46 protein-coding genes and 2 pseudogenes (1 of these 48 running past the window's edge) are annotated in these 57,671 nt (G+C 42.1%); 18 read left to right on the plus strand and 30 right to left on the minus strand.

All coding sequences use genetic code 11. From position 1 onward, the window contains the following. Window positions 1-92: 92 nt before the first annotated feature. Window positions 93-1,574: a site-2 protease family protein gene (locus tag V7K40_RS04220; protein WP_334957207.1), complete on the minus strand. Its 1,482-nt coding sequence runs from the start codon at window positions 1,572-1,574 to the stop codon at window positions 93-95. Between the two features lie 598 nt (window positions 1,575-2,172). On the opposite strand from V7K40_RS04220, the gene V7K40_RS04225 reads away from it, so the two are divergent. Then, on the plus strand, window positions 2,173-2,415 hold the full coding sequence (locus V7K40_RS04225; protein ID WP_334957028.1) for a hypothetical protein: 243 nt from the start codon (window positions 2,173-2,175) through the stop codon (window positions 2,413-2,415). Here V7K40_RS04225 and V7K40_RS04230 read toward each other — a convergent pair. Both V7K40_RS04230 and V7K40_RS04235 read right to left on the minus strand, forming a co-directional pair. Continuing rightward, window positions 2,412-3,434 (minus strand): spore photoproduct lyase family protein, encoded by a 1,023-nt coding sequence (locus V7K40_RS04230; RefSeq protein WP_334957209.1) that lies wholly within the window; start codon window positions 3,432-3,434, stop codon window positions 2,412-2,414. The two genes, V7K40_RS04225 and V7K40_RS04230, sit on opposite strands and share 4 nt — an antisense overlap. A 103-nt stretch (window positions 3,435-3,537) precedes the next feature. Beyond that, window positions 3,538-3,894: a hypothetical protein gene (locus V7K40_RS04235; RefSeq protein ID WP_273767601.1), complete on the minus strand. Its 357-nt coding sequence runs from the start codon at window positions 3,892-3,894 to the stop codon at window positions 3,538-3,540. Window positions 3,895-4,586: 692 nt separating this feature from the next. On the opposite strand from V7K40_RS04235, the gene V7K40_RS04240 reads away from it, so the two are divergent. Beyond that, window positions 4,587-5,012, plus strand: coding sequence for an SgcJ/EcaC family oxidoreductase (locus V7K40_RS04240; RefSeq protein WP_334957030.1), 426 nt, complete (start codon window positions 4,587-4,589; stop codon window positions 5,010-5,012). A gap of 287 nt (window positions 5,013-5,299) precedes the next feature. On the opposite strand, the gene coaBC is transcribed toward V7K40_RS04240, so the two are convergent. The 5 genes from coaBC to V7K40_RS04265 all read right to left on the minus strand — a co-directional run bounded on the left by coaBC (window position 5,300) and on the right by V7K40_RS04265 (window position 11,528). Next, a complete protein-coding gene (gene coaBC / locus V7K40_RS04245) occupies window positions 5,300-6,535 on the minus strand; it encodes a bifunctional phosphopantothenoylcysteine decarboxylase/phosphopantothenate--cysteine ligase CoaBC (RefSeq protein ID WP_334957032.1) in 1,236 nt (411 codons plus the stop codon). Window positions 6,536-6,635: 100 nt separating this feature from the next. After that, entirely contained in the window at window positions 6,636-6,848 is a 213-nt protein-coding gene (locus V7K40_RS04250; RefSeq protein ID WP_190877921.1) for a DUF2555 domain-containing protein, read from the minus strand. A 153-nt stretch (window positions 6,849-7,001) separates the two neighbouring features. Next, window positions 7,002-7,622 carry an alpha/beta hydrolase gene (locus V7K40_RS04255; protein ID WP_334957211.1) on the minus strand — a complete coding sequence of 207 codons (621 nt, stop codon included), beginning with the start codon at window positions 7,620-7,622 and terminating at the stop codon, window positions 7,002-7,004. Window positions 7,623-7,735: 113 nt separating this feature from the next. Beyond that, entirely contained in the window at window positions 7,736-8,452 is a 717-nt protein-coding gene (locus tag V7K40_RS04260; RefSeq protein ID WP_334957034.1) for an SDR family oxidoreductase, read from the minus strand. Window positions 8,453-8,834: 382 nt separating this feature from the next. Continuing rightward, entirely contained in the window at window positions 8,835-11,528 is a 2,694-nt protein-coding gene (locus V7K40_RS04265; protein WP_334957036.1) for a calcium-binding protein, read from the minus strand. 769 nt (window positions 11,529-12,297) lie between these two features. On the opposite strand from V7K40_RS04265, the gene purH reads away from it, so the two are divergent. Then, complete coding sequence (purH, locus tag V7K40_RS04270) at window positions 12,298-13,818, plus strand: bifunctional phosphoribosylaminoimidazolecarboxamide formyltransferase/IMP cyclohydrolase (protein ID WP_334957038.1); 1,521 nt, start codon at window positions 12,298-12,300, stop codon at window positions 13,816-13,818. A 717-nt stretch (window positions 13,819-14,535) separates the two neighbouring features. Further along, the gene (locus V7K40_RS04275; protein ID WP_334957040.1) at window positions 14,536-15,168 is read left to right on the plus strand and encodes an HD domain-containing protein; all 633 of its coding nucleotides are present in this window, start codon (window positions 14,536-14,538) and stop codon (window positions 15,166-15,168) included. On the opposite strand, the gene V7K40_RS04280 is transcribed toward V7K40_RS04275, so the two are convergent. The 3 genes from V7K40_RS04280 to V7K40_RS04290 form a co-directional block, all read right to left on the minus strand. Next, window positions 15,165-15,884 (minus strand): peptidase E, encoded by a 720-nt coding sequence (locus tag V7K40_RS04280; RefSeq protein ID WP_334957042.1) that lies wholly within the window; start codon window positions 15,882-15,884, stop codon window positions 15,165-15,167. The two genes, V7K40_RS04275 and V7K40_RS04280, sit on opposite strands and share 4 nt — an antisense overlap. 37 nt (window positions 15,885-15,921) lie before the next feature. Next, a complete protein-coding gene (locus tag V7K40_RS04285; protein WP_334957213.1) occupies window positions 15,922-16,602 on the minus strand; it encodes a biotin/lipoate A/B protein ligase family protein in 681 nt (226 codons plus the stop codon). Window positions 16,603-16,732: 130 nt separating this feature from the next. Further along, complete coding sequence (locus V7K40_RS04290) at window positions 16,733-17,212, minus strand: YbjN domain-containing protein (protein WP_334957044.1); 480 nt, start codon at window positions 17,210-17,212, stop codon at window positions 16,733-16,735. 178 nt (window positions 17,213-17,390) lie between these two features. On the opposite strand from V7K40_RS04290, the gene V7K40_RS04295 reads away from it, so the two are divergent. Both V7K40_RS04295 and V7K40_RS04300 read left to right on the plus strand, forming a co-directional pair. Beyond that, entirely contained in the window at window positions 17,391-17,741 is a 351-nt protein-coding gene (locus V7K40_RS04295; protein WP_334957046.1) for a hypothetical protein, read from the plus strand. Window positions 17,742-17,749: 8 nt separating this feature from the next. Beyond that, entirely contained in the window at window positions 17,750-18,142 is a 393-nt protein-coding gene (locus tag V7K40_RS04300; protein WP_334957048.1) for a hypothetical protein, read from the plus strand. Window positions 18,143-18,212: 70 nt separating this feature from the next. On the opposite strand, the gene V7K40_RS04305 is transcribed toward V7K40_RS04300, so the two are convergent. The 5 genes from V7K40_RS04305 to V7K40_RS04325 form a co-directional block, all read right to left on the minus strand. Next, window positions 18,213-19,175, minus strand: coding sequence for an aldo/keto reductase (locus tag V7K40_RS04305; protein WP_334957050.1), 963 nt, complete (start codon window positions 19,173-19,175; stop codon window positions 18,213-18,215). A 467-nt stretch (window positions 19,176-19,642) separates the two neighbouring features. Next, window positions 19,643-19,948, minus strand: a complete 306-nt coding sequence (locus V7K40_RS04310) for a DUF4090 family protein (protein ID WP_298907145.1) — start codon at window positions 19,946-19,948, stop codon at window positions 19,643-19,645. Between the two features lie 390 nt (window positions 19,949-20,338). Continuing rightward, window positions 20,339-20,593: a hypothetical protein gene (locus tag V7K40_RS04315; protein WP_334957052.1), complete on the minus strand. Its 255-nt coding sequence runs from the start codon at window positions 20,591-20,593 to the stop codon at window positions 20,339-20,341. 272 nt (window positions 20,594-20,865) lie between these two features. Further along, window positions 20,866-23,934 (minus strand): phosphoenolpyruvate carboxylase, encoded by a 3,069-nt coding sequence (gene ppc / locus V7K40_RS04320; RefSeq protein WP_334957054.1) that lies wholly within the window; start codon window positions 23,932-23,934, stop codon window positions 20,866-20,868. Window positions 23,935-24,036: 102 nt separating this feature from the next. Continuing rightward, the gene (locus tag V7K40_RS04325; RefSeq protein ID WP_334957056.1) at window positions 24,037-24,273 is read right to left on the minus strand and encodes a hypothetical protein; all 237 of its coding nucleotides are present in this window, start codon (window positions 24,271-24,273) and stop codon (window positions 24,037-24,039) included. Between the two features lie 491 nt (window positions 24,274-24,764). On the opposite strand from V7K40_RS04325, the gene V7K40_RS04330 reads away from it, so the two are divergent. The 3 genes from V7K40_RS04330 to psbA all read left to right on the plus strand — a co-directional run bounded on the left by V7K40_RS04330 (window position 24,765) and on the right by psbA (window position 30,903). Then, entirely contained in the window at window positions 24,765-27,776 is a 3,012-nt protein-coding gene (locus V7K40_RS04330) for a DUF1574 domain-containing protein (RefSeq protein WP_334957058.1), read from the plus strand. A gap of 201 nt (window positions 27,777-27,977) precedes the next feature. Continuing rightward, a complete protein-coding gene (locus tag V7K40_RS04335; protein ID WP_334957060.1) occupies window positions 27,978-29,477 on the plus strand; it encodes an MBOAT family protein in 1,500 nt (499 codons plus the stop codon). Window positions 29,478-29,820: 343 nt separating this feature from the next. Next, the gene (gene psbA, locus V7K40_RS04340) at window positions 29,821-30,903 is read left to right on the plus strand and encodes a photosystem II q(b) protein (protein WP_334957062.1); all 1,083 of its coding nucleotides are present in this window, start codon (window positions 29,821-29,823) and stop codon (window positions 30,901-30,903) included. Window positions 30,904-30,964: 61 nt separating this feature from the next. Here psbA and V7K40_RS04345 read toward each other — a convergent pair whose 3' ends face one another. The 4 genes from V7K40_RS04345 to V7K40_RS04360 all read right to left on the minus strand — a co-directional run bounded on the left by V7K40_RS04345 (window position 30,965) and on the right by V7K40_RS04360 (window position 37,165). Continuing rightward, on the minus strand, window positions 30,965-32,083 hold the full coding sequence (locus V7K40_RS04345; RefSeq protein ID WP_334957064.1) for a PepSY-associated TM helix domain-containing protein: 1,119 nt from the start codon (window positions 32,081-32,083) through the stop codon (window positions 30,965-30,967). Between the two features lie 49 nt (window positions 32,084-32,132). Beyond that, the gene (locus tag V7K40_RS04350) at window positions 32,133-34,715 is read right to left on the minus strand and encodes a TonB-dependent siderophore receptor (RefSeq protein ID WP_334957216.1); all 2,583 of its coding nucleotides are present in this window, start codon (window positions 34,713-34,715) and stop codon (window positions 32,133-32,135) included. A 151-nt stretch (window positions 34,716-34,866) separates the two neighbouring features. Continuing rightward, window positions 34,867-35,862 carry an AraC family transcriptional regulator gene (locus tag V7K40_RS04355; protein ID WP_334957066.1) on the minus strand — a complete coding sequence of 332 codons (996 nt, stop codon included), beginning with the start codon at window positions 35,860-35,862 and terminating at the stop codon, window positions 34,867-34,869. A 628-nt stretch (window positions 35,863-36,490) separates the two neighbouring features. After that, a complete protein-coding gene (locus V7K40_RS04360) occupies window positions 36,491-37,165 on the minus strand; it encodes a HupE/UreJ family protein (RefSeq protein WP_334957068.1) in 675 nt (224 codons plus the stop codon). Window positions 37,166-37,751: 586 nt separating this feature from the next. Between V7K40_RS04360 and V7K40_RS04365 the strand changes: the two genes are divergently transcribed. Then, the gene (locus V7K40_RS04365; protein WP_334957070.1) at window positions 37,752-39,569 is read left to right on the plus strand and encodes an endonuclease; all 1,818 of its coding nucleotides are present in this window, start codon (window positions 37,752-37,754) and stop codon (window positions 39,567-39,569) included. Window positions 39,570-39,620: 51 nt separating this feature from the next. Here V7K40_RS04365 and V7K40_RS04370 read toward each other — a convergent pair whose 3' ends face one another. From V7K40_RS04370 to V7K40_RS04385, 4 genes and pseudogenes are all read right to left on the minus strand, one after another. Next, on the minus strand, window positions 39,621-39,815 hold the full coding sequence (locus tag V7K40_RS04370) for an ATP-binding protein (protein WP_334957072.1): 195 nt from the start codon (window positions 39,813-39,815) through the stop codon (window positions 39,621-39,623). 4 nt (window positions 39,816-39,819) lie between these two features. Beyond that, window positions 39,820-40,098, minus strand: a pseudogene (locus tag V7K40_RS04375) (sensor histidine kinase); the annotation flags it as partial. A 79-nt stretch (window positions 40,099-40,177) separates the two neighbouring features. Continuing rightward, window positions 40,178-41,929, minus strand: coding sequence for an ABC transporter ATP-binding protein (locus V7K40_RS04380; RefSeq protein ID WP_334957074.1), 1,752 nt, complete (start codon window positions 41,927-41,929; stop codon window positions 40,178-40,180). A gap of 282 nt (window positions 41,930-42,211) precedes the next feature. Continuing rightward, window positions 42,212-42,865 carry a hypothetical protein gene (locus V7K40_RS04385; RefSeq protein WP_334957076.1) on the minus strand — a complete coding sequence of 218 codons (654 nt, stop codon included), beginning with the start codon at window positions 42,863-42,865 and terminating at the stop codon, window positions 42,212-42,214. Between the two features lie 27 nt (window positions 42,866-42,892). Here V7K40_RS04385 and V7K40_RS04390 point away from each other — a divergent pair, with 27 nt between their 5' ends. Further along, a complete protein-coding gene (locus tag V7K40_RS04390) occupies window positions 42,893-43,135 on the plus strand; it encodes a hypothetical protein (protein ID WP_334957078.1) in 243 nt (80 codons plus the stop codon). Window positions 43,136-43,289: 154 nt separating this feature from the next. Beyond that, entirely contained in the window at window positions 43,290-44,288 is a 999-nt protein-coding gene (galE, locus tag V7K40_RS04395) for a UDP-glucose 4-epimerase GalE (protein WP_334957080.1), read from the plus strand. A 355-nt stretch (window positions 44,289-44,643) separates the two neighbouring features. Here galE and V7K40_RS04400 read toward each other — a convergent pair whose 3' ends face one another. The 3 genes from V7K40_RS04400 to V7K40_RS04410 form a co-directional block, all read right to left on the minus strand. Beyond that, the gene (locus tag V7K40_RS04400) at window positions 44,644-44,844 is read right to left on the minus strand and encodes a hypothetical protein (RefSeq protein ID WP_334957082.1); all 201 of its coding nucleotides are present in this window, start codon (window positions 44,842-44,844) and stop codon (window positions 44,644-44,646) included. Window positions 44,845-45,153: 309 nt separating this feature from the next. After that, window positions 45,154-45,852 carry a hypothetical protein gene (locus V7K40_RS04405; RefSeq protein ID WP_334957084.1) on the minus strand — a complete coding sequence of 233 codons (699 nt, stop codon included), beginning with the start codon at window positions 45,850-45,852 and terminating at the stop codon, window positions 45,154-45,156. Beyond that, on the minus strand, window positions 45,827-47,098 hold the full coding sequence (locus V7K40_RS04410; protein ID WP_334957085.1) for a sulfite exporter TauE/SafE family protein: 1,272 nt from the start codon (window positions 47,096-47,098) through the stop codon (window positions 45,827-45,829). The genes V7K40_RS04405 and V7K40_RS04410 overlap by 26 nt, the downstream gene beginning before the upstream one ends. A gap of 435 nt (window positions 47,099-47,533) precedes the next feature. On the opposite strand from V7K40_RS04410, the gene V7K40_RS04415 reads away from it, so the two are divergent. Next, entirely contained in the window at window positions 47,534-48,826 is a 1,293-nt protein-coding gene (locus V7K40_RS04415) for a hypothetical protein (RefSeq protein WP_334957087.1), read from the plus strand. Window positions 48,827-48,848: 22 nt separating this feature from the next. Here the strand turns inward: V7K40_RS04415 and V7K40_RS04420 are convergent. Continuing rightward, window positions 48,849-48,965, minus strand: a pseudogene (locus V7K40_RS04420) (IS982 family transposase); the annotation flags it as partial. A 424-nt stretch (window positions 48,966-49,389) separates the two neighbouring features. Here V7K40_RS04420 and V7K40_RS04425 point away from each other — a divergent pair. Next, the gene (locus V7K40_RS04425; RefSeq protein WP_334957089.1) at window positions 49,390-50,460 is read left to right on the plus strand and encodes a M28 family peptidase; all 1,071 of its coding nucleotides are present in this window, start codon (window positions 49,390-49,392) and stop codon (window positions 50,458-50,460) included. 205 nt (window positions 50,461-50,665) lie between these two features. Here the strand turns inward: V7K40_RS04425 and V7K40_RS04430 are convergent, their stop codons facing one another. Then, window positions 50,666-51,118 (minus strand): hypothetical protein, encoded by a 453-nt coding sequence (locus V7K40_RS04430; protein ID WP_334957091.1) that lies wholly within the window; start codon window positions 51,116-51,118, stop codon window positions 50,666-50,668. A gap of 598 nt (window positions 51,119-51,716) precedes the next feature. Here V7K40_RS04430 and V7K40_RS04435 point away from each other — a divergent pair. The 4 genes from V7K40_RS04435 (at window position 51,717) to V7K40_RS04450 (ending at window position 57,071) form a co-directional block, all read left to right on the plus strand. Further along, window positions 51,717-53,411 (plus strand): alpha/beta hydrolase, encoded by a 1,695-nt coding sequence (locus V7K40_RS04435; protein WP_334957093.1) that lies wholly within the window; start codon window positions 51,717-51,719, stop codon window positions 53,409-53,411. An 852-nt stretch (window positions 53,412-54,263) separates the two neighbouring features. After that, window positions 54,264-54,941 carry a DUF6875 domain-containing protein gene (locus tag V7K40_RS04440; RefSeq protein WP_334957095.1) on the plus strand — a complete coding sequence of 226 codons (678 nt, stop codon included), beginning with the start codon at window positions 54,264-54,266 and terminating at the stop codon, window positions 54,939-54,941. Between the two features lie 1,013 nt (window positions 54,942-55,954). Continuing rightward, a complete protein-coding gene (locus V7K40_RS04445; RefSeq protein ID WP_334957097.1) occupies window positions 55,955-56,518 on the plus strand; it encodes a DUF2808 domain-containing protein in 564 nt (187 codons plus the stop codon). 355 nt (window positions 56,519-56,873) lie between these two features. After that, window positions 56,874-57,071 (plus strand): hypothetical protein, encoded by a 198-nt coding sequence (locus V7K40_RS04450; protein ID WP_334957099.1) that lies wholly within the window; start codon window positions 56,874-56,876, stop codon window positions 57,069-57,071. Between the two features lie 194 nt (window positions 57,072-57,265). Here the strand turns inward: V7K40_RS04450 and V7K40_RS04455 are convergent, their stop codons facing one another. Continuing rightward, window positions 57,266-57,671, minus strand: the 3' portion of a protein-coding gene (locus V7K40_RS04455) for an HD family phosphohydrolase (protein WP_334957101.1). It continues 2,330 nt past the right edge of the window; only the last 406 of its 2,736 coding nucleotides appear in the window; its start codon lies off the right edge, out of view — the gene reads right to left on this strand; its stop codon occupies window positions 57,266-57,268.

Consider the following 57,671-nt stretch of genomic DNA (forward strand, 5'->3'; position numbering starts at 1 on the left):
CGGTCTTCTTTCAACACCCGATTGATGTCTAGCATTTTTCTGTCTCATTCCAGTTGCTAATCGTTACTCTACCTTATTAAGCGACAAGTCTATTATCCTATTCCCAAACGCCCAGCTAAGCCGGGAGTCAGGGGTAGAAGTGTAGTAATCATCAAGAATAGTGCCAAAAGCCCCAAAGCGGCTCTAGCATCATCAGGTTCAGTGACTTCATTCAAGCTGGGGCGTTCTTGATCCCTTTGCAAAAAGAAAATCACGATCGCCCAGTACATGGCAATAGTATTACCGAGAGACACTAACGCCAGTAAAATTAAAGTTGCGATCGTTGCCCGTCCTGCGGTTTTGCGTCCATAAATCGCTTGGATAATGCGCCCACCATCTAGTTGTCCTGCGGGCATTAAGTTCAAAGCGGTAATTACTAAACCCAACCAACCAATCACCACTAGGGGATGAACACTTACTAGAGATGATTGCAACGCCGAACCAAGGACAACTCGCGCTAAACTTCCCACCAAAATCGACCCTTGGAAAAACTGATTTGGCAATTGAAATAAACTGCCTGGGTGGGAAAGTAGCAAGCCAGTGATCAGCATTAATAAAGAGACAATACCACCTGCGGCTGGCCCTGCCAAGGCGATATCAAATAACACCTTGCGGTTGGGTAACAGAGATTCAAAGCGGGTAATTGCACCAAAAGAACCAATTTGCACTGCGGGTAGAAAGAAGGGCCAGCTAAGGCGAATTTGGTGACGCCGAGCAAGTAACCAATGACCGATTTCGTGAACTACTAAAACGGTAAATATCCCAGCGCCTATAGGCAAAGCTTCTTTAAACCGCCCTGGATTGCCAAAAAAATCAAAATTCAGCAATAAGCCCGCAGCTTCTAAATTTGTAGCAATAGTTGCTATCAACAGAATACCTGCAAAAGCTTTTTGCGATAACAACATCGGACGGGGATCATTGCGGCTCGGCAGGACAATCACCACGGGTCTGCCGTCTGTATTTTCTACCAAAAACAGACGATATTGCTCACCAAGACGTTTCTGTAAACTTGCAGTTAGACGGTTGTGAACCTCTTCTGGTTCTCCCCGCAAATTGCCTTTGAAAATGGCTCCATCTTGGTAGGCGATCGTTTCTGTGGCGAAAAACGTGTCGATACCAAAGATACCTTTAATTGCATTTAAGTCATCTTCCGGTATTGGCGGAATCTCCGGTTTAAGTTGTGTGACTGCTAATTGTGGGGAATTTGCTTCAACTGAGGAATTTGCGGCGAGTCTTTCTGTTGCGCGTTGCTTGAGGATGGCATCTTGCCCAGCTGTGCGTAACTGTCTGCCCAAGAAGATGTACAAGCCGGCGGAAGTCACCACTAAGAACAATATACCCGCTATGTTGATATAAATCCCCGCAGCAAACAATCCAAAAAACAGGAGCCAGGGAGTCATCAACACCACCGACTGTAACCAGGCTAAGATTCCCAGCTTACCAAAAGGTCTGGCGCGATAAAAGCCCCAGCCTAAAATGCCTAAAGCTACCAGTAGGATTGCCGCCAGGATAGAAGTTTCTGATAAAGTAAACATCTCCAAACCTTTGCTATTGAGACTGAGCCAGAACAAGTCCGGTATTGCAGATACACTTATTAATGTATAACGCCGTCTGTAATCTGCCCAAATTATCCCGCTTTGCGATGCCGATAGCGCAGCGTTAGCGAGTCGTCGAGCGTCATGGCCCAAGCCAGGCATCAACTAAGCAATTCACGCATTCAAAATTAAGAAACAGAATTACACTAAGCTTTCTGACTGGTAATGGTGTGCAGACTCAAAGCGTAACAGCTTAGTACACTGTGGCGTCAGTTTGCTTATCTTTAACAAGGGGCTATTGCCTTGTCTAGTTAATTTAGATGGTAGCTGGATTTACGTGTAGGTTTAGTCAGCCAGGATTAGAGAAGCCTTGGGACTACCGCAAGCGCTTAAAAATTATTGAGATATTATGCGATCGCTCTCTTGTCCAATAATTACAGCCGGTTTCATTTTTTTAACCACATTTGTTGTAGGGGCGCAAGGCCAAGATCCCCTACTGCGTGGTCTATTTAGCTAAAAATATCTGTAATTTGCTCAAACTGTATTTGAGCGAAGTCGTCTTCTAAGTACAGTTTTGCATAAAAACGTAACGTTTTTAATGCCGGAGAACGCATTAACATTCAAAGGGAATGCATTGGCATTGCAAGCCGACACATTCACAAGGCAAGTCGATGCATTAACAATGCAAGCCGACACATTCACAAAGCAAGTCGATGCATTAACAATGCAAGCCGACACATTCACAAAGCAAGTCGATGTATTAACAATGCAAGCCGATGCATTGGCATTGCAGAATATTGCCAAATTTAATTTGCTACGAATTAATGAAATATTGTACTAAGTCCAATAAAGAATTTCAGCATTTGTAAAGCGCTTAGTAATCTCACTCTCAAAAAAGCAACGCAACGCTTTCATTGTGTCGCGATCGTAAACGTACTTCGTCCCACCAAACTTATTACGCTTGACACTGCGTTTTGCCTCATCCATCTCTAATTTTGATTGCGGATACCAAGTTTGTAACACTTCTTTTGACCCAGGTGTGAACCGATGCGAGATTAATTCAAAAGTAAGGTCACAGTCAAAATCCAGTGCCTGGTTTATCTGGTCAAACAAAGAACTATAGTGCATCTGCCAATCATCTATCGGCATAATTGGCGCAATCACCAAGCCGACTGGATAACCGCCACCGCCACGCTCTTGTGGTAGCGCCAACCGTCGCAATGCATTAAGTCTGGATGCTACGGAGGCTGTGCCACCTTCAAACTTACCAGAAATCGGTGCTGCATTAACACTCATCCGACAGCGAGTATGCCCATTGTGTGGTAAGTCGAGTAATCCATCCACAGCATCAAACTTCGATACCCAACGTAGATGTGCATTGGTACGAGTGCCAAAGTAACGGATACATTCAGCAAGACTTCCAGTTAAATGCTCAATACCTAATGGGTCAGTGTAACAGCTAACTTCAAAACTCGTAGTTTTCCCCTGTTGCTCGTAGTTAGCTAAGTTGTCTAATATCTGCGGTAAGTTGGCAAAAACGCGGATGACAGGTGGCCCCGACAAGCTACCAGCTAGGTAGCAGTATTGACAGTGAGCCGGACAACCCTCAGCAATGTGAAACTGCCAATCCGCAGAAGGTGGGATGGGACTCAATTTAAAAGAACTAGGTGGTGCAGTAACCACCGCTAAGGTACGTTTGGCGATGTTGTAAGTATCCCGCTCAGACTCACCGCGCAGTCCCTTCAGGCGGTTTTGTGATAATTCTTCTATTGATAAGTTGAGTGACTGCACACGTGCAAGAATCTGCTGCCCCCAAACTTCATTTAGGGCAGCAGGTGTAAACAGTACCCGTTCAGGTATCCACAACCGTGGTGATTTGGTTTGTGTATTTGATACTAAAACTTGGTCTGTAATTGGATTCAGCAATATCCTTCTCCGTTATTTAGTTTGCTGATTTCTGCAATTAATTTTCAAGGACTTGCTTAATTCGGCGCTCTAACAAATCAAGATCCAAACTGCTTTCATCACGGCTAATTCGTCGCACAGTCGAATTAACATTACCTAAATTTACCAATAAATCTTGAAGAATTTCCTGCTGCTGACGGGCTTGAGTAACCTCGCGTGGCTCCTGTACTAAATCACGCACGATGGTATCTTCAGCGCGAGAGGCGATAATTGGATCACTTTGCCCTTGAATGTGAACAAAGGTTCGTCGCCCTGGCCCACGCTCCTCTTCTATTGGTATAACTGCTGTTACTTGGTCAGAACGCACATATTTGCCAAATCCTAAATGTACTAGCTCTGATGAGAGGATTTTCATATAATTGAAGCATGATTTTTAAGTCTTACTTATATTGTAAAATCTAAAATAGTGACCTTAAAGCCATAGCCCATACGGGTTATACCCAATTTAAAGTAGTAGTTTCCTGTCCCAATTCCTGCTTGATATCTCTGGTATCAGTCACACTCCTCGTACCAGCTTTCGGGCTTGTTCTGGGGTTTCACAAAGCTTAATAAACTCAAGTTTTAGGTTGGAGTCCTGTACTTAGCAATGCCAATGCATCGGCCGCATTGTCAATGCGTCGCCTTACAATGTCAATGCATCGGGATACATTGTTAATGCGTCGCCTTACAATGCCAATGCATCGGGACGCATTAACATTGCATCGGGACGTATTAACATTGCATCGGGACGTATTAACATTGCATCGGGACGCATTAACATTGCAAGGTATTGCCTTTCAATTAATTCGCTACGAATTAATGAAATGCTGTACTAAGCTTTCTCTGCAACACCAGTTTTTTTAAGTATGTGCGCGTAGGCGCAGCCCACCGTAAGCATCGCATTTCTCAAATTGAATTCATTCAATCCTTGGCTCAAATTATTCATGAGAAATCTTTTGTTTATCCCTTGGGTTGGTCGTGGTAGTTTGAATCACTCCACTGGTACTCAAGGTGCTACGCTCCTAAGCAGTAGTTCTTGAATACAAATCATTAGTGAGAACAATCATTATGTTTACAACAGAAACCAGTGCAAAGGATGAAGCGGCAATCAAAGCAGTGATTGCAGCGTTTGCCGAGGCGTGGAACGCTAAAGATGCGGAGCCCTTGGCGAAGTTGTTTGCCGAGGATGCCGATTTCGTGGACGTCATAGGTCGTTGGTTTAAAGGGCGAACCGAGATCAAACAAACACACGTGCAGGCGTTTGCGTCGTTTTTAAGCGATACCCAGATGACTATTACTGACACTCAAATCAAATTCCTCACCCCGAATGTGGCAGTCCTGCATAGCACTTGGGAAACCACTGGACACAAGAGTCCTGATGGAGTATATCGAATACAAGATACAGGTGTCTTGACAGCCGTAACAACCTGCAAAGAGAACACCTGGCAGATTATCGCTTTCCATAACACAGGCACTGTGCCAATTCCTAACTGAAGCGTGACAAAAAGTTTGCTTTAAGCGGCGTAGGACTTACGCATTGACAGTCAAGACTAAATATAAATGATTTGAAAAACCATATCTGTCGTAGGGGCAATTCATGAATTGCCCCTATAGCGCGGGTCTATTTCCCATTAAAAAATGATTAATAAAAACCTGAAACGACGTATTTAGGTTGATACACAAGATGATTCTTTTGTACAGTGCGTAAGTCCTACGGCGTTGGTAAATGACGAGATGAATTAGGCAGGAACAGGCACATCCTTAAACTTGAGGCAGATTTATCAAGTGATGACAAAATCAAATAATTGATGGGCCATTTCTAATTTAGAACAAGGTGCAATTTCTACCTGATGTCCTTGACTATCTAAAAATATCGCTTGATTATTATTACTGCCAAAACCACTATTAGGTTGATCGATGGGATTAGCAACAATAGCATCGAGTTTTTTACTCTGTAATTTTTCTAACGCAGGATTGACAATATCTCCAGTTTGTGCAGCGAAACCAATTAATATCTGATGCGGCTGTTTAAGTTTTGCTAATTGGGCGATTATATCCGGTACAGGTTCCAAGGGTAAAGCTTGGGGGAGCGATCGCTTGGGCAATTTCTCTGTACTATAATCTCGTGGCTTCACATCTGCCACGGCTGCTGACATGACAATTACATCAGCATTGGGTAAACATTCCAGCATGGCGTGCTGCATTTGCTCGGCACTAATGACGGGAATTGCTTGCACTCCCAATGGTACATCCCAATTAGCTGGGCCATGTACCAGGGTGACACTTGCACCTCGGTGAAGTGCGGCTTGCGCTAAAGCCAATCCCATTTTACCTGTGGAAGGATTACCAATAAATCTCACTGGGTCAAGAAATTCTCGCGTTCCCCCAGCACTAATTAAGACTCGTTTACCAACTAAATCTCGTTTGCCTTGAGTGTGTAACAACGATTGAATGTGAGCCAAAATTTCTGGAGGTTCTGCTAATCTACCAGCACCGATGCGATCGCACGCTAATAAACCCGATGCTGTACTCATTCCATGATATCGGCTATCTATCAATAGCTGTTGCCAATTCCGCTGCACTGATAGCTGTTCCCACATATCCGTATTCATTGCGGGTGCTAACAGCACAGGACAAGTAGAAGCCAGCACGGTATTTGTGAGTAAATTATCTGCCATACCGTAGGCTAACTTTGCTAATGTATTAGCTGTCAAGGGGGCAATTACCATGACATCTGCCCATTCACCCAACTCAATATGCAACGGACGAGAGTGAGTTGGTTGCCAGAAATCATCATCTGTGTAGGCAAAATGACGGGATAGGGTGGCTATTGTCAGAGGTGTGATAAATTCTTGCGCCGAACGGGTAAGGATGACTCGGATTTCCACCCCAGTTTTAAACAGCATCGAAACTAGTTCACAAATTTTGTATGCGGCGATACCGCCGCATACTCCAATTAGAACCCTATTCAATTTTGGATTTTGGATTTTGGATTTTAGATTTAAGGGAGATTCCATTGGTACTTTCGGATTAAGCAAGTGATACATTAACCCTGATAATCTCCGATTTTAGTCAGTTGACCCCTATCTAAAATCTAAAATTTAAAATCTAAAATTGTTAGGCTTCATCGTAGGGTTCCAAGTCTAATAGGTAGATATAGGGTTCAACTAACTCTGGACGCTGAAATGCGATCGCTCGCAATAAATGCCAATCATTCAAACCCTCAAAAGCATTACTATAATTATCTAGCTCCAGACGTGTAGCCAGTTCTTCTACTTCTGCCGCAGTCATGGCAGCAATTTCTTTCTTGGAAATGCTTAGAGTTGTCATAATGCTCGCCCCTCCCTTATGCAGCACTCGACTTCAGCATGGGTTAAGTTGCGCTGAACGCAGCCACCCTATATATCTTACTCATTAGAAGTCATTGATTTGATGAAATTTTCAGCATTTATACCAGAATTTATAAAAAATTCGTAATCCTGACTAGCTAATTGTATTCACAATAAAATTCCGTAGTACCTCTAACGTTTGTGGATGTATCTCATGCCCCACGTCAAATTCGTGGTATTCTACTGCCACTCCTAGAGACTTTAGAGTTTCTCGTGCCTTCAAAGCTGCTTGCAGTGGTACAACTTCATCATATCTACCATGAGTTATTAAAATCGGCAAAATCCCACTTTTAGCTGCCGTTAGTGCATCAGGATGTAAATACCCACTCATGACAACTAAACCTGCTAGGGGTAATTTTGAGCCGACATCTAAAGTCATTGCTCCACCTTGAGAAAATCCACTTAAAATGGTGCGTGACAAAGGTACACCAGTGCTGCTTTCTAAAGATTGCAAGAAATCAGTTAGCAGTTGCCGACTTTCTGCTAACCCTTGATACATATTCTCTACCCGTAGGTCATACCATGCCCTCCCTACAGGGGAATAGGGATAAGGAAAAGGTGCATCAGGTAATACAAACTGGTAATTAGATAAGTTGATCAAAGGTAACAAAGATGCTACATCCTTAGCATTAGCTCCCCAACCATGCAAAGTGACAATTAAGCCTGCGGGGGGTTGAGAACTTGCTGTAGAAACGTTAATAAATTGTAAAGACAGAGGTCTACTCCTAAAATCCTACTCTTTTAGTAGATCCTATCTCTTGAAGTAGACTTAGTATTAAGAAGCGGATGCCACTTCCACAGAGACACTCACCTTATTGGCTAAACTTTTTACCAAGGTACTGGTTCACCAAGATGAAAAAAGCCACCACTGGGCCCATCGTCAGGAAGCATTGCTAACCCAACGCCCGTTTTTGCCCCTCCTGTGATATCCATCATTGCGCCTTCACCGCCCAATTCAGTTTTCACCCAACCTGGATGAGCGCTATTAATTTTCACAGGAGTATTGCGTAACTCATGGGCTAAATGGATGGTGAATGCGTTAACTGCTGCTTTAGAAGCATTGTAAGCAAATGGTTTAGAATCATAAATTGGTGAATTGGGAGTAGCTTGAAGTGTCAATGAGCCTTCAATACTAGACATATTGGCAATTCGACCACTAGGACTCTTTAAAATTAACGGTAGCAGTACTTGAGTCAGTTCTACCAAGCCAAAAAAGTTGGTGTTGAATGTCTGTCGAATAATGTTTATTGAAACAGAAGTGGCATTACTGATTAACCAGTCACCATCTAGAAACACACCTGCATTATTAATCAAGATATCCAGTTTACCAAAAGTGTCACTAATCTCTTGAAAAGCAGACTGAATTTGAGTACTGTCAGTTACATCAACAGCGATCGCCACAGCCGAGACTCCTTGATTATGCAAGTTAGTGGCTGCCGTTTTTGTTGCTTTTAAATTCCGGGCTGCGATCAGAATCGTCAATCCATGTTGTCCCAGTTGACGACTCATCTCCAGTCCTATACCCTTATTTGCGCCAGTAATCAAGGCTACTTTATTCTTCAGTTCGCTATTTACCTGTTAGCCACTCCGATTGAATTGGGGATCTACGATGTATTTAAAAACAGTATGCTTAAGCTTTGTTTAAATACTGGGTCAATCTTCTCACGAAGCCGCAGGTAAGAAAACCTAGAAAAAAGACTAGGCCTTGTCTGTTAAACAGAGACAAAAAAGAGATAGCTTGAAAGGCTAGTCCTAGTGGATGCAAGCGATCGCACTTTTGGAAAAAGGCAAAAATAGCCGTGCAGACTCGTTTTTTGCTCAAAACGCTGATGCTTTAAACACTTATTGATCCGCCCTAGCCCACGCCAGTCACTCCACTTCGGGGTTTCCCCCATGAGTATAGTGGCGTGGATTTAGGGACTCACAATTAAACAACCACAAAATTGTTGTTGGTTAGTGACAACCCAGCCGATAATTGTGCAAATTGTACCTGAGTAAAGGCACTTGCACTACCATCCTGGTCAAAGAACAATGCACCTGTAGTTGAGTTATAAATAAACCTTTGAGCACTGGTGGTTGCAGATGCACCGATTCTCAACTGATTAGCTTTTAGTACACCTGGCGATAAACCACTAGCAAAACCAGCAGCCGATACTCCAATCACTTCATTAGTGGCGTTGAAGTCATAAAGTCTATCAACGCCTTCATTAAAACTATTGAAAATAAAGGTATCAGTACCACTTCCTCCAATTAGGCTATCATTACCGTTGCCACCTGTGAGGGTATCATTGCCATTTCCACCTTTGAGGGTGTTTTTACCAATGGCACGAGATGCACTAAGACTATCATTGCCATCGCCACCATCGAGGAGATTATCGCCTGTTGAATAGTCAGCAATCAAGCGATCGCTACCTGCCCCACCATTGAGAGTATTATTGCCAGTAACAGTGTAAGCTCCGTATTGCAAGTATAATGAATCGGAGCCGGAGGCAAAGAGAGAATCATTGCCATCGCCACCATTGAGGAGGTTATTACCACTTGAAAAGCTAATAACTAAATTATCATCACCAGCGCCACCATTGAGGGTATTATTGCCAGAGATAGGATAGAGAGATAACTCGCCTCGGTAGTCGTTGTAGTCGCCAGAGGCACTAAGAGAATCATTGCCATCGCCACCATCTAGTAGATTATTGCCTGGTGAATTGCCAACAATCAAGCGATCGTTACCTGCGCCCCCATTGAGGGTATCGTTACTACCGCCCCCATATATCGTATCATTTCCATTGCTCCCTACAATCAAGTCATCGTAGGGGGAACCTGAGATTGTTAATTGTTCGATATTCTTGTAACTAACCCGATTTGTGTCTGTCGTGATTGAGCCAGTGTTAGTGGTAGCATTGAAAGTCGAGGTGATTCCGGCAGTACCATTGTAGTAACTGATGACAAATAAATCGTCACCTGTACCGCCATCTATCGTATCATTGCCACCAAAGCTTCCATTTATTGTATCGTTGCCATTACTGCCTACAATGTAGTCATTGTACTCTGTACTTAAGATATTTAATCGTTCGATATTCTTGTAGTTAATCTGATTCGTGCCGACTTTAATTGAGCCAGTTTTAGTAGTAGCATTGAATGTCGTTGTGATTCCGGTATTCCCAGTAGGAGCATAGTCCGAAACGATCAGCAAATCGTTACCGCTTCCCCCATCTATCGTATCATTGCCATTAACGCTCACATTGAGCGTATCATTGCCATTGCTCCCCATAATCAGGTCGTTCTTAGTCAGATTTGAAAGCGCTGTAATCACTAATCCTTCAATATTCTTGTAGTTAATCAGATTCGTGTCTACCGCGATCGATCCAGTGTTTGTAGCAGCATTGAAAGTCGCTGTTATTGCTCCAAAAGGCTCGATAAATCTCAGGTCTAACGAATCGTTACCTGTCCCCCCATCTACTCTTTGAGTCGCTAAGGAAGATGGGGAGGGATATAAGGCAATAGAGAAGGAATCATTGCCATTCCCTCCATTGAAGATGTTGTTGCCAAATACGGAAGTTTCATTATTGTCGCTGTAACCATTGGCAGACAGAAAATCATTGCCATCCCCACCATTAAGGATATTATCGCCTATTGAATAGACAGCATCCAAAGTATCGTCACCAGTACCACCATTGAGGGTATTATTGCCGGAGGTAAAGCCGTCGATATCGGCAATGGTAGAGAGAGAATCATTACCATCGCCCCCAGAGAGCAGATTATCACCTGTTGAAAAAGCAGCCTTCAAGGTATCGTTACCTGCGCCACCGTTGAGAGTGTTATTGCCAGATGAGTTAGCCGAGAGATTATCATCGCCATCATCCCCAGAGAGCAGGTTATTACCTGAACCAGCTCTCAAATCATCGTTACCAGCACCACCGTTGAGGATATTATTTCCAGAAGAATAGGAAGCATCCAAATAATCATCACCTTCACCGCCAAAAATCGTATCATTGCTATTGTTCGTAAAATCGTTACTATAGTTGTTCGTTAAAACGAAATCGTTACCATTGCTCCCCACAATATAGTCATCATAAATTGTGCCTGTAATATTTAATACTTCGATATTCTTGTAATTCACCCGATTATTGGCCACCGTAATCGAGCCAATGTTAGTAGTAGCATTGAATGTCGTTGTGATTCCCCCGCTAGCATTCCCATAATACCCATTCAATGCATTCAATACATCGTTACCTGTACCTCCATCTACTGTTTGAGTCACTAAGGAAGAAGGGGCAGTATCTGGGACGGAAAAAAAGAACCCATCATTGCCATCCCCCCCATTTAAGGTGTTTTCACCCTGGACTTTATCAGCGTAAAAGTCATCATCGCCATCTCCACCTGAAACCGTATTGTTACCAGTAGAGAAACTAATATCAAGGTAGTCATCCCCTACATCTCCTCTGAGGATGTTATTTCCAGAAGAATAGGAAGCATCAAGGGTATCATTGCCCACACCACCAATGAGAGTATTATTGCCCGTACCACCCCTCAAAAGGTCATTGCCACTTAAGCCGTCGATTCTGTCGGCGCTGTTAGTCCCCAGTAGGGTATCATTTGCGTTGGTTCCAATGATATTTGCCATTATTTTTCCTTCCTTTGGAAATCGATTTTTTGCAGTATCTTCAGTTCTCAAGTTGCTGTTAGTGCTGTTTAATGGCACTAAAATTTGCACAATCTTGACGTTTCAAAATAATTTTGTCTCACCCTTGAGGGTTACGAATTTTGCCGAACATTCACCCTTTGACTAGCTTCTAAGGATTACTTATCCAACTTCTGGGACTATCTAAGTCTTAGGCACTGTACAAATTCATCAGCGTCTGAATTCACAAAAATAACTAGTTTCAGGCTTATTTGATTCATTCTTACTCAGTAGCATCGGCAAGCATTTGCCGTAGGCATCGGTGAAAAAGAGTGTAAAAATCAAGCTTGAATGCCTAAAACCCAACGTTCATAATTTAGTTGGTTTGTCAATGCGTAAGTCTTACTAGCTTGAAAAGAGGAAATACTTGGCGGGGCATAAGAGCAGGAATCTCTATGCCTTGGTTCTAGGCTATTGCCGTTGATGTTTAACTTGAAAACAGAAAATATCTAAATAACCTGACAATAAACATATACCGAATTTTTACTTAGATGTCTATATTTAAATGAATATCTTTGCATGCTCTTCATATTATTTGCTTTTCTAGCCCAAACTGTTCAATGTCAAAGGAGTTAAGGAGAACCTGTAAATCACCTATTGTTGTCACGTCACTATCGGATTTCAGAATAATTCCTAATACTCTTGAAGTGAACCAAGGCTTATGCAAAACTTGAGATCCTTCGCTCCCAGCCTACTTTTAAGGAATTGATCAATGGCGCGTCTAGCCCTGCTGAGTGTATCTAACAAAACTGGTTTAATTGACCTAGCCCGTAGCTTGGTTGAAGAATTTGACTTTGATTTAATCAGCAGTGGGGGAACAGCCCAAGCACTTAAAGATGCGGGACTCCCAGTTACCAAAGTTGCAGATTACACAGGTTCTCCAGAAATTTTAGGTGGCCGAGTCAAAACGCTGCATCCCCGGATTCATGGCGGGATTTTGGCCCGGCGAGATGTTCCCCAAGATATTACAGATTTAGAAAATAACCAAATTCGCCCGATTGATTTAGTGGTGGTGAATTTATATCCTTTTGAGGAAACTATTGCTAAACAAGGGGTGACATTATCTCAAGCTGTTGAGCAAATTGATATCGGTGGCCCTGCTATGCTACGGGCATCATCGAAAAACTTCGCCCATCTGACAGTATTATCTGATCCGGCACAATATGAGGAGTATTTGCAAGAATTGCGGCAAAATAACGGCGAAGCATCTCTAGAGTTTCGGCAAAAGGCTGCTTTAAAAGGATTTTCACACACTGCTAGTTATGACCAAGCGATCGCATCTTATCTCGCAGGAACACAGCAGCATACCCTTAGCGGCACACAATTGCAATCTCTGCGTTACGGCGAGAACCCCCATCAACCCGCCGCCTGGTATCAAACTGGTACTACCCCAACGGGATGGACAGCCGCTACAAAACTGCAAGGCAAAGAACTTAGTTACAATAACTTAGTTGATTTAGAAGCTGCACGCCGAATTATTGCTGAATTCACTGATACCCCAGCAGCAACGATTATCAAACATACAAATCCCTGTGGTACAGCACTGGGAAGCAGTATTTCTGAAGCTTACCAAAAAGCTTTCAATGCTGATTCTACTTCTGCCTTTGGTGGTATTGTCGCACTCAACCGTCCGATTGATGCGGCAACAGCTAGGGAGTTAATTAAAACATTTTTAGAATGTGTGGTAGCACCAAGTTGTGAAGCCGACGCCCAAGAAATCCTTGGCAAAAAATCTAACGTGCGGGTTTTAACTCTACCTGATTTGAGCAGTGGCCCTAAAGATACAGTGAAAGCGATCGCAGGTGGTTTCCTTGTCCAATCTAGTGATGATGTGATTGCTGATACCAATCAATGGCAAGTAGTCACCAAACGTCAACCCACCGCTAGCGAATTAGCCGAATTGCTCTTTGCTTGGAAAGTTTGCAAACACGTTAAATCTAATGCCATTGTTGTCAGTGGCGATCGCACTACACTAGGAGTAGGTGCTGGTCAAATGAACCGCGTCGGCTCAGTTAAAATTGCCCTAGAACAAGCTGGAGAAAAAGCCAAAGGTGCAGTTCTAGCCAGCGATGGATTCTTCCCCTTTGATGATTCAGTCAGAACAGCCGCAGCAGCAGGAATTATAGCCCTTGTTCAACCAGGGGGAAGTTTGCGCGATCAAGATTCAATCAAAGCTGCTAACGAACTGGATTTGGTGATGGTATTCACGGGTGTACGTCACTTTTTACACTAATTATCGCCCATTAGGTGTGCAGTTTAGAAAGTGTCACATAATTTCCTTGCTTTTTCATTTAATTAGTGATATTGTCTAATAGTGTGTGAGGAGTAAGTTATAAATAAAGAGCGCCTGGGGTGGAAACACGGCAACACTCCCAAGCGCTTTTTAATTAGTATTTAGAAATTGGATTAGTGGTGCAGTTTAGAAAGTGTCACTCAATATACTTGCCTTTTGATAGATGTAGTGATATCTTATATTTGTGTGTGAGGAGCAAGTTAAGAATAAAAGATGCCTGGGGTGGAAACACGGCAACACTCCCAGGCATTTTTTAATTGGTATTTAGAAATTGGATTGGTAGTGCAGTTTAGAAAGTGTCACTCAATATACTTGTCCTTTGATAGATGTAGTGATATCTTATATTTGTGTGTGAGGAGCAAGTTAAGAATAAAAGATGCCTGGGGTGGAAACACGGCAACACTCCCAGGCATTTTTTAATTGGTATTTAGAAATTGGATTGGTAGTGCAGTTTAGAAAGTGTCACTCAATATACTTGTCCTTTGATAGATGTAGTGATATCTTATATTTGTGTGTGAGGAGCAAGTTAAGAATAAAAGATGCCTGGGGTGGAAACACGGCAACACTCCCAGGCATTTTTTAATTGGTATGCAGAAAAAATTTCTTGCACGTGCGCTAGAGTTTTTGAGATAATCACCGACAAAACTAGAAATTCAGGTGCAAATCAATCGGCTGACTCAACAAATTCAGTTCATCATCGAGATTGATCGACTTAAACAGGTGATCCGGCAAACTCTACTTACTGATGGATCACGCCGGGAAAATAGTGCCGAACACTCTTGGCATTTAGCAGTGATGGCAATTGTATTAGCAGAATATGCCCCAGAGGGTGTTGATATATTCCATGCCATCAAAATGCTGTTAATTCACGATTTGGTAGAGATTGATGCAGGTGACACCTTCTGTTACGATGTGCAGGGTAATGAAGGCAAGGTAGCAAGAGAAGCACAAGCAGCGTTGCGCTTATTCGGACTTTTGCCAGCAGATCAAGGTAGCGAGTTGCGTTTACTTTGGGATGAGTTTGAAGCAGGGGAAACACCCACTGCCAAATTTGCCGCAGCCTTAGATCGTATACAACCCTTGCTGCACAATCAGCAAAATAGGGGTGGAACTTGGCGTATTCATGGCATTAGGCGCGATCAAGTGATGAAACGATTAGCATCAGTAGAAACGGCTGCGCCGGAACTTTGGCCGTTTGTTTTGCAAGTAATTGATGATTGTGTGACAGCAGGGTATCTTAAAGATAATACTGCCCTAATGACTCAAGATTTTCGCGCTGAAAATTATTAGCTTTTTCCCAAATATATAGGTTCTAAAATCGTTTCTTTAACCGTCTCATCTACTCTTTCTAGACTATAGGCTTTGGGTTGCAGACGTGAACTCACAACTTTTTCCAATTTATCTCCAACAAAATGGAGAGCAACCCCATCGTCTACAGCATATCCAGAGTTAATAAGTCCTGCTGATAAAAGTTGATGGTAAGCAGGTTTTCTTCTTGGCTCACTGTCGTAGTGAGGACAGTTACTACCTTTTAGAAAGCCAAGACACTGTAATACAGTCATGTTCCTAGGAATAGAGTCTGTCACTCCCTCTTCAAACCAACAAATAGAGCCTGCACTCAAGCCAGAAAGAATAACGCCACTTTCCCAAGCTTCTTTCAAAATATGGTCAAGTCCCCACTCTTTCCAAAGAGCAATTAGGTTTTTAGTGTTTCCACCTCCTACATAAATAATGTCTTGCTCAAGAACAAAAGACCTAAAATCCGATGTAAATGGGTTAAACAAGGACAAATGAGATGGCTGACATAGAAGCTGCACAAAAGCTGAGTAGAATCTCACAATATATTTGTCAGAATCACCACTTGCTGTAGGGATAAAACAAATCTTCGGTCTTTTCTTTTTGCATAATCCCAGGATATATCGATCCAGCAGAGGGTTTTCAGGTTCCATTGAAAAGCCTCCACCGCCCATTGCAATGATTTGTTTAGGAACTGAATTTGTACTCATTTTTAAATTCTGTTCTATTTCTATCCCATTAAATGATCTAAGAACCAGCCTCCGAAATCGGTTTCGCCAAAATTGCTTCCCACTCAGATGACAAAAGGGGTTTCACCTCTATCTGCATATCAAAACAATTACTAGCTGCGGCAATTAAAGCTGCAATAATCTTTTCCACACTCAGGCTTTGAGGCAGTTGTATAGTCGTAAAAGATTTTGCACCAAATACTTGAGCGAACAGTTCAGCATCCGGTTGCAAACGGATAGAACCATGTTGCAAAATTACCCCACCACGTCGCAGTTGAGCGCTACCAATGAGTTTGGTACCATCTGGCAAAACTAAATCTGCACTGGTAGCGGTGTTAAAACAGTTAGGGTTGTGGATGTAACCTCGCCCAGCCGTACCGTAATGTAATTCTACGCCGAGCGATCGCCAGCCTTGAATCAAAAACTCACAAATTTTTTCGTACACCTGGAGGCGACTACCCATGAGTCCAGATGTTACTACAGCGTAAGTTAAATCACCTTGGTGTAGTACTGCCCGTCCACCGCTAGGACGCCGCACTAAATCCAGTTTTTGCCCTTGCCAAGTTAAATGTTGCCAATATTCAGGGTATTGGCGTTGATGATAGCCGAGAGAAATGGCAGGTGGCGACCAAGTATAAAAGCGTAGGGTTGGCGGATGTCCAGACTGGTGCTGTTCTAGTAACCAGCGGTCAATTGCCATTTGCACATTGCCATCCGCCTCTAGCAAAGGAATTAATCGCCACACTTTAGAATTCAAGAGTTAGGAGTTTTGTATGAAAAAGTTTATATAACTCACCACTCATAACTCATAACTGAAGCGAAGCGATTAGTCAAGTCGCACCAAATTCTGATTGTAAAGCTTCATCGTTATTATCAGCGATGGTTGCCACAATGGTAATCAGCCGAGACACTTCACCAGGAGATAACTCTGCTAAGGTGCGTGTTGAGATCACAACCACTCGGTTTTCAATAATACCAAAACGCGCTTCAAAAGTACTAGAGCAGTTTAACTCCAAAAGATACCGCATCAACTTAGGTTCATCTTTAGCAGGTAAATTTAGCACCGCAGACCAAACCGTTATGGTGTCTTCATCGGTTGTGCCGTTGAGTTGGACAAATACTTCGACACTTCCGTACTTAAACTTCCAGCGATAACCACCCTCTGGAGTGTGGCTAACCATCGCACTGTCATCTTGTTCCAAAGAATCGATGACATTTTCAATTACCTCCAGATGGTTAATGCTTGTCGTCTGGGCGATTAGCTCATTAATGGATTCGTTACTAGTTAGGTTTTCTTGATGGCTCGTCATACAGATTTTTTTCTCAACATACTCGCTGTTTGATCTACACATACTTTATAACTTGTGGACGCAGTTAGTTTAAGCTTCCTTTTGCGGCCACTTTCCAAATGCCCAAAGTGTGGGGCTGCGATCGCAATTACAGTTTAAGAGGTTTGCAGTCAATTTTGGGAATCATTAAAACAACACGATGCCACACGCATCTGGAGTTTTAATGATTCCTCATAAGTTGTTACCTACTTTGTCTTCAATCACAACATCTGATCAGTGGTACACTTACTACAAAGCCAACGCTGAGTTTCAATTAGAGATCCCCTGGAAGCGTGGTGCAGAAATCACAGAGGATGAACAAAATGCTATAGCAGATTCTTTAGCAGCTTGGCAGTTGGGTGAGACATTAGACGGGTTGCACTTGCTAACTGCTGCTAAAAATTATGCACAGTACATCAAAGATCCCAAATATGTTGATGTGATTGAACTATTCATCAAAGAACAACAACGTCATAGAGGCGACTTAGTACAGTTTTGCCTAAAAGCGTAGCGTTTTTAATGCAAGGCGATGCATTGGCATTGCAGGGGGACGCATTAACATTGCATCTCAATGTATTGGCATTGCAGGGGGACACATTAACATTGTCAGGCGACGCATTAACATTGCATCTCGATGCATTGGCATTGCAGGGGGACACATTAACATTGTCAGGCGACGCATTAACATTGCATCTTGATGAATTGGCATTGCAAGGTATTGCCAAATTTAATTCGCTACGAATTAATGAAATGCTGTACTTAGGAAGGTTTCTTGACCTTGCCCCAATACCTGGTTTACAGCGTAACTGGGGCGACACACTGTTTCGGAAAATACGCTATGCAATCTCAACGATGGAGATTTGGACAACTCCCGTGATCGTGTTTGAGACTCTAGCACTGGTCTATTTATAAAGCAATTCAAAAAGCAACAAATTCCCCAGCTTTAAAGCAGTTGTGTCAACTAATGCAATCTACTCTGCAATTACGCTGGCATGAATTGCTGGAGGCGCTGTGGCTCCTCTCCCAGCCAATCTGGATTTTGGGCAGTGCTATCGAAAATTGATGAGGTTTTGAAAGGCTCAAACTCGCCGCGTGATGCTGCTTCTGCCGTTTTTGCTAAGAGCGATCGCACCTGCTGGTCGTTCATTGGCTGAAACGTCCGCACTGCTTCAAACGCTTGCTCTAGAATCTCCATGCTATCAATTCCGGTAATCACAACCGATGTGGGCAGATTCAAAGCATATTGTAAACACTCAATTGGCGTTACAGTATTTGACCGTAAAAGAATACCGTTTCCTAAGCTTTTCATCCCCAGAACGCCGATGTTTTGTTTGACCAGTTCTGGCACAACCAGCTTTGCAAAGCTTCGGTAGTGGGCATCCATCACATTGAGCGGCATCTGAGCCGTATCGAATTTAAACCCATAACTGGCTGCAACTTCCAGCATGTGCAAATGAATATAGGGGTCTTTGTGCCCAGTGAAGCCAATGTATCGGAGTTTACCGGCTTGTTGCGCCTCAATCAAGGCAGCATTTGCCCCTTCTTCGTCGAAAACTCGATGTGGGTCTTCGTACCGAATGATTTCATGGTGCTGCACAAGATCGATGTAATCAACTTGTAGGCGTTGAAGTGATTCGTCTAGCTGTCTTGCTGCTTCTTTCTTAGAGCGACCATCGATTTTCGTCATCAGGAATACTTTGTCTCGGTAGCGATCGCGCAGCGCTTTTCCCATGCGAATCTCGCTGACTCCATCGTTGTAATCCCAACTGTTATCCATAAAGGTGATGCCACGATCAATGGCTGTTCTAACAATTCGGATAGCCAGTTGCTCATCAACGTCTTTCAAGCCAATGTGCCAACCACCCAGTCCAATCGCAGAAACTTTCTCTCCTGTACGGCCGAGAACTCGGTATAGCATTTCTGAATTTGACGTAGTTTCTGACATGTGTTCTCCAAGTCTTTCAGCTATTACTTAAGTACATATAGCTGTGTACCAATTCAAATACAAGGAAAAGTTGACAATATCTTGCTGAAGATATACTTTTAACTCGATCAAGAAAAGATTGAAGAAGCCAAAATACCGATGGCAATTTAGAATGTCTGAGGTAAAGAACTGAGTTAATGGGTTATACCATTTTACTAAATAGCTGAGACAAAACTGTAGGGGCACAGCATTGTTCATCCGTGTAAACTTAGAGCCAGGGCGACTGGAAGTTGCGGCTACACAAACTCTCGTCCGCCTCCGGGAACTAACGGGAAATCAAGGTTTTGAAACTTGCATAGGCGGGTTTTATTTGTGTAGATGCGGTTTATAATCGCCCTTTTAAGGTTAAGTTAACACCAATGAGCATTGCTATGACCTTACAACATATGTAGTTCAAATAAATGAAAACTGCTGTTAAACATCAACATTTATTTGCCGCCATAGAAAAAGGCAATTTCTTTCTCTTTTAGGGGTGCGAAACTAGCATCTACAAGTAATTGGTCGAGTTCTGCTTGGGGAATGTGTTTTGCACCAATTCGCACAATGCGCGATCGCATAGTATTAGATACGCCACTGCGCTGTCTATTGCCTTCTAGCGCCATGACTTTACCATAAAGTTCTAGCTTGGCAGGTGGAATGGGAGAACCATCAAAATCAATTCCCTGTGCGATCGCTTCATCAATAGCATCAGCACCTGTGGTAGTTTTATTTTCTGGGTTAGTTTCGGTAGGCATGGTGATTTGTTCTTCTTCGCTATAGGTAGATTTTACCAGCCTTGCTGACACCTTTTTCCTGCGGAGGATTAATTGCAATTCTTTGCGCCGCAGTCGAAACGCCAAGATCGAGCTGCCTTGTCTTTGCCTAAGAATTCTATCTTGATTAAGTTCTAATGATCTGAATCAAAAAACCTCTATTTTACTACACAAAACTGTCCCTGTCCGACTCGCAGAGGCACAGACTTCCAATACGGTTCGGTTAGTGATATTTTGCCCTGGAGATCCCCCCAACCCCCCTTAAAAAGGAGGGTTGGGGGATCTTAACCGAACCATATTGCACAGACTTCAACTTTAGTTCAAGGTAGGGAGAGGTTCGTCGAACTCACATTTGATTAAGTAGTCAATAGACTAATCACGAGCTTGTCGCGTCACTAAACCACCAACAAACGCCCCTAAGACTGTGCCTGTCCATAGTCCTGTTGTACTACCTTGCCACATTGCTCCTGGTGTCATCCAAGCGTTGCACATCTCCTTGAAACCCCAAGGTTGGTTTTGGCACTTTTGGCTATGCAGCATTATGGTAATTTGCCCACTGGTGTAAGCACCAATAAAACCTGATGACAGCGCCAAAAAAGTGCAAATTAAAATTCTGTTTTTAATCATTAGACCTCTTGCAAAAGTCAAAAAATCAGGAATGTCATTCTGAGCAAAACGCAGTCAAGAGAAGAATCCTCACTACTCTGTTTCGCTTTGCTCAACATGACAATTTAAGCATTTATGCAAGAGCTCTATTGGTATTGAGTATTAGGCACTTGTACTGAGCGAACACAAGAGCGTCTCTAAGAGTTGCCGTAAAGCCTGCTGCATAGCTCCGCTTAGGGCGCAGCCTCTCCAAGAGTTGTATTGGTTATTTCCCCCCTGCTCCCCGTTCCCAATCAACCTGTATTTCTCATCCCGGCTGCAATGCCATTAATAGTTAACAATGCTCCTCGCAGTAACTCGCCTTTGCTGTAACGAGAGTGGATGATTCCAGAAGTAGCCGTAGAATTTAGGGACTGCCGTAGGCGCTTGAGTAGGGAAACTTGGATAAATCCCAAGGGGACAATTGTGCCATTGCGTAACTGCACAGATCGTTGCAAGACAGGATCACCATCTAACAGTCGATTGTGGTCGGTGATTTTTAACACCAAATCCCTTGTAAGATAGAACTCGCTAGCAATTTGCTCAAAAACCTTGGCAAAACGAACCTGATCTTCTGGTTTTGATAATTCTTGGACGTAGTGGTGTGCCATTTGGATGTCTACTTTTGCCAAGGTCATCTCCGTCTTAGAAATCACCATCTTGAAAAAGGGCCACTTAACGTAAAAATAACGTAGCAATTTCAAGTGTTCTTCTGGTTCTTCGTTCAAGAAATTTTGCACAGCTGTGCCAACGCCGTACCAGGAAGGCAGCAAAAAGCGAGTTTGTGTCCAGCTAAATACCCAAGGAATAGCTCGCAGACTACTTAAATCTTTTTTACCAGATGGACGTCGGGCTGGACGGGAACTAATTTGTAGCTGGCTAATTTCTTCAATGGGGGTTACTTGGTGGAAAAAGTCAACAAAATCAGGCTGTTCGTAGATTAAGGCCCGATAATGTTGACGCGATCGCGCTGCTAATTCTTCCATAATCTCATTCCAGGGTTCAATATCATCAAACCCTGTCCGCAGCAGGCTAGCTTGAATCACAGCAGTGGTGATGGTTTCCATGTGGTACAAAGCCAAGTCCAACAAGGAGTATTTGGAAGCCAAAACTTCTCCTTGTTCGGTAATTTTGATTCGCCCATTGATACTATGACCTGGTTGAGCCAAAATCGCTTCGTAAGCAGGGCCCCCACCCCGTCCCACAGAACCGCCGCGTCCGTGGAAAATCCGCAAATTTAGATCATAGTTTTCTGCTATTTCTTGCAGTGATTTTTGAGCTTTATGAATTTCCCAGTTGCTGCTTAAAAAACCAGAGTCTTTGTTGCTATCAGAATACCCCAGCATCACTTCTTGCAAGTTAGAGGAGAGGGGGAAGGAAGAGGCAGGGGAGGATGAATTTTCATCGGTATCCTCTGCTTTTGTCTGTTCGTAGCCGCCGGCTAACAATGCTCGATATAACGGGAGTTCAAACAGTTTCTGCATGACGCTTCTGGAGCGTTGTAAATCTTCTACTGTCTCAAATAGGGGGACAACTTGAATAGTTCCCACAGCAATGGCGGGGTCAAAAAGTCTGGCTTCTTTGGCTAACAGTAGTACTTCCAGCACATCGCTCACGTCGCGGCACATGCTGATAATGTAAGTTTGGCAGATGTTGAGACCAAATTCTTGTTGCAGCGATCGCATGACGCGAAAGGTTTCAATTACATCGTTAGTTTTTTCAGAAAATGGCAATTCTGCCGGAATTAACGGCCGCCGGGTTTGCAGTTCTCCTGTGAGCCAAGCGACTTTTTGCTCCTCAGATAGTTCGTTGTAAGGTTGAGATAATATTTGCAGGTATTCTAGGATCTCATTGAGCGCATCGGCGTGGCGGGATGATTCTTGGCGGATATCTAGCTCTGTCAAGTTAAAACCAAAAATTTCTACTTGACAGACCAGATTTTCTAATTCTCGACAGCTTAAACCTGTTTCTGTCAAGTTGCGCTGAATCATTCGCAGTTCTGCTAAAAAATCCGCTCCCGAAAGATACAGGGGACTATCTTGATTTTTTGGCGTTTCCCGATTATATAAAGCTAGATTGCGATCGCGAGTATTTTCTAGCCGTTTCAGTACATAAGCCAGTTTCAGCCGATAGGGTTCTTGTCGATAACGTAGCGCCAGTGCATCGTATACCTCACTCAACTGGGACTGATCCAACTCTAAAGATTCCAGCAAATCTGGTAATACATCACTCCAGTGCATCGACACACTCAACAATTCAATCAGATTTTTCACTGACTGAATATATCTCCCCAGCACCATTTTGCGCTGATAGCAAGCTGTCTGCCAGGTGATTTCTGGCGTGACTGATGGGTTCCCATCCCTGTCTGAGCCTACCCAGGAGCCGAAAGAGCAAAAGTTTTTACTCGGTGGTTCTAGCCAAGGAAAGGTGTTGGATAGGGTGTGTTTGAAACGTTTATACAGTTGGGGAATGCCATCAAATAAAACTTCTTGAAAGTAGTGTAGGGCATAATCTACTTCATCCAGCACAGTGGGTTTGAACTGGTGAAGTTCGTCTGTGCGCCACCACAGCCGAATTTCTTCGAGCAATTGTTCGCGCACATCTGCTGCTTCCCAAGGATATGCTCCTGGTGTGCTACCGGAGCGGTTTTCCAAGGCATCCAGTTTTTGTAATAGTTGTACCACTTGTCGCTGCTTATCTCGAATGGTATGACGAACAATTTCCGTCGGGTGCGCTGTGAAAACTAAGCGCACATCCAGATGTGCAATTAGACGTTGAATTTGCTGGGGTGGTACATTCAGTTTGAATAAATAGGGAAACAAGGCAGCGAAAGTACCTTTTGGTTTGACTGGCGCTTTTTCTAGATAACTCTTTCTCAGCAACTCTGCTGCTATTCCCCTGCTAACAGGCGTGTCATCTTCTCTTTGATTGGAGGAATAGTTAACATTTGATGCTGTTTCTGGCGCTATAGCCTCTGTTTCTGCCTCATAGCGACTCAATTGCTGCCGTTGTTCATATTCCTGCTCTATGATGTTAATCAACTGAAAATACAGAGCGAAAGCACGAGCTGCGCGGATTGCTTCGTTGATATTTAGTTGTTCAATCAATTTTACGGCTGAGGATGCTTGGTCATTTCTTGCTTGTCCTTCTGGTGAACATAAATCGCGCAACTGGCGCAACAAGTCTACCATATTTTGACCGCATTCTTGCCGGAGAACTGACTCCCACAATTCTTCCACTACCTGGAGACGATGACGCAAAAATAATTCCGACACCGGGTATATATCCGCAGTTTGAGACGAAGAGTATAAAAGGGAACCCATATTCTCTATTGTTGTAAAGCTAATTACTGTTTACGCTTTTAGGTTTTACACCTAATGCTCATCCGGTTGTTCCTGAGCAAATAATTATTTGGTGTATATTTTTTAAGTTTGCTCCGTTTCTTGATCCTCTGGGAAGTCAAGAATGGGTAGGCGATCGCCTCGAAATAATTCTTCACTGGCTTCCCCTATGGCTTCTAGTGCTCTTACTGTAGTTTTTCCTGTAATGAGCAACAGTAATATAGACGCTGTACCTATTTGTAAAAGGAACGACTGGGGAATGCTAAATAAATCCGGATTGGATGCGGGGTTAGATGAGGGCTGTTGGTTGGCAGAAGGCATTGCTAATTTTTGGTTATGGGAATTATGAGTAAAAAGGAGTTAGAAGTAGAGACGCGATTAATCGCGTCTCTACAGGAGTTAGGAGTTAAGAGTTAGAAATTAGGATTACTCCAATGATCAAAAGACGGAGTTTAAATGAGATAAGCTTGTTGTTTGTTTCGCTCATCAGGGCCTTTAGCGCAATGGGACGCAAGTTTAGCTTTTAAGGACAAGTCATCAGCCAGTCATATAGAATTATTCTGACTCCTGTCTCCTAACCTCTAACTCCTAACTCCTAACTTCTAATTTATGACTCCCTATTAGTAAAATAAACGCAAAACTCAACATTAGTCAGACTCGCAACCTGTACAAGACTATCTTGTCCGATTTTGTAAGCTACGAAGGTAACAAAATTGTTAAAAAAAACCGTCACAGTGTGATAAACCTATGGTTCTAGTTTACAAGTGCAGGCACTATTCCCCAACAATCGCTTCCTGTAAATTTAACTTCCGATGAAAACACTATTACCAGATCGCCAGCAATCCTTAGTGCAATGGGTAAGCCAAGCTACAGGGATCAACACTTTCGGGGTGAAAGTCCGATTACGGGGAAATGACCTTCATATTCTTTGTGAAGGTACAGAATGTCCCCAGCGTTGGCGTACTTTGTCTGATTTGCTGCAAGCACTACAGCAAACAAACTTGGATATCCTCACAAGCAACGAACAACCCTCAATATATCAAGTATTTGTCTATGGCCGGAGAAAAGGGGAACAGCGCCCAAAATGGTGCCATCGGGTTTACTTGAATCAAATAGAAAAGCATCTGGAGCAGGTGCAGCAAGCACTGCTAGTAGACTCGGAAAAATCAAAACAATCGGGTGGGGCGCTGATTGTCTCTAACGAAAGTTTGGCACGCCAAGGTAACCCAGAAGCCATTGCTCGGTATCTTAGTGAAACTTTAAGTGTATTAGGCGTATCAGTACATGTAAAGATTAAGCCATATAAGTCAAAGAACTCTCAGCCGGAAGAAAATCGCCTATGGATATTTTGCCAGTCGAGCTATAGCCCTGATGCATCGTTGCTTGCTGAACCAATAGCGCAGAAGTTGCGTTATCTCAAGCTTTCCGGCTACCAAGATGCAATAATTGTCTCTCAGGTGAGCGGTGAAACAGCCCCTGATTGGCTGCTGCGAGTGGATTTGACGCCACCAGAGGTAATGCTTAAGGAGTGGGCGCGTTGGGGAGATGTCCAAGCGATCGCTCGATTATTAACTGAGGTATTGTCAGAGTTAAAAGTTGCTGTCCAAACTTCTGTTAAAGAATCAACCCTACATATCTTTTGTACCCCAGCTTTTGATCCCTTAGGAACTGCCCCAATCCCCGACAAGGTAGTGTGCTTAGAAGCGATTTTACCTCAGCTAGAAGCGATCGCTCCCCAAGGCATTCTCGCCGCCACCGTATACGGACAAAAAGCAGGCGACAAGCAACCCACTTGGATTGATTGGCTGGCTTTACCCGCTGCAAAGCATCCCGTCTTTGCCACATCGCCGGTAGATTTGGCGAATACTGGCGATCAACCAGCGATCATTTTTTTACTGGAGCGCTTACTCAATCCTGACCTGGATTGGCGGCTATTGACAGGTGGAATTCGCGTCCTCCTGCTGAACAAAAATGATTTATTGCACATCATGTGTGATGCACCTGTTTGTCCAGGGCGTCAACAAGTAGCAAACAAAGTTACGCAGTTTATCCGCCAGTTAAAAATTCCCGGTATTATGGGGGTACGTGTCTACGGTCGCCGGGCTGGGAATAAAGAACCTTTTTGGAGCTATGGCGTTGATCTTGAGCATCGCCAACGTTTAGTCCCAGAAGCAACCCCAGAATTTGCTGCTACTTCTAAATATGTTAACGATCTGGTAACCTCTGAGACTAATGAACCAATTTTGCGCCCCAACTTAACCACAGAAGAAGTTCAAAGTTTTGTCACAGAAGTAGCGCGAGATTGGATGGTAACGGCGAGTGCAACAGCGAAAAAATTCCTGTTGAAAAGCCAGCTATTTACCGAAAGCCAGCAGTCAGCGGAACATAAACCAGATGTTCAAGGACTTAAGATTGCTCTGGTTTGGGGGACACTGGGATTATTACTTACCCTCCAAACTGATTGGGTGTTGGGTCAAATTATTGCCCGGACTACGCCGACGCCAAAAGTCGCCAGTGTCTTGCCTTCATCATCTTCTGGGCAAAATGTATCTTTGATATCAGGGAAAACTCAGAGTCAGAAACCAACATTTTTTACCAGCACTTCCCAAACAAAATCTCCTCCAAATCAGAGTTCTGTATTTAATGCTTCTGAATTTACTCAAAGTGATGATCCCCCGACAAAGAATTTGGCAGCCGCACCACTGAAAGAAAAGGCAACTGCAACAGCTATTCTTTTAGCAGCGCGATCGCAGATGCCAAGTTTCAATGTCAGGCAGTTAGACGAGCAACTAGCACTGTATAAACAGCGTTTGGCTAGAACTGGTAGTCCGCCAAATGTGTTGATTATTGGCTCCTCCCGCGCCCTCAGGGGAATAGATCCGGCAGCACTTTCTAAAGCTTTAGCGACTCAGGGCTATCCAAATCTTGACGTGTTTAACTTTGGGATCAACGGTGCTACCGCACAAGTTGTAGACTTTGTGATTCGCCACGTACTGGAACCATCAGAACTGCCTAAAATAATTATCTGGGCAGATGGGGCGCGTGCTTTTAACGGTGGACGTGAGGATATTACCTTTAAATCCATCGCTGCATCAGCTGGTTATAAACAAGCATTCCAAAAAGCGCCACCAACTGCCAATAGCAATGATTCGCCCAAAAATCAGGTAAGTTCGGGAGAACAAAAGATAAAAGAAGAAAAACAGGAGATTAGTACCTATGAAGCTGTCAATCATTCGTTAAATCAGGCTCTAGCATCTCTTTCTGCTAGCTACCAAAACCGCGACCAAATTAAAAGTTTACTGCAAAAACAACTGCTCATGCTTGGTCGCAATCAGACAGTTACATCACAAAAAGAGCTAACAGATGGTACTTCAGATGAAAGTACTTCCCAGCAAGCAGTTGATTTTGATGGCTTTCTACCTTTGTCTATTCGTTTCAATCCTGCTAAATACTATCAAAAACATTCTAGAGTTCCCGGAAATTATGACAACGACTATAAATCTTTCCAGGTAGAAGGAGAGCAAGATACTGCCTTTCAAGAAGTACTTCAGTTTACCCAGTCTCAGAAAATTTCCTTAGTGTTTGTCAACATGCCTCTGACTGAAGATTATTTAGATCCAGTGCGTACACAATATGAGCAAGAATTTCAGCAATATATGTTGCATTTGGCTACTAATCCCAACTTTATTTATCGTGATTTGAGCCAACACTGGTCAAAAGCAAATGACTATTTTTCTGATCCCAGCCACCTCAACCGCTTTGGAGCCTACGAAGTCTCCAAAAAGCTGGCTAATGATCCAATGATTCCTTGGCCAGCGAAGTAGAGAAGTGAGGGGGCAGGGGGGAAATAACCAAATGCCCAATGCCCAATACAACTCTTGGAGAGGCTGCGCCAAGGGCTTACCTCGGCTCTGCTTGCCACAAGTCGCTCAGTATAAGTGCCCAATGCCAAATGCCCAATGCCCAATACTTCAACACCGTTCACTACAAGTGCCCAATGCCCAATGTCCCATAACAAATAACAAATGAACTTTATATCAATTTTCTATGGGCTGTTCTTGTTGAGTGTGTTAGGGATTTACTGGTCTCTAGCACAACAGAAATTGCGATTGTGGACGCTGCTAATTGCTAGTTTGGTTTTCTATGCATCTTTGCACATCCAGTACATCCCATTACTATTAGCATTGACATTTATTAATTTCCTTGTAGGGTTGGAGATTGGGAAAAACACATCACCAGGAAAACATTCTCTTGACTGGCAAATTTCTAATGAAGAGTGGCAATTTGCCCAAGGTGATTGGAATCGTCGTCGTCTAAAAGTTTTGTGGCTAGGGATAACTCTAAATGTTTTACTGTTATTAGTTTTTAAGTATTTTACCCCTTTATTAAAGTTTGTTTTTCATGTGCAAACAAATTCACCAGATAGCTCTTTTAAATTAATTGCACCCTTGGGAATTTCATTTTTTACCTTTGAATGCATTGCTTATTTAATAGATGTCTATCGTGGTGCCCCTGCGACTGAGCAGTTTCTCAAATTTGCCACCTACAAATTATTCTTCGCCAAACTGATTTCCGGCCCGATTACGCGCTACCACAACTTAGCAAATCAATTCAATACCCTAGCCTTCCCTAGTGCCGATAGAGTATCTGAGGCGCTGTGGTTAATTGCTAGGGGCGCGGTCAAAAAAGGTATTTTGGCAGACCATCTGGGAATTTTCGTTGATTTATGTTTTGGTAACTTACAACGGGCGGGTAGTACCGATCTTTGGTTAGCTACATTCGCCTACGGCTTGCAATTATATCTAGATTTCAACGGTTACGTAGACATTGCCCGTGGTAGTGCTTTGCTTTTCGGCTTGGTTCTACCTGAGAATTTTGACTTTCCCTACTTCAGCACCAATATTGGAGAATTTTGGCGGCGCTGGCACATGACTCTAGGAGATTGGCTACGTAACTATGTCTACTTTCCTTTGGGTGGTTCCCGTCGAGGTTTGGTCCGTACCTGCTGGAATTTATTTATTGTGATGCTAATTGCTGGTATCTGGCACGGTGCTGCTTTAGGTTATGTTGTTTGGGGCATATTCCACGGGTTAGCCTTGGTGGTTCATCGACTTACAGATACGATGAGCGATCGCTTTGAAAATCTAGAACAATTCTGGCAAAATCCTCTGGGTATATTTGTCGCTTGGTTATTGACCCAACTGATGGTTTTTACCTCTTGGATCTGGTTCCGCTTACCTAATCTCCAAGACTCTTCTTTGGTAATTCGACATCTTTGGGGTTATCCAGCTGACGCCCAGTTTGCTGAAAAGGTCTATGTAGAAGCCTTAAATATGAGCCAATACCAACTCACTTGGGTACTTCTAGCTTTAGCTGCCCTTATGGCTGTAGTCTATGCCTTTAACCGGATGCTGAAGTTAGAGTTTAATTGGCCGCTTAAGCTTGTCTTCGTCCCTCTATGTTTCTACGCTGTTTGGTTATTAGCTCCTGAAGGCAGTTTGCCCTACATCTACTTTGATTTTTAAATTTTTACAATCAATAGAAACATAAGACAATCTACAACTTATTATTTCGTTACAAATAAACAAAACTTAAAATTTTTTCAACGGGTTATTTGTAAAGGAATGTAAAGACAATTAACTAGGCGATCGCATCTAAAGAAAGTTATAGCTAAGTTAGTGTTAAATCGCTTACAAAGCCTCAATCCATTACTTTTATGACTATTGTTTATATTAGGAAATTCGATGAAATTGTTAAAGAATATTAAGGCACAGATCGGATCAAAGTAAATTCATGTAGACTGTAATTTAACAGGCGAAAATGAGTTAGCTTGTTCCATATTTAACAACTCATAGCACTTATAAAACCATGACCACAACCTTACAACGGCGCTCTGACGCTAACGTATGGGATCGCTTTTGCGAGTGGATCACCAGCACTGATAACCGTATTTATGTCGGTTGGTTCGGCGTACTGATGATTCCAACCCTGCTAGCTGCTACCGTCTGCTTCGTAATTGCCTTTATCGCTGCTCCTCCTGTGGACATTGATGGTATCCGCGAACCAGTTGCAGGCTCTTTGATATACGGAAACAACATCATCTCTGGTGCAGTTGTTCCTTCTTCAAACGCTATCGGCTTGCACTTCTACCCAATCTGGGAAGCTGCTTCCTTGGATGAGTGGTTGTACAACGGTGGTCCTTACCAGTTGGTAGTTTTCCACTTCTTGATTGGTTGCGCTGCCTACCTGGGTCGTCAGTGGGAACTTTCTTACCGCTTAGGTATGCGTCCTTGGATCTGCGTAGCTTACAGCGCACCTTTGGCTTCTGCTACCGCAGTATTCTTGATCTACCCCATCGGTCAAGGTTCTTTCTCTGATGGTATGCCTTTGGGTATCTCTGGAACCTTCAACTTCATGATTGTGTTCCAAGCAGAACATAACATCTTGATGCACCCCTTCCACATGTTAGGTGTGGCTGGTGTATTCGGCGGAAGCTTGTTCTCTGCAATGCACGGTTCTTTAGTAACTTCTTCCTTGGTGCGTGAAACCACCGAAACCGAATCATTAAACTACGGTTATAAGTTCGGTCAAGAAGAAGAAACCTACAACATCGTTGCAGCCCACGGCTACTTCGGTCGTTTAATTTTCCAATACGCATCATTCCAAAACAGCCGTCAATTGCACTTCTTGCTCGCAGCTTGGCCTGTCATTGGTATCTGGTTTACCGCTTTGGGTATCAGCACAATGGCGTTCAACTTGAACGGTTTCAACTTCAACCAGTCAATCATTGACTCTCAAGGCCGCGTCATCAGCACCTGGGCAGATGTAATCAACCGCGCTAACTTGGGTATGGAAGTAATGCACGAGCGCAATGCTCACAACTTCCCCCTAGACTTAGCTGCTGGTGAAGTTACTCCTGTAGCAATGACTGCTCCTGCTATCAACGGTTAATTCTGAAGATTAGCTAAATAAGAAGCGCCCTCCAGAAATGGGGGGCGCTTTTTAGTTGTAATTACCTTAAAAGGGACTGTTTAACAAATTCCGTAGGAGATTTTGTCCGATAACGATGCTTCCACATCAGAAAACCAGTAATAAATAAAATCAACGGTGCAAATCCCACAAACATGTAGAAAATACGAGATGGAAGTCCCCAAAAAGTGCCATAGTGCAAATCGTTAAAGGAATTCAGGATATGATCGCCTAATGATGCAGTCGCCATCGTAGACACTTGTAAAACCTTGCCGCTATACTGGTCAAGAAAAACATCGCCAAGATTAAAGTTAAACCAAAAAGTCTCTTCTGGTTTACTTGGAAAGCCAATTAGACTGAGTGATGCATTGGGCAGAGCAGCTTGAGCAATTTTCAACTGGTCTTTTAGTCCTAGCGGCAACTGACCGGAAATAGGTACAGAAACCAAATTGGGTTGAGGTTTGGAGAAGGTGAGTGCGTAGATTATCGGGTTGATAAATTCAGAAAAGTTCCAGCAAAAGCCTGTGAAAAAAGTAAAGACTAGAAATGTGGCTGCAATGACACCAGCAACTTTATGAATATCAAAGTTTATCCGCTTGGGATGAGCGTTCCATTTAATTTTGAAGCCAGCAATCAACTTACGCCAACCAGGCCATAAGATAATGCCTGTAATGCTCAAGATTGTGAACAGTAATCCCACAATGCCTACAAACTTAAGACCAATATCACCACTTAAAAGGTTGTAATGGAGTGGATAGATAATGTCAAAAAATATCTTTTGGATCGAGCTTGGCTTGGAGTTGGGGTTGAGGATTACCCCTGTGTAGGGGTTGACGTAGATTGGTAACCAGTCAATTTTTTTTGTTTTGAGGATAACCTTTATTGACCGATCTGGCTTTGGGGATGGGTAATACCGTTGAATAGTTGTATCTGGCTGGTTGGCGTAGGCTTTTTTGACAGTGTTAAGGACAACTTCGATTGGTAGTTGTTCCCTTTGAGGGATGATGGTACCACTTTGATGGGATTGATCGAAGTTGTCAATTTCTGTGTGGAAAACTAGTAGACTACCCGTCAAGCCGATGATGATTGCAATCAGTCCTAGCGCTAGACCCAAGTAGCGATGTAGGGTAAATATCAAGTTGCGTACTTTTTTAGAATTCAAGGTAGATGCTCCTCTGCATAATGTCAAAATAGGAGATTGGTTTTCTCAATTAAAACCGCACGGTTAGTGACCCGATAATCGTAAAAGGCGCACCTGGAGAATTTGCAGCAGAATAGCGCGAATTTGTATAGTATTCCACATCAAACAAATTCTCAGCGTTAATTGCTACCTCCCAGTTATTGCGTCGGTAAAATAGAGCCGCATCGAATCGAGTGTAGGCTGGTAGCTTGAAGTTGGGCGGATCAAATTGATCGCCTCGGCGATCGCTAACAAAATATGCGCCAAACCCAAAGCCCAAGCCTTGCAAATCGCCGCTTTGAATTTTATAGGTTGTCCACAAGTTTGCAGAATTAGTTGGCGTAATTCTCAGCCGACTGCCCACCTCATACGTAGTATCTTCAGTGATAATCGCATCAATGTAAGAATATCCTGCTGTTAAATTCCAACCTGGTAAGATTTCACCAGTCACGCTCAAATCAATACCACGACTGCGCTGTTCTCCAACCTGAATCGAATACTTCCCAGGATCAGGCTCGTTGAGATCAGTCGCCAAAACGTTGGATTTTGTGATGTTGTAAGCGGCTAAAAGTGCTGAGAGTTTCCCATCAAGAAAATCGCCCTTGATGCCCACTTCATACTGAGTACCGCGTGACGGAGCAAAAGCTGAATTCGTTCGAGAACGACCAGAGTTAGGCACAAAAGAACGGCTGTAGCTGACATAGAGTGAAAGAGGCTCGATCGGTCGATAGACGATGCCGATGCGGGGACTAAATGCTTCACCGTAGTTTCTATCAACAGTACCTGCGATAGTATCCTTCCCCGTGTTGTTCACCCAATCAAATTGTCCAGCAGCCACTAGGATCAGGTTATTTAGCAACTTTATCTGATCTTGCAGGTAAACCCCATAGGATTGAGTGATATAAATAGAACCACTGAGAGTGGTATTAGTAGGTAATTCGATATTGTAGTTAGGGTTGAAAATGTCCAGTGGCGGCAAGGGTGCAGTCAGGGGCGAAAAGAAATTCGTCACACGGTTTGCATCGAAACCAAACAGCACTTTATGGGCTACTGAACCAGTATTAAAGTTTGCTATCAGCCCTGTTTGCATCGCATAGGTTTCATATACAGGGTTATCCTTGACATATGTGCCTGTAATAAATCGATCGTCAGACAAAGTGCCATATTCACTGTCTATCAAATCTAAATGTTGCGAGCTGATGAATAACGAATTACGCAGCTGAAGATTTTTATTGAACCGATGTTCAAAGGTGTATCCTCCCTGTAGTTGAGTGAGATTAATATCATTCGCACTAGGATAGCCAAAATAGCGATTAATCGGCAGCACAAATGAGCCATTACTCAACGCTGGGACTCCGGCATCAAATCCTGTTTTTTGATTGAGGTATTCAAAGTTTAGTGTCAGCTTTGTATCATCGCTGATATCCCAGGCGATGGTAGGTGCAACAAAGAATCGCTTTGTCCCTAAAAAGTCTCGAAAACTATCAGAATCCTGAAGTGCAATGTTTAGGCGATAGCGTAGGCTGCGGTCTGAATTTAGTGGAGCGGAAAGATCGGCCGTCCCTCGGTAGTAATTATAGCTACCGGCATTGAAGCCAAACTCGTAGAATGGTTCCGATAACGGTTGTTTGGTGGTAACGTTAATTATACCTCCGGGTTCGCCCGATCCGAACAATACAGATGCAGGCCCGCGCACTACTTCAACCTGTTCAACGTTAGAAAAATCTCCCGGTGAGCCTGTGCCTGTAAAACCATTGAGTGTGGTTTGTCCTGGGAAGCCCCGAATTGAATAGTCACCAACGCCAAACCCTTCGCCACCATAGTCTCCACTGTTCAGTGCAACACCGCTGACGTTATTCAACACATCTCGCAACCGGGTAACATTACGATCTTTAATTACCTGTTGCGGTATAATTTGAATGGTTTGAGGAATATCTCGCAAGGGCGTATCAGTGCGGGTTCCGACGCTTGTTCGTGAGGGGTTATAGCCTTCATCTCGTTCACCCGTCACCACAAGTTCAATCGGTTCATTACTTTCTGTCGATGGAAGACTAGGCTGTGTTTGACTCTCTGGCTGCTGTGGTTGCACAGAAGATGCAGCAGTTGCAACAGAGAAGATAATACCTTCATCTGGACTGTCAAACAACTCAACAGTTGGTACACCTGCTTCCCCTGTCATGCTCACACGGATAGTATTGGCATTAAAGTTTGTTACCGTTATCTCACTAACCCCTGTAATTGGTGAAGTTGAGCGAAATGTGAATGCATCACCATTGGGTAAACGCAGTTGAGCATTGGGAATATCAGCAACAAAGTTATTGCCAGAACTTTGATTAACTACTTGTAAGTGTTCTCCTTTTGATGTCTGTAAAATCACCTCCACACCTTTAGAAGTGGGATTTGCCTTCACAGAAGTCACTTGTACAATTTCACCTTTCTGGCTTTGGGCTGGCGGGTTCTGCTGTTGTATCTGAGCAAACCATTCTTTGACTGTTCTTGCAGAACGGTTCAGTTCTTGTACACTTTGAATTTCAGTTACTTGCTTTGCCTGAGTTGGTTGTATGACAACAGCAATAAAAAAATAGGAAATAAATAGCGATCGCAACAGTTTCATCACTCCACACACCCAACCTGATTTTTCACAACAGAGTCAATTATTTGAGAATTATTTTTAAATAACTCTGTTTAAGAGAATACAGAAATTTGAGCGAGCGCATAGATACTGAAACCGGATTTTTTAAGACGGAATCGGGATGTATTTTTTGCTATAAATATTTTTGCTGACGATATTCTCTAGGAGTGATACCAAATTGCCGCTTAAATAGATACCTAAAATGACCTATACTCTCGTACCCTACTTGAGAAGCAATTTCTGCAACTGTGAGATTAGTGTCTCGCAGTAGCCGTTGCGCTTGCTCTAGCCGCAAAGATTGCACATATCCCAACACTGTAGTCCCAAAAACTTCTCTAAATCCCCGCTTGAGCTTAAAGTCATTGAGTCCGATTTCTTTAGCTAGATTTAATAGAGAAGGTGGATTGTGGAGCGTTTGATTTAAAATAGCTTTGGCGTGATGTAAACGTTCAATTTCATTGGGACGGAAACAGAGCGATCGCCCCAATACCTGATTATTTTCTCCCCATTGAGCAATCTGGAGTGTCAGTAGTTCCAACACCTTTGCTTCTAAATACATTAGTCTAAGTTTTTCTCGAAACGGACACTGCAATATTTGTTTGAGTACTAACCGCATTGCAGGCGTGGTTGCTCCTAACGGCTGATGGAATCGTTCTTTAATAGGATTTTCTATCAATTGCCGGAGCAAAGTTGGCAATTGATCAAAGCTTCCCTGTAAACTATAAAGTAATTCAGGATACCAATAAATGCCAATACACTGAGTGCGCTGCTTCGGATTAAAATGCTCAAACTCCCCAATATCAGGCAAGAAAAATAAGTAGTTACAACCTGCAACTTCTCCATAGTCGTCAATGACTCCAGGTACATTTGGCGTAGTGGTTCTTATACCACCAGACAGAAAAAACTTAGATACAAGAAAATCAAAATCATCGTGTTTTTGCTCCCAAATCACTGGTTGAAAATACTGATTATCACAGATTACTAGCTCAAGGTTAGAGCGAAGAAAAGTCCAGCGAAAGCTGCTTTGACCAAACCAAGTAGACAGTAGTGCTTTTCCCTCATAGTCATTAAACTGCACATCCTCGCAAAATTCCCCAAAGTCTTCTGTCCCAGTTAGACGAATGGTCATGGTAATACTCTTAACTCCTTGTTGAGAATAGTATCAATCAGAATAAAGAGCGATGTCTACGACAAGCCCTATGGGTGACGCTCGTACCTCTCTACGAGACGCTACGAAGACAGCCAGTTCCTTTATGCCTCTTAACCCGTCCACCGGACTGGCTCACCGCTAAGAGCGTCTACGCAACTGAAAATTTCTGCAGTAAGAGGGCGATAAGCCTGACGGCATGGCTTGGCTTACCGCATTTATCGAGCAGTTTTTCAATATCAGATGTTTCAGTTGACAAAATCAAGTTTTGTGCAGTTTTTATCTGGACTGTACTATGGCGTAACCGCCCAAGTTTGGCGATCGCTCTTAATATATAGCAATTCCTAAATCATTTGTGAAAAGTTAGATCCCCGACTTCTTAGAGAAGTCGGGGATCTGGACACCACGAATTTGAACGAAATCAGATAGGATTGCTATATTACATCTGTGCGATGACTAATGGTTTCTGCTGCAATCGCCTTACTTTTATCTCTTTACATTTCTTTAGAGACAGCCTCTAAACCAATGTAGGGGTGTAGGGTAAATATCCAGTTTCAGAGTGATTTAGAGTTGATGAATGAATGTATTCCACTGAATTGAAATATGTAATTTAAATTATCGAATTGCTCAAAAACACGATCCCGATCGCACACAAACCGAAGCCAGCAATGCTAATTTTCCAGGGTAAAATTCGGTTTATTTCTCCCATACCCATCGCACCACCAATTTCTCTGGCACTCATGGCAACCGCAAACAGAGTTAAGGTAATGCCTAGTATATAGGCAACTAGTGGTATCATTCCTGCCCCAATAATAAATTCAGCATCAGCGTAACCCTGAAATAAACCAGCACTGATGCCCACCAGAGCAAGTACCATAAAGTTTGGTTGATTTGGCATCATCAGCATAGTACCAAAAACGATGGTAGAAATGGCGATGGCCATTTCTGTGCCTAGTAAATTTAGCTGGAATAAATGAATTACAATGCCTAAGACTGCTGCTAAAACAAAACATCCAGCTATCACAGCACCACGAACAAACACAGATGAGAGTAAGCCAATAGCAACAATACCAACTAAACAATCCAAGCCAATTACTGGATCTGCCAGTCCCCAGAGAAAGCCTTCCCAGCAGTTAGAGATGGTATGATGATCTGGTATTCCACTCAATGAACTCAGTAAGCTAATTAAGATTAGAACTGCGATCGCCCCAATATGCCGATGCATTAACTTTAAGGTGTAAAATTCGCTCCAAGCACGGGGTTCTGATAATTTAGTTTTGAACATTACCATATGTCAAATTAGTTTTTTCGGTAATTTATACTACCCACATACCCAATAAAACTAACGTGATAATCACGCCAGATTATACTAGCTCTATCAAGTTATGCAAATCCACGGTTATTCTAAAAGTCTTCTAATAACGGGTTGCATAAGCATTGGCGTAGCCTCTCCAAGAGTTGCCCGTCGCAGACATCGCTATCACTAATCATCAAGTACTTGACATTTAAGACGGTATCTACTTGATGGCAAATGTAGTTTAAAAATGTAGCGGTGATTTGCTTTTCTGCTGGTATTTTTTTCCAAGTGATACTAATTTTAAAAAACAATACGACACATAGTTAGGTGAAAATCAGTCTGGGTAAGACTTTCTTAATCCCAAATCGTTTGAATGAGCGACTTGCCTTGAGCGTACCCCTGCTCTTAAGCAAGCTACGCGCAGCGTCTCCAAGAGTTGCGAAAGGAGCCAAAATCTAAAATCTAAAATCCAAAATGCTATGAGATGCTTCACTTAACCCAATCTAAAACTTATCTTAACTGAACTTTATTAAGAAGAAGACTAATCTAGAAAATACCTTCATTGAAAGAGAGAATGAAATTTATCAAATTACTACTACTTAGTATTGCTCTCATCTTCTTTACATGGGTTAGTCCACTGCAAGCTAGTCAAATAGCTCAATTACCAACTCCTTTAATTTCAGTTGCAGAACGTGAAACAACATCTCTGAAAAATTCACAGGATGTATTGACTGTTGCAACTTTTAATGTCGAGAATTTAGACCCGAAAGATCAGCGCTTTGATCAGATTGCTAAAATTATTGGCAATAATTTGAACGCACCAGATGTCATCAGTTTAATTGAAGTTCAAGATAACAACGGACCAATCAATGATAACATTGTAAATGCAAACCAAACTTACCAAAAACTGATTACTGCGCTCGAAAATATCGGTAGTACAGGATACGACTTCGTTGATATTGCGCCCAGCGACGATCAAGATGGTGGAGAACCTGGAGGCAATATCCGTGTCGGTTTATTATTTCGACCCAGCCGGATAACTCTAGCAAAATTGCCCAGAAAAGGCGGTTCATTAGATGCTGTGGCTATTACTCAAGGTTCAAATGGTCTTGACCTCTCGCTCAATCCAGGTCGGATTAACCCCACGAATAATGCTTTCGATCAAAGCCGTAAGCCACTTGCGACAGAATTTATATTTAACGATCAAAAACTGTTTATCATTGCTAATCACTTTATTTCCAAGCTTGGAGGTTCTCCCAGCGATGCTCAACGAGTCAAGCAAGCCCAAATCGTCAATGAATTCGTAGCGCAACTACTACAAGTTGACCCGCAAGCCAATGTAATTGTACTAGGTGACTTAAACGATTTACCAGATTCTTTACCTCTGAAGACCTTGGAGGGTAACATTCTTGAGAATCTGACGGTTCGTTTACCTCTTAGTGATCAGTTTACTTTCAAATTCCGTGGAAATCCTGAACTTATTGACCATTTGTTGGTCAGTGAAAATCTTTCTCGTGTTGCTCAACCTGAAATCGACATTGTGCATGTCAACGTTGGCTTTAGTAAGCCTGTCAGCGACCATGATCCCGTGATTGCAGCATTTACATTACCTGCTAACCAGTCCACCTCTGACACAATCCCTCCCGTTAGCCAACCCACTCCTGCAAGTGATTCGGCAATTATATTGCCTCAATTATCCAAATTCGCTCTAGTTGACGAACTAGCTAAGGAGTATACGCCAAGCAAAATCTTGAATTATGATCGGGCAAGAGACCAAATGTTTGGCATTATTGACAACCGAGCAGGTATTGTGACAGACATTTATGCAAGTTACCCAATTCGTTTAATTGGCAATGGCGATCCTAGTCTGGAAGCTGAAAAATTAGGGCTGAATACCGAACATGTTTGGCCACAAAGTAAAGGTGCTGACAAGGGTAATTCCCGAAGTGACCTTCACCATCTATTTCCTGCACGAGAAGATATTAATAGTGAGCGAGGCAATAAACCATTCGACGATATAGCCGACACAAGTACTAAGAAATGGTATCGAAATAATACTGTTCAATCTACAATTCCTAGTAGTGCAATTGACGAGTTTAGCGAATCAACATCTTCTGAATTTGAGCCTAGAGAGAAAGTAAAAGGAGATATAGCCAGGGCAATTTTCTACTTTTACACCATTTATCGGAATCAGGCTGAGAGAGTAGACTTAAATTACTTTCAGAATCAGCGTCAGACTTTGTGTAAATGGAATCAGCAAGACCTCCCAGATATTACTGAAATAGAACGCAGTCATGCGATCGCCCAATTTCAAGGTAATGACAATCCATTCGTGTTAGATGTCACATTAGCAGAACGGACATACTGTAATTCCGAAAACGGTAGTGTTTGAGAATGGTTGTTTTACGTCTTAATACGTCTTAATGGGTAGACCAAATTATCATCAAACAGACTTTATCTGAATCGGAATCTGGATGATGAACTCTGTGCCTTGAAGCGGTGCAGAAATACACTTAAGTTGACCACTATGCTTGTTGATAATTTGGTAGCTAATCGACATCCCTAAACTTGTACCTGAACCAACAGGTTTAGTTGTATAAAATAGAGCAAATATTTTTTGCATTGTTTCTTCTGTCATCCCACAGCCAGTAAGTTGGATGCCAAAGCGTCCATACATCCATCACATGGGTTGTACCACAAGAGACGATAAAAGCTCCAAATAATAAAAGTATCCATTTCAAGGGGAAATCCTTTCGCTTGTGGACAAAGTAAACAAGGATGATCGGAATAGAATAATACACTAAAGCAATCAGAGAATCTGAGAAGATGTTTGGCCACACTAAACTCGGCTTCCAGAGGTAACAATGTCCATGTGGAATAAATGAGCTATCAGTAAAAAAATTTTGCAAAAATTCCAGCATAAACGAGATAATTTATCAAATATTGAATGATAAATTATACACGCTGCATAAGAAATTGTCCTTAACGTTAAATGTTGTACTAGTGCAGTAATTCCTCAACTTGATGCTGGCTCCACAAAGTTCTGTACAGACCCTGTTGTTGCACCAATTGTGAATGATTGCCTATCTGAACAATTCTTCCCTTTTCCATTACAAAAATTCGGTCAGCAGCTGCCGCTGCCGATAATTGATGAGTAATGAAAATTACTGTTTTGCGTTCAGTACCACCAGAGAGATTTTTGAGGATTTGTGTGGCTGTTTGATTATCCACACTAGAGAGGGCATCATCTAAAATTAACACTGGCGCATTGACCAGCATCGCTCTAGCCAAGGCAGTCCGTTGTCGTTGACCGCCAGAAAGAGTAATACCGCGTTCACCAACAAGAGTTTCATATTGCTGGGGAAAATTGTTAATTTCTGATTCAATTTGGGCAAGTTGAGCGACAGATTCAACCTGCTCTTGTTCGCTAATTGGGTCACCGTAGCGGATATTATTTTTGATTGTAGTGCTAAATAGAAAGCTATCTTGAGGAACGTAGGCGATCGCACCTCGTAAAGAAGCCAAAGCTATCTTAGTAATATCCAGCCCATCTAAAAACAATTGTCCTGATTCAATATCCAACAAACGCGGCAAAGCATTCGCCAAAGTGGATTTCCCTGAACCAATGGCCCCAACAATTGCCACGGTTTCTCCCGGAGTAATGCTAAAGTTAACATTTTCTAAAGCTGGAGTAGTGGAACCAGGGTAATTGTAGGTGAGATTTTTAGCTGTCAGTTCCCCTTTAAGTTCAGCCACTGGTAGATGTATGGCATCGGCTCTGTCTTGAATTTTCGGTGTGACAGAGAGAATAGATTCAAGCCTATCGATACTAACTTCACCCCGTTGGTAAGCAGTAATTGTGAATCCTAAAAGAGCAGTAGGAAAAACTAGACGCTCTACATAAATTAACAGTGCTAAAAAGTCGCCAACCTGAAGGGTCCCAGAAGACATCCGCGCCACACCTAGCCAGATGATTACCAGTGAGCTGACATTGGCTAGCCCGCCAATTAGGGGAAACAGTGTATTTCGGAGTTTTGCCAGTTCCAGGTTAGCAGTCAATAGCTGCTGATTTTTTTTAGCAAAGGCTCGACGCTCGTTTGCTTCTTGGGCATAGATTTTAATTAAAGCAATGCCACTGATATCCTCTTGGATGAGTTCGCTGATGTCAGAGAGTTGCTCTTGGACTGCTGCTTGTTGTTTGCGTAAGCGATCGCTAAACAAACTCACTAACAAGAACATAAAAGGGTACACTGCTAGGGCGGCTAGTGTGAGATCTACACTAATCGTTAGCATTACTGGCAGTGTCAGGGCGTAGGCAAACACTGTATTTGCCAAACTCAAAACTGCAAAACCCAATAAACGCTTGATATTGTCCACATCACTGGTAGCCCGATTAATCAAATCGCCAGCAGTATTACTGGCAAAATAAGCTGGCTCCAGCTTAAGTAAGTGTTCAAAAATCCGTTGTTTGAGGTCAAATTCCACCTGACGCCCTACTCCAAATAGCCAAATGCGGGATGCCATCCGCATTAGCCACATTGCCGAACTGAGCAAGACAATGATTACTACGTAATGTAGGATTTGGTTCCAGCTGAAGGTTGTCGAGAGTTTGTCAACACCAGCACGAATCAACCAAGGGATATAAACGCCCAGTGCATTGACAGACAACAAAGCGAGAATTCCTAAGGACGCTTCCCGCCAATGGGGTCGTAGGTAAGCACTGAGTTTAGCGATTCGTCGAGATTTTGCCATTAAAGCAATTTTACAACTTTATCATCCTAGATTAACTGCTAGTCCAAGAGGGCAGCTATGTAGAGGGAATATCGCTTATAAATTAAGCTTTTGTTACCTCTTTCAACTGATAGTTATTGCCGTTCTCTTTCGCCCAAAGCCGAATAGTAATGTCTACTTCAACTTTTGGTGTGGTGGCAATTACAGCTTTAATTAATCCAGCTACTAGTACCGCTACCTTGTGGGGAACGCGGTACTAGGGCGTGGCATTGTGACCTTTTGAGTTTTACTTTCTTAACTTTATTACCGCTGAACACGTAAGAACCTGTAAATTTCAAAGAGATAAGTTTCCCAAGTTCTGGTTGTCAATTGCAACGTTTCCGCATTCGGTACAAAGTCTTCAAGTCGTAAACCGCGGGCGCGAATATCTTGAGGACTTCCTTGTAATAGGTAGGGAGGCACTCTCAAATTATAAGAAAGAATGCGATCGCCTGTCACATCTGAAATGTTTGCTGCGGTGGTTTGTTGTCCTAATGCCACCAGTATCCCAGATGTTGGTGCAGCAGTTGCTACATAGGTTTCACCTGCCATTGCTAGAGGTGCCCTATAAAGTAAATAGGCGACTGCTGGTGTACTTGCTAACAGTAAAATCGTCAGTGCCCAACCTACCAAGTATCCACCTGGTTTGTCTATCCCGCCTCCTTTGATTCTTTGAGCTGCAAAAATCATCATTAAAACAGAGGCTCCTAGAGGCTTGAGTGGAAAAGACAGCATCCTCGACAACGAGGCTACAGCTGGTTCATTGGGGTTAACAAATGATAGGGCTATGATTACCAAGATAACGACTAAGATCAATCGCCCGACAAAACTTCCAGAGGGATAAAATCGCTGGAACAGAGAATATACGATAGTGCCAATCAGCAGCCACAGCAGTACCCGACTTAGCAATAGAAACATAGATTAACTCTCAAATTTTCTGGTGCGGTGAGCCAGTGTGGTGGTAAGGCAGTCCGCTTTGATCGGGGTTTCCACGCCACTTCTTCAACTGGGAGAACCCTAGTTGAAGAAGTGGCTCCCCAAAAAGAACTGCTATGTATGGTTTCCCGGCATAAAACAACTGGCAACTTCTTAGCGATCGCGACGCTAGGAGCGTCACCCGTAAGGGTCAACCTAGAGGTTTCGGGAAATGGATTTATTTTACTGTCAAATTGTAATCGTACTGTTTGACTTAAAATACTTCAAACCTCACACCCAAAGACTACCGTCGTAGTGATTTTAGTGCAATTTTTTGACACTGCGTCTATTATTTATAATTTTCCAGAAGAGTAATGTGGCACCGGTAAACTAAATTAATTGAGTAATCCACTCAAAAGGAAAAACTATGTCGTCTGGAAAGCCTACCATTTTGGTAACGGGGGGAGCTGGATATATTGGTTCTCATACAGTGCTTGCTTTGAAGCAAGCGGGTTATAACGTTGTCATCCTTGATAATCTAGTCTATGGGCATCGTGACCTGGTAGAAACGGTTTTACAGGTAGAACTGATAGTAGGGGATACAGGCGATCGCGCCTTGTTAGATCACCTATTTAAAACCCGCGATATTGCCGCTGTGATGCACTTTTCTGCATACGCCTACGTAGGAGAATCAGTGACTGACCCAGCTAAATATTACCGCAATAACGTTGTTGGTACTTTGACTCTGTTAGAAGCGATGCTGACAGCATCTGTGAAGAAATTTGTCTTCTCTTCTACCTGTGCCACATATGGTGTACCGGAATTTGTACCCATTCCAGAAACGCATCCCCAAAATCCGATTAATCCCTATGGCGCTACAAAGCTAATGGTAGAGCGGATTATCTCTGATTTTGACGTTGCTTACGGTTTCCAGTCGGTGCGTTTCCGCTATTTCAATGCTGCTGGTGCTAATCCCAGTGGCTTGCTTGGCGAGGATCATAACCCAGAAACCCATTTGATTCCCTTGGTGCTGATGACAGCTTTAGGCAAACGAGAATCCATCTCAATTTTCGGCATCGATTACCCTACGCCCGATGGTACTTGTATTCGAGATTATATTCATGTTGACGACTTAGCAGATGCTCATATTTTGGGATTGGAATATTTATTAAAAGGTGGCGATAGCGAAGTTTTCAATTTAGGTAATGGCAGCGGCTTCTCCGTCAGAGAAGTCATTGCAGCTGCCGAGCAGGTGACAGGGCTTTCCATACCTGTAGAAGAACGCGATCGCCGTCCTGGCGATCCCCCAATTCTCATTGGCACCAGCGAGAAAGCCAGAACAATCTTAGGCTGGCAACCTCAGTACACATCCATCCAAGATATTGTCGCTCATTCGTGGCAGTGGCATCAAAAGCGACATAAGTAGATTTGATGACATTGAGCCGAGATAGCTGCATATTCGGAAATTAAAGCTTTTAACAATTATTTTACTTAGGTTCGGTAATTTGTTATCTCTTTGTACTTAATACCGTTATTGGCAACGAAAAATCAAGCCTTTTCAGCCCCTATTGCCGTTTTCGTTCATATCTCGGCTCAATGCCCAGATCATACAGATTGACAGGCTGTTGACTAGCCCTTGCCTACTGAACTAAAAACCCCACTAGCAAGTGCTGGTGGGGTTTTTAGCTTACAACGCATCAGCGCGTCTCACAATTGTATCGCCTGGACACCTGCATGGGTGTTAGCGGAGGTGGTCACTAGTCAACGTAACGTTACTGTGACTATTCATCAAGAGCCTTCTTGATTCCATACGCTGCTAATCCTACAACAGCACCAGCAGCAATGACAGGGGCAGCGCCTATGGCAATGCCACCAAAAGCTCCTGCCAAACCCATATTCCCTACTACTGCTGCAAGTCCCCATCCCCCTGCGGCTCCACCTACCGCATAACCTGCCGCTTCTGCTCCATTGTTGTTGCTCATTAGATGAAACCTCAAAGCTTTCTGTATTAATTTTGTTAACTGTAGCTTTTATAGCCAACCGTATTTTTGCTTTTCTGAGATGAATTTTGTATGAACTTTAGCTTAACTCTGATGTCAGCGTTGTATTCTCCGAGCGAAATTCACTGCTTAAAATTTCTTCCAAACCAGTATCAATCTCTCGAACATAATCAATAAGTCGCTTGTTCATAAGTAATTAATATTTCTTGCATTGTGACACACCTCTGTGCTTTCACTGCCACAAGGGGGACAAGGAAGAAAAATTGCTTCCTTGTCCCCCTTCCCACTCTCTTACTCCCTACCGCCTCTCATACTTTGCAGTACAACAACTAAGATGGCGATAAATGCGAAGATTGGAAGTGCGATCGCCCAAATTGGGAATTTCTGAGATTCACCCTCTACTAAATCGCCATTGACATCTCGCAGGTTTCGTGTTCTATCTGTAGATCCACCTCCTGCCACAGTAACTTCAAATTTGAACTTAAACGGTTTGAATCTTCCCCCAGAAACTGGTTTACCATTTAGTTGCAACTCATAAATACCTGGCTTGGGAAAGACAACTTCCGCACCTGGGATGCCTTTATAACGTTCAGCTGCCACAGATTCTAACTGTGGTTCTAGGAGTGGTGGCTCTCCGGCTGCATAGGGTTCGGCATAAACAGCTAACTGACAATTACACTGTGACAGGGGAATCACCCTTCCACCTCTGCGGGTAAGTGCAAACCAGACTTGGCTTGGTTCTCCAGCTTGAGGGTTATCATTTGGTTCAACATGGAGGGTGCCACCGACATCTGCTGCTACTTCTACCTGATGAGCAGCAGCAGGGTAAAGATTAGTTATTGAGATAACTAAGCAACTCAGGAATAATAAATACTTTATTGTTCCTTGATGCCAGGAAATGTCTTTGAGCGGGTAACCTCTCTGTTTTTGACTCGTTGGGATGGAGCCAGAAAACAAGGATGATCTACCGCGATTTGGTTGGGGGAACATAAAACTTTTCTACGGCTAACTTTGACCAAAAAAAGCGTGATCGTACCATCAAGACACTGAGGGTAATAATTCCCATCAGTACTGCCGCTAATTTATTTCCCCAAGTTGATTGCAAGGAACCCAGGTAATGGGAACCAATCAACACAGCATGAATAGCACTCAAGAGCAAGGCTGGCACACCCAATAGATGAATCTGTCGCCAACGCTTGCCCAAAGATTTCTGCAAGGATTCCCAACTCGTAAAAGCGGCGGGGGACATTAATACCAATGCTACAGCACCCGCAGCCATACCCCACTGAAATTCTGGCGGCATAAAATCAAAGGCGGCAAAATTCCATTGCAATGAGTGTTCTATCATGTGGGCGGTATGAACCACAGAAAGCACAAAAGCTCCCACTCCCAAGGCGCGGCGATAACGCAGTGGTGAAGCCCACAACCCACTAATAGGACGCGCAATTAGCGCCAAGATTAAGCAAAATAAAGCGGCGTGTCCGGTGTAATCTACCATTGTGTCACCAGTCCGCAACAAGGTGATGATGCCAATAGTGAGTGTCACCCAACCGCCTAATCGAAACAACTGACTGCGCCTGTCTTTACTTACCAATGATGTGGAGACGCCTACACCCAGCATAGTGGGCAGGGTTCCCAAGCCAAACGCCAGCATAGTTGATCCACCCATCCATAAATTGCCAGTTTCAGCCGCTTTAATTTGGGCAGCATACAGGAAACCACAGGGCATTAAACCCCAAGTCATTCCTAGAAGCATTGGCGTCCACCATTTGGTTTTGAAGGAAAGCTTAACCATTCCCGCACTGAGGCGATCGTGTAAACTACCTTGTAATAAGGGGTGTAACACGGGAATGCGCGGCAGCAAATCGGGTTTTACTTGTCCTAAGCCAAACCAAATCAGCATCACGCCAGTTATAATTGCCATCCAGCGCCGGAAGTCACTGCCAACACCCGCTAGTTGTCCACCTTGCAACAATACTGAACCTAGCGCCCCAATCCCAGCACCGACTAGAGCATAGCTCAACATCCGCCCCAGGTTTAGCAAAAGATGAAATTTTAATTGCTGTTGCCAAGTGTCGGACTTTTCTAAGGTTGATGTCCGTCCCAAGGAAGCTTTTTGTGGAATTTTCGGCTGATGAGACAGGGAAAACGCCACTGTTAGAGGGCCACACATCCCAAAGCAATGTCCAAAACTCCCCAGGAACCCCAGGATTGTGATCAGCAACAAATCTACCATAAAAAAAGTCCTGAGTTCTGAGTCATGAGTCCTGAGTGTCAGAATAAAGATTTTGAAGAATTAAGAATAAATTCTTTTCTCTTCTTCTTTGCTCAGTACTCAGCACTCCTCTAGTGGGGCACTGTAAGTGAAGTTGTACTCTCTGTCAAAAGACAAACTGTCAAACTTGATATTTATTCATAGGAAAGAAAAAAGTAAGAAAGCCTGGGTGTAAACACTCATAAAACTCCCTGAACACGCGTAAATCCTAAACTAATAACTTAAGGTATATCAGTATATACCGTAAATAACTATATTTTAAATGGTGTATAATTTTAATTATATAAAGTAGTATCTACTTAAAAATGTCTGTCCATTCTTTCGATTAGTATCTTAATAGTATTCAAAAACCTCTCTTAACTAGATAATTTTTAACTAAACACGAGTAGAAAAAATATGTTATTTAACAATAAAGTATATAAAACAAATGATGTTTATGGTATACAACGTGACCTTCCTTTAAACTATATAAAGAGGCAAGAAGTTGATCAAAAACTTATTGAAAATTTAGATAGAAGTAGACACGTTGTTATATATGGTAGCTCCAAGCAGGGAAAAACATCTTTAAAAAAGAGTTGCCTGAAATCTGATGAATATATTAATATTCAATGTCATAATCATTGGAAATTAACAGATATACATCTTGCTATTCTGAAAAAAGCAGGTTACCAAACTACTCAATCTGTTAAACAAACTGCTTCTGGTAAACAAAAGGTTGCAGCTTCTTTTGAAGGAGTAGTGAATTTTTTCGGACTTGCTGGAAGTAAAGGAGCAATTGCAGCCGACACAGAACAACAAAAAACTACTGAGACTTTATTAGAAAATTTTGATGTTGATCCAGACGATGTAAATGATATTATTGCTTGCTTGAATGCGATCAAATTTCAAAAGTATATTGTTTTAGAAGATTTTCATTATCTTGATGTAGATATTAAAAGAGACTTTGCAGTTGTATTAAAAGCATTTCATGAAGCATCTAAGTTTTGTTTCATAATTATAGGTGTTTGGTTAGAAGAGAATAGGTTAATTGTACATAATGGCGACTTGACTGGACGTGTAATTGCTATAGATGCTGACAAATGGACTCATAGAGAATTAATGCAGGTAATTGATGAGGGAGCTAAATTATTAAATATTAGTTTTACCGAACATTTTAAAACAACTGTCATAAAAGAATCATATGAGAGTGTTTATATAGTTCAAGAAGTTTGTTCTCAAGCGTGTCATCAAGAACAAGTAAAAGAAACCCAAAGCCAATTCCGTACCATTGGTGGTAGCTTGCTTGTGCATAATATAATCAAATCTGTTGTCAATCAGCAAAATGGGCGATATATGTCTTTTATAAATCAATTTTCTGAAGGATTTCAAGATACACAACTTGAGATGTATAAATGGATTCTTTACCCTATTCTTTCACTAAAATTAAAAGAGTTACAGCAGGGACTTACTTATGCACGAATATGTGAGGAACTTCAATCGCGTCATCCACAAGGAAAAAATCTTAATCCGGGGAATTTAACTCAAGCTTTAAAATCGACATCTTCACTTCAAGTTAAAAAAGGTATTAAACCAATAATTATTGATTATGATCAGACAAATAGACGATTGAATGTGGTAGACAGAGGTTTTTTAATTTGGCTTGCCAATCAAAATATACCAGAACTATTAGCAACAGTTGAATATAATTAGAAAATGTAACACGATGTGCGACTTAATATTGCGTAACAAGTTCATCAAATTGAAGAGGATCACAGTTATGGCGATTAAGCCAGAAGCAAAGTGTATGAGCTAAAATTTTGCGGTTGATTCTGCTGGTTAAGTGCCACATATGCCAGGGCGGCGGCATGTCAATAAGAGTAGTCTATCCTCAATAGAATTAAAATAATCTCATTAATTCTTGCTTATTGCTAAAGATTTAAGGGATCGCTTTAGCACTTCTGTAATTCAACTAAAGTGACCTTACCTAATTAGATGAGGTATATTGGGCTTAGGACAAATAGATTAAAGCGATGATCACTGGCTTTGTTTATCATGCAAACCTTAAGACTTCGTAAGATCAAAAACAAATTGATACCATTTTTTCAAAGTCTAAAGTTTAGACATAGTAAGAATGGGGTACTTTTAGTTACGAAATATTCTCGTAATTTTCAAACGACACCTTACAAGTCTGAATTTGAAAAGGCTATGGAAGTTTATCAAAAAGTAAGCAGTAAGTATAGGAATGCACTTCGTGAGCTAGCTAAGTGAATCACATGAAAAAATGGATTTGGCTGATGCTATTGGTGCTGATGGCGGTAGCCGTGGTGGGTAGCAGAGGTAGCACGTTTTTTGAACAGCGTCCCTCACCAGCAATTGTTCAAAGCATTCCAGTGGAAACACGCCAACCACAGCCAGAGTCAAAGGAAGTTGACAATACCCTACAAGTATCCAGTGACAAGCTGTTAATCCATATCCAAAAGTTAAATTTTCAGCGCTACACAACAACAGAGCGATCGCTTACTCGCACTTATATCACAACTGAACTGAAAAAATTAGGCTGGAAACCCAAATTGGAAAAATTTTCTGAGGGTGTGAATATTTTTGCCGAACGCCCAGGAACTAACAAAGCTGCTAAAGCAATTCTCGTAGCAGCGCATTACGATACTGTTGCCTTATCCCCTGGTGCTGATGATAACGCCAGTGGTGTAGCTGTGGTGCTGGAAGTAGCCCGGTTGCTCGGTTCCCGTTCTACGCCACGGGGGTTACAGTTAGCTTTTTTTGACAAAGAGGAAGCAGGACTTTTAGGTAGTCAGGCTTTCGTTAGCAAGACACCACGCTTGCAAAACTTGGGCGGAGCGATCGTTATGGATATGGTAGGTTATGCATGTTACACTCCTGGGTGTCAAAAATACCCTGCCGGATTGCCTGTTACACCACCTAGCGACAAGGGCGACTTTTTGGCAGTAGTTGGTGATACAGAACATTTGCCTTTGCTGAATGCCTTTCAAAGCTCACAGATGTTTCCCTCAAGCGCTCTGAATAAACAGGAATCAAATTTGCCACCAGTCCTAACACTACCAATTCCTTTTAAAGGTTTACTGACACCAGACACCCTACGCAGCGACCATGCAGCATTTTGGTATCAGGGCGTGGGTGCTGTGCTGGTGACAGATACCGCAAATTTACGTACTCCCCACTATCATAAACCTAGCGATGTTCCAGCGACTATCGAGCGATCGTTTTTCACAGGAGCAGCACAGATTGTAGTCAATGCTACTACTGTTTTGTTAGAGAAAAATGAGGTTTTGGAAACTCAACCACTAAGCTCAGTAAATAATTCCTAATTCGTAATTAATCAATTCAGGGACAGAGTGACTTAATTTATTACAGCAGTTTTCATTTCTTTGAACCACATATTTTGTAGGGACACAGCAATGCTGTGCACATAGGGCGTGGCCTATTTACCTGAAAATAGCTGTAATGAAAAAATAAATTTATTCATTACTTATTTGCCTACGGCACACTGTAAGAACAGGCATGGGGCTATAATTACGAATTATGTTGACCAACTTTTAGTTCAGCGAAAGTCAACGTCCAGTTCTGTTTATCATTGATCTGAAAGTACAAACCTTGGAGAATCAGCCGCAGAGCTGTTCGAGTTCTAATAAACTTCCTCAGCAGATAAGTTCCTGGTTCAGCAAAGATATCATTAAAGTTTTTTTGATAACCAAATTGTTTTGAACAGTAACTGCCAGCACCTTTGACTGTTAACACAAAAAATTGAGCTTGTTTGTATTGATCAGGAATCATAAAGATTCCATATACATGGTGACGACCATGCCACGGCTGAACAATAACCTTAGTAGCATGTACTTGGAATTTTGTAGTTTTTGATGCAAGAATCGCCTCGGAATTGCAATCAGAATTATTCACAGGCCAGTAAAATGTAATAATACTCAGGGAGAGCAGCAAAATTAAAATATAGCGGAGTCTGTGACGCATAAAGCCAAGAAAAATTGTTGATGCAGCTGGTAGATTTTGATGAGTAATGATTGTGCAGCCACAGCAGCAAGCTAAGGGGCAAAGACAAAACATTCAGCGGTCGGTTAAAGTTTCCTGTCAAAAAAAAATTGCACTCAAGACATCAGTTCACAAAAAGTCCAGATTGGAGATGCGATCGCTTACCCTGTTTTAGAGCTTCGTTACAGTATTAAACTTAGTTGAGAAACAATCGGGCTTTTGTGGCTGTAAACACCGATTTATGCTCAAATTTTTAGCTGTGATGAATTCTACAATTCCTTGCTTTTGTTATGCTTTTGATGTAGCTCTGTTCGCATTAGCAGATGCTTTGAGGATATAAAAGCGACGCTGATAGCGAACGCAAGAGCGTCTCCAAGAGTTGCGTAAAGCCTTCGGCATAGCTTCGCTTAGAGCGAGTCTTGTCTGCGACACGCTCTTGCGTTCGAGCGTCATAGCCCGCCTTTAAACATCGCCATCAAGTTCAAGAAAAAATTTGCTTTTGTTTCTAGACAATTAATAGAGTAGTCAAATACACAAATATTGGTTATATTCCCGTAAGTAACAATTGCTATAAAAGCTTATGGGAAAAAGTTGGGGAAATATTAAGACAGTTGCGGGTTTCTTTAGCGCAATTGTACTGACACAGTTCGGGGCAAATACTTCGGCCATTGCGGCTGACACAGTTGTTATGCGTTTGGGTTTATTTACAGAATCCATCTCCCTTGCTGAGTTGCGAAAGGCTGCAAAAACTGGGGAATTGTCTGGGAGTTTGCAGCCTTACGTTAAAAAATTATCTGAACAACAACGCCGCTTTTTCTTGGGGGCGCTGAGCATGAATGTACCGATGAGTGTTGTCACTGTTAATAAGTTAGTTAATACTCAGATTGGCACAATTATTCTCAATGACTTCGCTACGGCCTTAGCCCGAAAAGACAAAGCTGGGGTACAAGCACTCAGAGCCGGATTGGTATTAGGCTCTACTGCACCGCAGGGTCTTTCTATACTGAGTTTTATTGCTGCTTATCCCAGTAAACGCCTAGAAATTAATTTGCCACAGGCTTTTATAGTTGCAAGGAGTTTGAACACAGCTTTTTGGCGTACCCAGCAATTTATGCTAGCGTTGACGCATAGCGGCTTGTCGTCAGACATCGCTCCCCAACTCGACCCGAAAACACCGCAGATTGCTTTCCCTTTTGATCCCAGCCAACCAGGAATAGCTCAAGTAAAAATACTCAACTTAAGCCTGAATGACCAAAAGCGCGATGCCTACGGCGGGCAAAGCCAACGCCAAATTCCAGTTGATATTTACTGGTCAACTGCTGCAACTGCCAATAAACCTGTAATTGTCTTTTCTCACGGCTTTGGGTCAGTCCGCACAGACTTGCGTTACCTAGCAGAACATTTAGCATCCCACGGTTACGTGGTAGCAGCTTTAGAACATCCCGGTAGTAATGAGGCAAATACTAACTCTGCATTTCAAGGCAAAACCAGAGTTATGATGCCTCAGGAGTTTTTGAATCGCCCTCAAGATATTAGTTTTGTTCTCGACGAATTAGAAAAGCTTAATCAAACAGCTAATAATCCGCTTCAAGGGAAACTTGCAACCAATAAAGTGATGGTTATTGGCTATTCTTTTGGTGGTAGTACAGCTTTAGCACTTGCTGGAGCAGAGTTCCAACTGGAACATCTCAAACAACGGTGCAAAAAGAACTTGACTATCTTGAGTCTGGGAGAAGCTATGCAGTGCATCGCTCAAGAACTACCAGAAAATAGTTATCAACTACGGGATACCAGAATAAAACAGGCGATCGCTCTCAATCCTACAACTTCTCTGATTTTTGGCGAAACTGGATTAACTAAAGTGCAAGTTCCTACCCTAGTGTTAGCAGGTTCCGCAGATAAAACCACCCCAGCTTTAACTGAACAGATTATAGGATTTAATAAAATCCCATCTCCCAAATGGCTAGTTGGCATAGTTGGGGGTACTCATCTGAGTGTAAAAGACCCCAGTAAGACTTTGGATCAGATAGGACAACCGAATACACCAATTAGTGGCGGCGAAGTTGTGGGTGAACAAGCAGCAGATGTTCGCAAGTACGTTAAAGCTATATCTTTGGCGTTTGCTGCACAGATGACTCCAGAAGCTAAAAACTACGCTATCTTTCTGACATCAGATTATGCCCAGTTTGCTTCGACTGCCGCATTTCCATTTCGCATAATTACGCAGATTCCTCCTGATGCTATGGCAGTGGTGAAAGAATTTGTTGAGAAATAAGGGACTTTCAATTAAAAAAATATCCAATTTTGTAAGGGAGCCAGTGCGTTGCCCAGAGTTGTCTAAGTAGAGGTTTCCTCCGTTCAGAACTAAGAGTAGGGATACGGAAAACGGCAGAAGCCGCTGCTCATCCTGCCTCCCCTACGATTAATAGATAAGTCAGTTGGCACAATAAAACCAAACTATGTCTATATTGATGAACTAAGCTAAAACCCTCTTCCCTCTTGCTTTCTAACTTATCCCAACGACAAATTTTTACGTCAACCTACTTAAGTAATATACAGTTTATAAAATTGGACTTGATTTTGGATATTTTAATTGTGTAAATTTATACAGCTTTACATTAAATATATAGTTGCAGTAGAATCCCTACTAAATTTTTACAGTAAAAATAACTATTTAGACATAAATTTTATCTAGTTTAAATTATATTAACTTGATATTAAGCTTATAGGTACTGTTAAAACAATACTAAAATTTTACATTAAAAATAATTATTTAGACATAAACTTTATAATCTTTTAGCTAAAAATAATAGAAACTTGAGAATGTAAAAAAAAAAGTTGGAGCATCTGCTGGATAAGACATATGTAGTATTTTAGCTAAAATGCCAAAAATAAATGAACACAAGTTGCTTAGTGTGAAAACAAATTTGTGTATTTTTTGACGGAATTATTTAAAAATTCACAAAAATGCTAGACCATTTTTATCTGCTACAACAGATAAACTCAAAACAAAAAATATCAAAGATTGTTTTGTTTACTTAGATAATAATTATTTTTAAGACACATAATATTGGGAAAGTAATTTTGTATTCATAATTAAACAAGTTATTTAATTTTATTCAAGCTCATGCAACTTTATACACCTCTTGAAATCAAACAACTCAGGCAATACGAAGACCTTCCTTACTTACTTGAAATTCTGGAGTGGGTGAAAAGTTTTTTAGCAAGACCTCATCCTAACTTAGGAAGGCCAGGTGTAGTTTGCCCTTTTGTACCTCACTCTCTCAAGTCAAACAGTATTCGTCTGGCGGTTATTCGCACAAAAGATTTGGAGCTAGAACAATTAGAAGAAGTTGTTAAACACTACCGAGATATCTTTCTTGAAATGGAAGTTAAAGAGCAGGAATTAGCAATCAATAAAGCTTTTTTACTTATATTTCCTGATGTCTATATAGAAGATGCTTATAAGCTAATAGATAGTGTCCAACAAAAACTTAAACCTTTGTTTGTTGAGTCAGGACTGATGATAGGAGAATTTCATAAACGTAATGAAAGTCCTGGTCTGCACAACCCAAACTTTCGTCCACTTCGTAGCCCTATCCCCTTGTTGGCTATTCGGTTTATGGTTGAACCTGACCTTCCCTTTCTTGAGAGTCCGGCTGATCCACACTTACGTATTAGGTATCTAGAAGCTTATTTAAAGTGCTTTGGTAATAAATTTACAGATGAAACAAAGTTTAAAAAAGCTCATCAAGCATTAGCTTTAGCGAAAGAAGAACTTAAAGACAAAAATTTGGTGTATTAACATATAAAATCAAATATTTGAATTGGGGGCGATCGCCTGGAGTTGATTTTTGAAAAGAACTTGGCAAAATCAATCAAATGTGAAACCGATGGGATGATTAACTGAGTCTTGAAGATTATGTCTGATGCAAAATAAAAACCACTGTACGCGAGTAATCCATTGAGTAGATTTAGCATTCTCATAGAATTCGCGGCTACACAAACGTAGGTAAAGCCTTCCCTGTGGGTAGTCTGCTGAGACAGAAAGTATGAAAAATATAGACTTTGAAACCCACTGAAGTGGGTTTTGTCTATGTAGCTGCGGTTTATAACCCAATACGCTTGGGATAAGCCTTTTTCTTTCCCCCTGCCTCCCCTGCCTGCCTAAACAGATAAATTTTCTTAACCCAAGCGTATTAGTTTATAACCACCCTTCTAATATCATCTTCGCTTGATTACTTATTGTATTTTTAGGGAAAATCACTAATCTAAATCTGCTAAATTTGTGTCTTTTAAAGGAATTAAATCATCATAAATCGATATATTTTACTTTTTTAGTATAATTTGCATGTTATCACTTAAGTAACCTTATTGATATGTAATTCAATTAATAAGTTTAATAACATGGAAATTTATTGATTTTTCAAAAAATTTATTATTTAAACTACGGTAAATTTATCAATTTATAGATGTATTTACCTATTTAAAATACGGTAAATGTATCGACATAAGTGTGTTTAAGTTTAGTCAAAGCCCGGTAAAATCATCGACTTTTGAGGAAATTTACTAATAAAAATTATGCCAAAATTACTAGTTAAATTTAAATTTAACTATCTGATTTTTATTTATAGACAATTAGAAATTGCGTGCTAGAATTACAGCAAAATAGCCTAATCAATAGTCGGCAAACTTGATTTAAATTGCTGATTTGAGAGGCTGTAGTTATTTATTTGCTCAGGCTTAAATATGGGTATTTGAAGCAAGACTCAATAATTTGCGTCCCAGATAAAAGTCATTGAGGTAAAAATATAAATTATGAAATACGTTACTAGTTTTTTTAGTACTCTATTTGTTGTTAGCACTGGACTATATTTACTACCTCATTCAGTAGCCAATGCAGTTATCTTAAGCAATGGGACGATCGTCTTTGCCCAACCACCACGTTTAGTTAGTGCCAGCACTCCATACAGCAATACAAGTGTTCCGAATACGACATACTATTTCACTCTGGAAGTGCCAGTGACGGCTGGGGAACCGTTGCAGCAGGTTACTTTTACTCAGATTGAGGGGACTGAAGATATTGAATTCAATCAGAAAGATACTTTTGCTTTTGAAGGCACACGTAATAGCCAAGGTTCAAAGTTGGCACTCAAAGCTGTGAAAGGTGACAACAAACAACAGACTTTCATAGTAACCTTTGACACCCCTATACCACCAGGTAAGACAATTACTATTGGTCTGCAAACTTACCGCAATCCTTTTTATGATGGCGTCTATTTATTTGGTGTGAAGGCTTTTCCCTCTGGTGAGCAAACCGCTGGTCAATTTCTCGGCATCGGTCGCTTGCAATTTTACGCACCCACGACTACAGAGAATTAAGTTCATCTAACGCATTCGATGCAGAATCTGTTATTTAAACCGTTGAGGACAAGAATTATACTTGTCCTTTATTTTTTTGAGAAAGTTTTCGCTACAGACCCAACTCTCGGTCTGAGTAATATCAATAAATTTTAATAAACTTTTGTTATTTAGGACAATCTATGTAAATCTCATTAATATATACTACGAAAAAAAATCGGATTGCCGTAGATTAAGCAGCAAATTATCTGGGTTAGCCAATAAACTCAAAATTTAGTGCCAAGTAAACTTTTAGCGTCTATTACAAGGGTTCTTGAAAGCTATGTCTGAGCCACGCTACGGGATCTGAATTCCCGTTTACGGCAACTGCGGCGTAATGAACCATCCTCTTGAACCTCGTGATGCCAGTTACTCACGAGCTAAGGATCTGCTCCAGTTGGCTGAACGGTGCGGGTTTACAACAACTTTGATCGCAGAACACATTATTAATCCCAGAAATCAACAATTAGCTCAGCTGGAAACTTGGACGGCTTGGAATGCTGCTGCTCAAGGGGTAAGAGTGGAATGGCACTAATAAAAGCTCTAAGCTATGCAGGATAAGGGCTACAGATTTGAAAGCTATTGAACAGTGGAGAATGAGTCAGGCGATCGGTCTTGATGCAGGGTCAGCGAAGCGATCGCAGTAAAGGAAACTGAACTTTGCTCCCGACCTACCCACCCGATGGAAGCGATCGCTGTGCCTATGATTAGGACTGCTATATATCCAAATTACGAATTTCGCGCAACGCTACTAGCCTTCAACTTAGGATAAGCAATCCGTTTGTGGTGAAATTGCTGCCAAACATCCACAAATATCTGAGCAATCTGTGACATTTCTTCCCGTTTTAGTCCTGAATCTACGAGTTGATTGTCTTGCCATTTGGCACGCAGAATATTATTGAGCATTGCTAAAGCTTGTTCGGTGGAGACATCTTTAAGCGATCGCTTCTCTGGCAGAGATTTAGCCGATGCTTGCAGTGATCGCAGCGCTGCTTCGCAAGAATCTGCTAACATGACAATTCCGGTTTCCCGTGATTGGGGAATTGGACCATCGTAGCGAAAATCTGCGTCGTCTACTGTTAAACTTGGATCTTCCTGAGCCATTTGCTGGGCTTGGTGATGGAAATAGGCAATC

Source organism: Nostoc sp. (assembly GCF_036917195.1).
GTDB lineage: Bacteria > Cyanobacteriota > Cyanobacteriia > Cyanobacteriales > Nostocaceae > Nostoc.

Excerpts from the sequence above, each read along its gene's own strand:
- V7K40_RS04440 (WP_334957095.1), top strand. The coding sequence starts at position 54,264 with ATGCAACTTTATACACCTCTTGAAATCAAACAACTCAGGCAATACGAA.
- V7K40_RS04330 (WP_334957058.1), top strand. The coding sequence starts at position 24,765 with ATGAAAACACTATTACCAGATCGCCAGCAATCCTTAGTGCAATGGGTA.
- V7K40_RS04385 (WP_334957076.1), bottom strand. The coding sequence starts at position 42,865 with ATGTTTCTATTGCTAAGTCGGGTACTGCTGTGGCTGCTGATTGGCACT.
- V7K40_RS04290 (WP_334957044.1), bottom strand. The coding sequence starts at position 17,212 with ATGACGAGCCATCAAGAAAACCTAACTAGTAACGAATCCATTAATGAG.
- V7K40_RS04405 (WP_334957084.1), bottom strand. The coding sequence starts at position 45,852 with ATGTTCCCCCAACCAAATCGCGGTAGATCATCCTTGTTTTCTGGCTCC.
- V7K40_RS04220 (WP_334957207.1), bottom strand. The coding sequence starts at position 1,574 with ATGTTTACTTTATCAGAAACTTCTATCCTGGCGGCAATCCTACTGGTA.
- V7K40_RS04360 (WP_334957068.1), bottom strand. The coding sequence starts at position 37,165 with ATGTTCAAAACTAAATTATCAGAACCCCGTGCTTGGAGCGAATTTTAC.
- V7K40_RS04265 (WP_334957036.1), bottom strand. The coding sequence starts at position 11,528 with ATGGCAAATATCATTGGAACCAACGCAAATGATACCCTACTGGGGACT.
- V7K40_RS04445 (WP_334957097.1), top strand. The coding sequence starts at position 55,955 with ATGAAATACGTTACTAGTTTTTTTAGTACTCTATTTGTTGTTAGCACT.
- V7K40_RS04280 (WP_334957042.1), bottom strand. The coding sequence starts at position 15,884 with ATGAGTACAAATTCAGTTCCTAAACAAATCATTGCAATGGGCGGTGGA.
- V7K40_RS04325 (WP_334957056.1), bottom strand. The coding sequence starts at position 24,273 with ATGCCTTCTGCCAACCAACAGCCCTCATCTAACCCCGCATCCAATCCG.
- galE (WP_334957080.1), top strand. The coding sequence starts at position 43,290 with ATGTCGTCTGGAAAGCCTACCATTTTGGTAACGGGGGGAGCTGGATAT.
- V7K40_RS04300 (WP_334957048.1), top strand. The coding sequence starts at position 17,750 with ATGCAAGGCGATGCATTGGCATTGCAGGGGGACGCATTAACATTGCAT.
- V7K40_RS04335 (WP_334957060.1), top strand. The coding sequence starts at position 27,978 with ATGAACTTTATATCAATTTTCTATGGGCTGTTCTTGTTGAGTGTGTTA.
- purH (WP_334957038.1), top strand. The coding sequence starts at position 12,298 with ATGGCGCGTCTAGCCCTGCTGAGTGTATCTAACAAAACTGGTTTAATT.
- V7K40_RS04425 (WP_334957089.1), top strand. The coding sequence starts at position 49,390 with ATGAAAAAATGGATTTGGCTGATGCTATTGGTGCTGATGGCGGTAGCC.
- V7K40_RS04295 (WP_334957046.1), top strand. The coding sequence starts at position 17,391 with ATGCCACACGCATCTGGAGTTTTAATGATTCCTCATAAGTTGTTACCT.
- V7K40_RS04240 (WP_334957030.1), top strand. The coding sequence starts at position 4,587 with ATGTTTACAACAGAAACCAGTGCAAAGGATGAAGCGGCAATCAAAGCA.
- V7K40_RS04400 (WP_334957082.1), bottom strand. The coding sequence starts at position 44,844 with ATGAGCAACAACAATGGAGCAGAAGCGGCAGGTTATGCGGTAGGTGGA.
- V7K40_RS04450 (WP_334957099.1), top strand. The coding sequence starts at position 56,874 with ATGAACCATCCTCTTGAACCTCGTGATGCCAGTTACTCACGAGCTAAG.
- V7K40_RS04355 (WP_334957066.1), bottom strand. The coding sequence starts at position 35,862 with ATGACCATTCGTCTAACTGGGACAGAAGACTTTGGGGAATTTTGCGAG.
- psbA (WP_334957062.1), top strand. The coding sequence starts at position 29,821 with ATGACCACAACCTTACAACGGCGCTCTGACGCTAACGTATGGGATCGC.
- V7K40_RS04250 (WP_190877921.1), bottom strand. The coding sequence starts at position 6,848 with ATGACAACTCTAAGCATTTCCAAGAAAGAAATTGCTGCCATGACTGCG.
- V7K40_RS04410 (WP_334957085.1), bottom strand. The coding sequence starts at position 47,098 with ATGGTAGATTTGTTGCTGATCACAATCCTGGGGTTCCTGGGGAGTTTT.
- V7K40_RS04430 (WP_334957091.1), bottom strand. The coding sequence starts at position 51,118 with ATGCGTCACAGACTCCGCTATATTTTAATTTTGCTGCTCTCCCTGAGT.
- V7K40_RS04380 (WP_334957074.1), bottom strand. The coding sequence starts at position 41,929 with ATGGCAAAATCTCGACGAATCGCTAAACTCAGTGCTTACCTACGACCC.
- V7K40_RS04415 (WP_334957087.1), top strand. The coding sequence starts at position 47,534 with ATGTTATTTAACAATAAAGTATATAAAACAAATGATGTTTATGGTATA.
- V7K40_RS04435 (WP_334957093.1), top strand. The coding sequence starts at position 51,717 with ATGGGAAAAAGTTGGGGAAATATTAAGACAGTTGCGGGTTTCTTTAGC.
- V7K40_RS04285 (WP_334957213.1), bottom strand. The coding sequence starts at position 16,602 with ATGGCAATTGACCGCTGGTTACTAGAACAGCACCAGTCTGGACATCCG.
- V7K40_RS04350 (WP_334957216.1), bottom strand. The coding sequence starts at position 34,715 with ATGAAACTGTTGCGATCGCTATTTATTTCCTATTTTTTTATTGCTGTT.
- V7K40_RS04225 (WP_334957028.1), top strand. The coding sequence starts at position 2,173 with ATGCCGGAGAACGCATTAACATTCAAAGGGAATGCATTGGCATTGCAA.
- V7K40_RS04310 (WP_298907145.1), bottom strand. The coding sequence starts at position 19,948 with ATGCCTACCGAAACTAACCCAGAAAATAAAACTACCACAGGTGCTGAT.
- V7K40_RS04235 (WP_273767601.1), bottom strand. The coding sequence starts at position 3,894 with ATGAAAATCCTCTCATCAGAGCTAGTACATTTAGGATTTGGCAAATAT.
- V7K40_RS04365 (WP_334957070.1), top strand. The coding sequence starts at position 37,752 with ATGAAATTTATCAAATTACTACTACTTAGTATTGCTCTCATCTTCTTT.
- coaBC (WP_334957032.1), bottom strand. The coding sequence starts at position 6,535 with ATGGAATCTCCCTTAAATCTAAAATCCAAAATCCAAAATCCAAAATTG.
- V7K40_RS04370 (WP_334957072.1), bottom strand. The coding sequence starts at position 39,815 with ATGACAGAAGAAACAATGCAAAAAATATTTGCTCTATTTTATACAACT.
- V7K40_RS04315 (WP_334957052.1), bottom strand. The coding sequence starts at position 20,593 with ATGATTAAAAACAGAATTTTAATTTGCACTTTTTTGGCGCTGTCATCA.
- ppc (WP_334957054.1), bottom strand. The coding sequence starts at position 23,934 with ATGGGTTCCCTTTTATACTCTTCGTCTCAAACTGCGGATATATACCCG.
- V7K40_RS04305 (WP_334957050.1), bottom strand. The coding sequence starts at position 19,175 with ATGTCAGAAACTACGTCAAATTCAGAAATGCTATACCGAGTTCTCGGC.